The 42,455-nt window shown below is 74.5% G+C and carries 37 protein-coding genes; 29 read left to right on the plus strand and 8 right to left on the minus strand.

From position 1 onward, the window contains the following. Window positions 1-90 precede the first annotated feature (90 nt). Window positions 91-468: a DUF1844 domain-containing protein gene (locus ACF1AK_RS31855; protein ID WP_391502310.1), complete on the minus strand. Its 378-nt coding sequence runs from the start codon at window positions 466-468 to the stop codon at window positions 91-93. Window positions 469-928: 460 nt separating this feature from the next. Between ACF1AK_RS31855 and infC the strand changes: the two genes are divergently transcribed. The 8 genes from infC to ACF1AK_RS31895 all read left to right on the plus strand — a co-directional run bounded on the left by infC (window position 929) and on the right by ACF1AK_RS31895 (window position 9,587). Next, a complete protein-coding gene (gene infC / locus ACF1AK_RS31860) occupies window positions 929-1,636 on the plus strand; it encodes a translation initiation factor IF-3 (RefSeq protein ID WP_391502384.1) in 708 nt (235 codons plus the stop codon). Window positions 1,637-1,772: 136 nt separating this feature from the next. Beyond that, the gene (gene rpmI / locus ACF1AK_RS31865) at window positions 1,773-1,967 is read left to right on the plus strand and encodes a 50S ribosomal protein L35 (protein ID WP_045701618.1); all 195 of its coding nucleotides are present in this window, start codon (window positions 1,773-1,775) and stop codon (window positions 1,965-1,967) included. Between the two features lie 109 nt (window positions 1,968-2,076). Next, window positions 2,077-2,472: a 50S ribosomal protein L20 gene (gene rplT, locus ACF1AK_RS31870; protein WP_030395970.1), complete on the plus strand. Its 396-nt coding sequence runs from the start codon at window positions 2,077-2,079 to the stop codon at window positions 2,470-2,472. 99 nt (window positions 2,473-2,571) lie between these two features. Next, window positions 2,572-3,438: a TrmH family RNA methyltransferase gene (locus tag ACF1AK_RS31875; protein WP_391502311.1), complete on the plus strand. Its 867-nt coding sequence runs from the start codon at window positions 2,572-2,574 to the stop codon at window positions 3,436-3,438. A gap of 116 nt (window positions 3,439-3,554) precedes the next feature. Next, complete coding sequence (locus ACF1AK_RS31880; protein ID WP_391502312.1) at window positions 3,555-4,658, plus strand: ATP-binding protein; 1,104 nt, start codon at window positions 3,555-3,557, stop codon at window positions 4,656-4,658. 247 nt (window positions 4,659-4,905) lie between these two features. Continuing rightward, on the plus strand, window positions 4,906-6,027 hold the full coding sequence (gene pheS, locus ACF1AK_RS31885; protein ID WP_376087377.1) for a phenylalanine--tRNA ligase subunit alpha: 1,122 nt from the start codon (window positions 4,906-4,908) through the stop codon (window positions 6,025-6,027). After that, window positions 6,027-8,528, plus strand: a complete 2,502-nt coding sequence (gene pheT / locus ACF1AK_RS31890) for a phenylalanine--tRNA ligase subunit beta (protein ID WP_391502313.1) — start codon at window positions 6,027-6,029, stop codon at window positions 8,526-8,528. Before pheS ends, pheT begins: the two co-directional genes overlap by 1 nt. A gap of 213 nt (window positions 8,529-8,741) precedes the next feature. Next, complete coding sequence (locus ACF1AK_RS31895) at window positions 8,742-9,587, plus strand: chitosanase (RefSeq protein WP_391502314.1); 846 nt, start codon at window positions 8,742-8,744, stop codon at window positions 9,585-9,587. Between the two features lie 83 nt (window positions 9,588-9,670). Here ACF1AK_RS31895 and ACF1AK_RS31900 read toward each other — a convergent pair whose 3' ends face one another. Continuing rightward, entirely contained in the window at window positions 9,671-10,540 is an 870-nt protein-coding gene (locus ACF1AK_RS31900; RefSeq protein WP_391502315.1) for a 3-hydroxybutyryl-CoA dehydrogenase, read from the minus strand. A 294-nt stretch (window positions 10,541-10,834) separates the two neighbouring features. Between ACF1AK_RS31900 and ACF1AK_RS31905 the strand changes: the two genes are divergently transcribed. Next, the gene (locus tag ACF1AK_RS31905) at window positions 10,835-11,653 is read left to right on the plus strand and encodes an SDR family NAD(P)-dependent oxidoreductase (protein ID WP_391502316.1); all 819 of its coding nucleotides are present in this window, start codon (window positions 10,835-10,837) and stop codon (window positions 11,651-11,653) included. Window positions 11,654-11,713: 60 nt separating this feature from the next. Here ACF1AK_RS31905 and ACF1AK_RS31910 read toward each other — a convergent pair whose 3' ends face one another. Both ACF1AK_RS31910 and ACF1AK_RS31915 read right to left on the minus strand, forming a co-directional pair. Continuing rightward, the gene (locus tag ACF1AK_RS31910; protein ID WP_391502317.1) at window positions 11,714-12,712 is read right to left on the minus strand and encodes a ketopantoate reductase family protein; all 999 of its coding nucleotides are present in this window, start codon (window positions 12,710-12,712) and stop codon (window positions 11,714-11,716) included. Between the two features lie 33 nt (window positions 12,713-12,745). Next, the gene (locus tag ACF1AK_RS31915) at window positions 12,746-13,648 is read right to left on the minus strand and encodes a polysaccharide deacetylase family protein (RefSeq protein ID WP_391502318.1); all 903 of its coding nucleotides are present in this window, start codon (window positions 13,646-13,648) and stop codon (window positions 12,746-12,748) included. Between the two features lie 275 nt (window positions 13,649-13,923). Between ACF1AK_RS31915 and ACF1AK_RS31920 the strand changes: the two genes are divergently transcribed. Next, on the plus strand, window positions 13,924-14,811 hold the full coding sequence (locus tag ACF1AK_RS31920) for an SAM-dependent methyltransferase (protein ID WP_391502319.1): 888 nt from the start codon (window positions 13,924-13,926) through the stop codon (window positions 14,809-14,811). A gap of 231 nt (window positions 14,812-15,042) precedes the next feature. Beyond that, window positions 15,043-15,552 (plus strand): FBP domain-containing protein, encoded by a 510-nt coding sequence (locus ACF1AK_RS31925; RefSeq protein WP_391502320.1) that lies wholly within the window; start codon window positions 15,043-15,045, stop codon window positions 15,550-15,552. Between the two features lie 64 nt (window positions 15,553-15,616). On the opposite strand, the gene ACF1AK_RS31930 is transcribed toward ACF1AK_RS31925, so the two are convergent. The 3 genes from ACF1AK_RS31930 to ACF1AK_RS31940 form a co-directional block, all read right to left on the minus strand. Continuing rightward, on the minus strand, window positions 15,617-15,868 hold the full coding sequence (locus ACF1AK_RS31930) for a hypothetical protein (protein WP_391502321.1): 252 nt from the start codon (window positions 15,866-15,868) through the stop codon (window positions 15,617-15,619). 144 nt (window positions 15,869-16,012) lie between these two features. Further along, window positions 16,013-16,387 (minus strand): RNA-binding S4 domain-containing protein, encoded by a 375-nt coding sequence (locus tag ACF1AK_RS31935; protein WP_391502322.1) that lies wholly within the window; start codon window positions 16,385-16,387, stop codon window positions 16,013-16,015. A gap of 21 nt (window positions 16,388-16,408) precedes the next feature. Further along, on the minus strand, window positions 16,409-16,813 hold the full coding sequence (locus tag ACF1AK_RS31940; RefSeq protein WP_380293250.1) for a VOC family protein: 405 nt from the start codon (window positions 16,811-16,813) through the stop codon (window positions 16,409-16,411). A 103-nt stretch (window positions 16,814-16,916) separates the two neighbouring features. Here ACF1AK_RS31940 and ACF1AK_RS31945 point away from each other — a divergent pair, with 103 nt between their 5' ends. The 17 genes from ACF1AK_RS31945 (at window position 16,917) to cobA (ending at window position 38,347) form a co-directional block, all read left to right on the plus strand. Further along, a complete protein-coding gene (locus ACF1AK_RS31945; protein ID WP_391502323.1) occupies window positions 16,917-18,140 on the plus strand; it encodes a methyltransferase in 1,224 nt (407 codons plus the stop codon). 100 nt (window positions 18,141-18,240) lie between these two features. Next, a complete protein-coding gene (gene argC / locus ACF1AK_RS31950; protein ID WP_391502324.1) occupies window positions 18,241-19,269 on the plus strand; it encodes an N-acetyl-gamma-glutamyl-phosphate reductase in 1,029 nt (342 codons plus the stop codon). After that, the gene (argJ, locus tag ACF1AK_RS31955) at window positions 19,266-20,438 is read left to right on the plus strand and encodes a bifunctional glutamate N-acetyltransferase/amino-acid acetyltransferase ArgJ (RefSeq protein ID WP_391502325.1); all 1,173 of its coding nucleotides are present in this window, start codon (window positions 19,266-19,268) and stop codon (window positions 20,436-20,438) included. The genes argC and argJ overlap by 4 nt, the downstream gene beginning before the upstream one ends. An 87-nt stretch (window positions 20,439-20,525) precedes the next feature. After that, on the plus strand, window positions 20,526-21,401 hold the full coding sequence (gene argB / locus ACF1AK_RS31960) for an acetylglutamate kinase (RefSeq protein WP_391502385.1): 876 nt from the start codon (window positions 20,526-20,528) through the stop codon (window positions 21,399-21,401). Further along, window positions 21,398-22,606 (plus strand): acetylornithine transaminase, encoded by a 1,209-nt coding sequence (locus tag ACF1AK_RS31965; protein ID WP_391502326.1) that lies wholly within the window; start codon window positions 21,398-21,400, stop codon window positions 22,604-22,606. Before argB ends, ACF1AK_RS31965 begins: the two co-directional genes overlap by 4 nt. A 17-nt stretch (window positions 22,607-22,623) precedes the next feature. Next, window positions 22,624-23,172: an arginine repressor gene (locus ACF1AK_RS31970; protein ID WP_391502327.1), complete on the plus strand. Its 549-nt coding sequence runs from the start codon at window positions 22,624-22,626 to the stop codon at window positions 23,170-23,172. 151 nt (window positions 23,173-23,323) lie between these two features. After that, window positions 23,324-24,517 (plus strand): argininosuccinate synthase, encoded by a 1,194-nt coding sequence (locus tag ACF1AK_RS31975; RefSeq protein ID WP_391502328.1) that lies wholly within the window; start codon window positions 23,324-23,326, stop codon window positions 24,515-24,517. A 76-nt stretch (window positions 24,518-24,593) separates the two neighbouring features. Then, window positions 24,594-26,027, plus strand: coding sequence for an argininosuccinate lyase (gene argH / locus ACF1AK_RS31980; protein WP_391502329.1), 1,434 nt, complete (start codon window positions 24,594-24,596; stop codon window positions 26,025-26,027). 114 nt (window positions 26,028-26,141) lie between these two features. Then, window positions 26,142-26,399 carry a hypothetical protein gene (locus ACF1AK_RS31985; protein ID WP_391502330.1) on the plus strand — a complete coding sequence of 86 codons (258 nt, stop codon included), beginning with the start codon at window positions 26,142-26,144 and terminating at the stop codon, window positions 26,397-26,399. A gap of 360 nt (window positions 26,400-26,759) precedes the next feature. Next, on the plus strand, window positions 26,760-27,260 hold the full coding sequence (locus ACF1AK_RS31990; protein ID WP_391502331.1) for a GNAT family N-acetyltransferase: 501 nt from the start codon (window positions 26,760-26,762) through the stop codon (window positions 27,258-27,260). Between the two features lie 548 nt (window positions 27,261-27,808). After that, window positions 27,809-28,849, plus strand: a complete 1,041-nt coding sequence (locus tag ACF1AK_RS31995; RefSeq protein ID WP_391502332.1) for a methionine ABC transporter ATP-binding protein — start codon at window positions 27,809-27,811, stop codon at window positions 28,847-28,849. After that, window positions 28,846-29,589: a methionine ABC transporter permease gene (locus ACF1AK_RS32000; RefSeq protein WP_391502333.1), complete on the plus strand. Its 744-nt coding sequence runs from the start codon at window positions 28,846-28,848 to the stop codon at window positions 29,587-29,589. The genes ACF1AK_RS31995 and ACF1AK_RS32000 overlap by 4 nt, the downstream gene beginning before the upstream one ends. 59 nt (window positions 29,590-29,648) lie before the next feature. Further along, window positions 29,649-30,479 (plus strand): MetQ/NlpA family ABC transporter substrate-binding protein, encoded by an 831-nt coding sequence (locus ACF1AK_RS32005; protein WP_391502334.1) that lies wholly within the window; start codon window positions 29,649-29,651, stop codon window positions 30,477-30,479. A gap of 205 nt (window positions 30,480-30,684) precedes the next feature. Then, a complete protein-coding gene (locus tag ACF1AK_RS32010) occupies window positions 30,685-31,338 on the plus strand; it encodes a GNAT family N-acetyltransferase (RefSeq protein ID WP_391502335.1) in 654 nt (217 codons plus the stop codon). A gap of 173 nt (window positions 31,339-31,511) precedes the next feature. Further along, window positions 31,512-32,813 (plus strand): precorrin-6y C5,15-methyltransferase (decarboxylating) subunit CbiE, encoded by a 1,302-nt coding sequence (gene cbiE, locus ACF1AK_RS32015; RefSeq protein ID WP_391502336.1) that lies wholly within the window; start codon window positions 31,512-31,514, stop codon window positions 32,811-32,813. Window positions 32,814-33,316: 503 nt separating this feature from the next. After that, window positions 33,317-36,958: a nicotinate-nucleotide--dimethylbenzimidazole phosphoribosyltransferase gene (gene cobT / locus ACF1AK_RS32020; RefSeq protein WP_391502337.1), complete on the plus strand. Its 3,642-nt coding sequence runs from the start codon at window positions 33,317-33,319 to the stop codon at window positions 36,956-36,958. 102 nt (window positions 36,959-37,060) lie between these two features. Continuing rightward, window positions 37,061-38,347, plus strand: coding sequence for a uroporphyrinogen-III C-methyltransferase (gene cobA, locus ACF1AK_RS32025; protein ID WP_391502338.1), 1,287 nt, complete (start codon window positions 37,061-37,063; stop codon window positions 38,345-38,347). A gap of 93 nt (window positions 38,348-38,440) precedes the next feature. On the opposite strand, the gene ACF1AK_RS32030 is transcribed toward cobA, so the two are convergent. Beyond that, window positions 38,441-41,209, minus strand: a complete 2,769-nt coding sequence (locus ACF1AK_RS32030) for a SpoIIE family protein phosphatase (RefSeq protein WP_391502339.1) — start codon at window positions 41,207-41,209, stop codon at window positions 38,441-38,443. 98 nt (window positions 41,210-41,307) lie between these two features. Here ACF1AK_RS32030 and ACF1AK_RS32035 point away from each other — a divergent pair, with 98 nt between their 5' ends. Further along, a complete protein-coding gene (locus tag ACF1AK_RS32035) occupies window positions 41,308-42,117 on the plus strand; it encodes a TrmH family RNA methyltransferase (protein WP_391502340.1) in 810 nt (269 codons plus the stop codon). Window positions 42,118-42,455 lie beyond the last annotated feature (338 nt).

Here is a 42,455-nt window from a genome sequence, read left to right on the forward strand (position 1 = left end):
GGGGGGTTGGGGGGGGGGGGGGGGGGGGGGGGGGGGGGGGGGGCGCCCCCCCCCCCCCGGGGGGGCCCCCCCGCCCCTGCGCGGGTCACGTCAGGAGTAGACCGGGCCGGTGAACTTCTCGCCCGGGCCGGCGCCCGGCGCGTCCGGGACGAGCGAGGCCTCGCGGAAGGCCAGCTGCAGCGAGCGCAGGCCGTCGCGCAGCGGCGCGGCGTGGAAGTTGCTGATCTCCGGGGCGCCGGCGGTGACCAGCCCGGCCAGCGCGGTGATGAGCTTGCGGGCCTCGTCGAGGTCCTTGTCCTTCTCGCCGCCCTCGGCGAGGCCGCACTTCACGGCGGCGGCGCTCATCAGGTGCACCGCGACGGTGGTGATCACCTCGACGGCCGGGACCTCCGCGATGTCCCGGGTGAGGTCGTCGAAGCCGATCGCCTCGTCGTCCGCGGCGGGGGTCTGGGTGGGCTCGCTGCTCAAAGGGGGCTCGTTCCGTCGTGCCGGTGTCCGTACAGAGGGAGCGTACAAGCCGGGGCGCGCGGGGGCGGAATAGCGTTCGACCCCCCGGCGCTGTATGCTTCGAGACTGACCGGCCAGACGTCCTCACGGAGGTCCGGCCAGCAAGTGGAGGCTCCACCCAGGAGGCCCGAGAGGGCAACCGCGAAAGTCTCCCACCCGATCGGCCTCGCGGTCGACGGGTCCGGTCCGCGACGGGCGCCCAGTGCGCCGACGGTCGCCGCAGCGCCCCTCACCGGGTGCCGCCCCCGGTTGTGTGGAGCCCCGCTTGTACCGAGCGGGGCTTTTTTCGTGTCGCGGTGTGAACGGCCGAACGGAGCCGGGTACAGCGCAGCACGAATGAAGCCCCGCCCAGTGGTCGAGTCCACTACGTGCGACCGCCGTCCGACGGCCGCATCGCAGAAGGTGCAACCGAGGAGGCCCCATCAGCACCGAGCCCCGCATCAACGACCGGATTCGCGTCCCCGAGGTGCGACTCGTCGGTCCCAGCGGCGAGCAGGTCGGCATCGTGCCGCTTGCCAAGGCGCTGGAGCTCGCGCAGGAGTACGACCTCGACCTGGTCGAGGTCGCGGCGACCGCCCGGCCGCCGGTGTGCAAGCTCATGGACTACGGCAAGTTCAAGTACGAGTCGGCCATGAAGGCCCGTGAGGCGCGCAAGAACCAGGCGCACACGGTCATCAAGGAGATGAAGCTCCGGCCGAAGATCGACCCGCACGACTACGACACCAAAAAGGGTCACGTCGTCCGGTTCCTCAAGCAGGGCGACAAGGTCAAGATCACGATCATGTTCCGCGGTCGTGAGCAGTCCCGCCCCGAGCTGGGCTTCCGTCTGCTCCAGCGGCTCGCCGACGACGTCCAGGAGCTGGGCTTCGTCGAGTCCTCGCCGAAGCAGGACGGCCGTAACATGATCATGGTTCTCGGCCCGCACAAGAAGAAGACCGAGGCGATGGCCGAGGCCCGCGCCGCCGCGGACGCCCGCAAGGCCGAGCGCCAGGGCCGGACCGTCGGCTCCGATGCCGCCACTGCCGAGTCCGACGAGCCTGTCGAGGCCCAGGACGCCGCCGACGAGGCGGAGGCCCCCGAGGCCGCCGCTCCGGTCGAGCAGCCGGCCGAGGCCTCCCAGGGCGCCTGACCCCCGGGTCAGGAAGCCCGGGAGACCGGCCACCAGGGTGACGGGGCGTCCCGCCCGGTCACCGCAGATCCATCCTTCACGCCCGCGCGGCGCACACCGCGCGGGCGTGGACGGACCGACGAGGAGATACGGCGAAATGCCGAAGCAGAAGACGCACAGTGGCGCCAGCAAGCGCTTCAAGATCAGTGGCTCTGGCAAGGTGCTGCGCGAGCGCGCCGGCCGCCGCCACCTCCTGGAGCACAAGCCCTCGACGCTGACCCGCAAGCTGGCCGGGACGATCGAGCTGGCCCCCGCCGACGCCAAGAAGATCAAGAAGCTTCTCGGCAAGTGATCGCCCTCCCGCCCGGCGCGAGCCGCGTGCGGGGCAGCTGATCCTTCCCGACCCATTCGAATGACGGACCACGTGAAGCAGTCCGTGGTCCAACTCAAGGAGTAATCAAGTGGCACGCGTCAAGCGGGCAGTCAACGCCCACAAGAAGCGCCGGGTCATCCTGGAGCGCGCCAGCGGCTACCGCGGCCAGCGCTCGCGCCTGTACCGCAAGGCCAAGGAGCAGGTCACCCACTCGCTGGTCTACAACTTCAACGACCGCAAGAAGCGCAAGGGCGACTTCCGTCAGCTGTGGATCCAGCGCATCAACGCTGCGGCCCGTGCCAACGGCATCACCTACAACCGCTTCGTGCAGGGCCTGAAGGCCGCCAGCGTCGAGATCGACCGCAAGATGCTGGCCGACCTGGCCGTCAACGACCCGGGTGCGTTCGCCGCCCTGGTCGAGGTGGCCCAGAAGGCGCTGCCGGCCGACGTGAACGCCCCGAAGGCCGCCGCCGACGCCGCCTGATCTTCCGAGATCGGTCGGGCTCTGACCGGACCCGCAGGCTCGCCTGCGGGTCCGGTCCTGCTTTGACCCCGTCCTTCAGCGCCTCCAGAGAACGAGACCATGCCGAGCACCGACACCCCCCTGCTGACCTCCCTGCGCTCGCCGCGCGTCGTCGCCGCCCGCCGGCTGGCCAAGCGCAACCAGCGCACCAAGGAGCGCCGCTTCCTGGCCGAGGGCCCGCAGGCGGTCCGGGAGGCCGTCGCCTTCGGCAGGCTGCCGGGCACCGGCGAGCACGCCGTGGTCGAGGTCTACGCGACGCCGGAGGCCGCCGAACGACACGCCGGCATCGTCCGGGCGGCCCTGGACGAGGGGCTGCCGGTGCTGACCGCCACCGACGAGGTCATCGCCGGGATCTGCGACACCGTGACCCCGCAGGGCATCGTCGCGCTCTGCCGCTTCATCGACACGCCCTTCGCCGACGTCCTCGCGGCCCGCCCCCGGCTGGTCGCCGTGCTCGCCCACGTGCGCGACCCCGGCAACGCCGGCACCGTGCTGCGCACCGCCGACGCGGCCGGCGCGGACGCCGTGGTGCTCACCGACGCCTCCGTGGACCTCTACAACCCGAAGGCCGTGCGGGCCTCGGTCGGCAGCCTGTTCCACCTCCCGGTCGCCGTGGGCGTGCCTGTCGAGGAGGCGATCGGCCGGCTGCGCGAGGCCGGGGTGCGGGTGCTCGCCGCCGACGGCGCGGGGGAGCGGGACCTCGACCGGGAACTCGACGAGGGCACCCTCGGCGCACCGGGCGCATGGGTGTTCGGCAACGAGGCGTGGGGGCTCCCGGAGGAGACCCGCGCACTGACCGACGAGGTCGTGCGCGTGCCGATCCACGGACACGCCGAGAGCCTCAACCTGGCCACCGCCGCCGCCGTGTGCCTCTACGCCTCGGCCCGCGCCCAGCGCTCGCCCGGCGGGTGCCGCGCCGTGGGGTGACCCGTGCGCTGACCCGTGCCGGCAACTCGCCGCGGGCCCTATTACGCGAGGCTGCGAGGCGCTAGGGTCTGCCTCGGTGGGGGGAAAGACACGGTGGGTAATCGGGGAGGACACCCATGGTCGGCAGCGGGCCAGAGCTCGACCCGGACGACCTGCCGGACGGCCTGGTGGTGGCCGACGCCCTGGGCCTGGTGGTCCGCTTCAACCGGGCCGCCGCCCGGCTGACCGGCGTCGCCCCGGAGGACGCGCTCGGCAGCGCCCTGGAGGACGTCCTGCCGCTGGAGGACCTCGACGGCCGCCGCTGGTGGCAGCTGACCGACCCGTACGGCGGCCTGGCGGTGCGCACCGGCCAGCCGGAGCGCAACCTGCTGCTGCCCGGCGGGCGCGAGGTGCTGGTCTCCGCCCGCTACGTCCGCGCGCGCCCCGGGGGCCCGCTGGAGCGGCTGGTGATCGCCCTGCGGGGCACCGAGGCGCGCCGGCGCACCGAACGCAGCCACGCCGAGCTGATCGCCACCGTCGCGCACGAGCTGCGCTCGCCGCTCACCAGCGTCAAGGGGTTCACCGCGACCCTGCTCGCCAAGTGGGAGCGGTTCACCGACGGGCAGAAGCGCCTGATGCTGGAGACCGTGGACGCCGACGCCGACCGGGTCACCCGGCTGATCGCCGAGCTGCTGGACATCTCCCGGATCGACGCCGGCCGGCTGGAGCTGCGCAAGCAGGTCGTCGACCTGGCCGCCGCCGTGCGCCGGCACGTCGAGCGCAAGGTGGCCACCGGCCTCGCCGAGGAGCGCTTCGACATCCGGGTCAGCGAGCCGCTCACCGTGCTGTGGGCCGACCCGGACAAGGTCGACCAGGTGCTCGCCAACCTGCTGGAAAATGCCGTGCGGCACGGCGAGGGAACTGTCACCATCGAGGTGGCACCGGCCAAGGAGGTCGTCGAGGCCCCCGTCTGGGAGCGCCCCGGCACCCCGCCCCGCATCGTGGAAGGCACAGCGGTCACCGTGAGCGACGAAGGCAGCGGCATCCCGGAGGAAGCGGTGCCGCGCGTCTTCACCCGCTTCTGGCGCGGCTCCAAGCGCGGCGGCACCGGGCTCGGCCTCTACATCGTCAAGGGCATCGTGGAGGCCCACGGCGGCTCGATCCGGGTCGACCGCGCACCCGGCGGCGGCGCCCGGTTCCGATTCATCCTGCCCGCCGGGATCCCCGACTTCATGCTCTGAACGAGCACGGACGACGAGCACCGCCCGTCGTGGCCGGCCCCCCGGACGGGCTTGACGGCCGCCGCGCTACGCGCTGCGACTACACTCGACCTTTGGCGTTGTGGAACGCCCCGCGCGGCCGCGCCGCGGACACCCCGCCTCCCCGGTTCGGAGAACGGCTGCCCGTGCCCCGGCCACGCCGGGCGTGACGCGAAGGCACGAGCCCCTTACCTGAGCACGGACGAGCAGGAGCACGGGAAAGATAGAGATGTCGGCACCCAACAAGTCGTACGACCCGGTCGAGGTCGAGGCCCTCAAGCCCGAGGTGGTGGAAGCGGCCCGGGACGAGGCCGTCGCCGCGTTCGCCGCCGCCACCAGCCTCGACGAGCTGAAGCAGGCCAAGGTCGCCCACACCGGCGACCGCTCCGCCCTGTCCCTCGCCAACCGCGAGATCGGCGCCCTGCCCCCGCACGCCAAGGCCGCCGCCGGCAAGCTGATCGGCCAGGCCCGGGGCGCCGTCAACCAGGCGCTCGCCAAGCGGCAGGCCGAACTGGAGGCCGAGCGGGACGCCCGCGTACTGGTCGAGGAGGCGGTGGACGTCACCCTGCCCTACGACCGCACCCCGCGCGGCGCCCGCCACCCGCTGACCACACTGGCCGAGCGCATCGAGGACACCTTCGTCGCGATGGGCTACCAGGTCGCCGAGGGCCCCGAGGTCGAGGCCGAGTGGCTCAACTTCGACGCCCTCAACCTGGGCCCGGACCACCCGGCCCGCTCCATGCAGGACACCTTCTTCGTCCAGGCCCCGGACGGCTCCGCCGACTCGGGCGTGGTGCTGCGCACCCAGACCTCCCCGGTCCAGGCCCGCACCCTGCTCGACCGCGAGCCGCCGGTCTACGTGGTCTGCCCCGGCCGGGTCTACCGCACCGACGAGCTGGACGCCACCCACACCCCGGTCTTCCGGCAGGTCGAGGGCCTGGCGGTGGACGAGGGCATCACCTTCGCCGACCTGAAGGGCACCATCGAGCAGCTGGTCTCGACCCTCATCGGCGACGGCCTGGAGCTGCGCTGGCGGCCCTCCTACTTCCCGTTCACCGAGCCGAGCGCCGAGATCGACCTGCAGTGCTTCGTGTGCCGCGGCGCGTCGGTCGGCAACCCGGACCGCCCCTGCCGCACCTGCGGCTCCGAGGGCTGGATCGAGCTCGGCGGCTGCGGCGTGGTCAACCCGCGGGTGCTCGTCGCCTGCGGCGTGGACCCCAACCGCTACAGCGGGTTCGCCTTCGGCCTGGGCCTGGAGCGGATCCTGATGAACCGTCACAACGTCGCCGACATGCGCGACATGGTCGAGGGTGACGTGCGCTTCACCCTCCCGTTCGGGATGGAGATCTGATGCGCGTCCCGCTTTCCTGGCTGCGCGAGTACGTCGACCTGCCGGCCGGCGAGACCGGCCGCGACGTGGCCGAGCGGCTGGTCCGCGCCGGCCTGGAGGTCGAGACCGTCGAGCAGCTCGGCGGCGACCTCAAGGGCCCGCTGGTGGTCGGCGAGGTGCTCTCCATCGAGGAGCTGACCGGCTTCAAGAAGCCGATCCGGCACTGCTTCGTCAACGTCGGCGACGCCAACGGCACCGGCGAGCCGCAGGAGATCGTCTGCGGCGCCAGCAACTTCGCGGTCGGCGACAAGGTCGTCGTGGTCCTGCCCGGCGCCGTGCTGCCCGGCCCGTTCCCGATCTCCGCCCGCAAGACCTACGGCCAGACCTCGGCCGGCATGATCTGCTCGGCCCGCGAGCTCGGCATGGGCGACGACCACGACGGCATCATCGTGCTCCCGCCCGAGTACGAGCCCGGCACTGACGCGATCGAGCTGCTCCAGCTCGTCGACGAGGTGCTCGACATCGCCGTCACCCCGGACCGCGGCTACTGCCTGTCCATGCGCGGCGTGGCCCGCGAGGCCGCCGCCGCCTACGGGCTGCCGCTGGCCGACCCGGCGCTGCTCGACGTGCCGCCGGCCAACTCCTTCGGCTACCTGGTCAAGGTCAACGACCCGGCCGGCTGCGACCGCTTCGTGGCCCGCACCGTCGTCGGCCTCGACCCGGCCGCCAAGTCCCCGATCTGGCTCCAGCGCCGGCTGCAGAAGGCGGGCATCCGCCCGATCTCGCTCGCCGTCGACATCACCAACTACGTGATGCTGGAGGTCGGCCAGCCGCTGCACGCCTACGACAAGCAGCGCGTCGACGGCCCGATCACGGTCCGCCGGGCCGAGGAGGGCGAGAGCCTCACCACCCTCGACGGCGTGAAGCGCAAGCTGTCCGCCGAGGACCTGCTGATCTGCGACAACAGCGGCCCGATCGGCCTGGCCGGCGTCATGGGCGGCGCCTCCACCGAGATCCTCGACCCGGCCGCCGGCCCGGGCACCACCGAGGTGATCATCGAGGCCGCGCACTTCGACCCGGTCGTCATCGCCCGCGGCGCCAAGCGGCACAAGCTGCCCTCGGAGGCGTCCAAGCGCTTCGAGCGTGGCGTCGACCCCGAGGCCGCCCGCGCCGCCGCGCAGCGCGCCGTCGACCTGCTGGTGCTGATCGCCGGCGGCACCGCCGAGGCCGGTGTCACCGACATCGCCGCCCCGCACCCGGTGCGCACCATCACCATCGCCGCCGACCTGCCCGACCGGGTCGCCGGCACCGAGTACGGCCGCGAGACCGTCACCCGGCGCCTGCAGGAGATCGGCTGCTCGGTCGCCGGCGCCGACGTCCTGGAGGTCACCCCGCCGACCTGGCGCCCCGACCTCACCGACCCGTACGACCTCGCCGAGGAGGTCATCCGGCTGGAGGGCTACGACAACGTCCCCGCCCGGATGCCCACCGTCCCGCCGGGCAGGGGCCTGACCGAGGCCCAGCGGATGCACCGCCGGGTCGGCGTCGCGCTGGCCGGGGCCGGCTACGTCGAGGTCAACAACTACCCGTTCGTCGGCGAGGCCTCCTTCGAGGCGCTCGGCCTGGAGCCGGAGGACCGGCGGCGGACCACCGTCACCCTGGTCAACCCGCTCAACGACGAGGAGCCGGGGCTGCGCACCACGCTGCTGCCCGGCCTGCTCGGGGCGCTGCGCCGCAACGTCGGCCGCGGCAACACCGATCTGGCGATCTTCGAGACGGGCACGGTGTTCCTGCCGAAGGACGAGCGCTCGGTCGCCCCGCGCCCGGCCGTCGACCGCCGGCCCAGTGACGAGGAGCTGGCCGCGCTGGACGCCGCGCTGCCGCACCAGCCGCGCCGGGTCGCCGTCGCGCTGGCCGGCGAGCGGCTGCCGTCCGGCTGGTGGGGCAAGGGCGCGCCGGCGGTCTGGGCCGACGCGGTCGAGGCCGCCCGTACGGTGGCCCGCGCCGCCGGGGTCGAGCTGACCGTGCGCCAGGGCCGGCTGATGCCGTGGCACCCGGGCCGCTGCGCCGAGCTGGTGGTCGCCGGTACCGACCGGGTGGTCGGCCACGCCGGTGAGCTGCACCCGCGCGTCGTCAAGGCGATGAACCTGCCCGAGCGCACCGGCGCGATGGAGCTGGACCTGGACCTGCTGGCCGCCGACGGCGCCGTGCGGGTCGACGGTCCGGCGGTGTCCGGCTTCCCGGTGGCCACCCAGGACGTCGCGCTGATCGTCGACGCCGGGGTGCCGGCCGCCGACGTGGAGGCCGCGCTGCGCGCCGGCGCCGGCGAGCTGCTGGAGGCGATCCGGCTGTTCGACGTCTTCACCGGCGAGCAGGTCGGCGAGGGCAGGAAGTCGCTGGCGTACGCGCTGCGGTTCCGCGCCGCGGACCGCACGCTGACCGCCGACGAGGCGAGCGCCGCCCGCGAGGCGGCCGTCGCCGAGGCCGTCGCCCGCACCGGCGCGGTGCTGCGCGGCGCCTGAGGCACCCGGGCGTCCGGACGCGCGTGACGCGTCCGGCGCGCCGACGGAAGGGCCCCGGCCGGATCCCCGGCCGGGGCCCTTCCGCGTGTCTTTGCGGGCAACCCCCTTGCGCCGGGCCCGACGTGAACGCTTCAATCAAGTTAGGAAACTTTCCTAACCCTCTCTCAGGAGTCCGGCCGCCCCCATGTCCGGACCAGGGAAACGGAGCGTCAGATGCGTCCCCAGCACCGCACCGCCCGCACCGCCCGCCTCGCCCTCGCCGCCCTGCTGGTCGCCGCCCCGGCCACCGTCGCGGCCGCCGGCACCGTCCACGCCGCCCCCGCCGCCGGCACCGTCCGGCTCGCCGCCGTGGGTCTGGACGACCCGCACAAGAAGGACATCGCCATGCAGCTGGTGTCCAGCGCCGAGAACTCCTCCCTCGACTGGAAGGCCCAGTACAAGTACATCGAGGACATCAACGACGGCCGCGGCTACACCGCCGGCATCATCGGCTTCTGCTCCGGCACCGGCGACATGCTCGACCTCGTCGAGCACTACACCGACCTGAAGCCGGGCAACGTCCTCGCCAAGTACCTGCCGGCGCTGCGCAAGGTCAACGGCACCGACTCGCACTCCGGCCTCGGCTCCGCCTTCGAGCGCGACTGGGCCACCGCCGCCAAGGACACCGTCTTCCAGCAGGCCCAGAACGAGGAGCGCGACCGGGTCTACTTCAACCCCTCGGTCACCCAGGCCAAGGCCGACGGCCTGCGCGCGCTCGGCCAGTTCGTCTACTACGACGCCATCGTCATGCACGGCCCCGGCACCAGCTCCGACAGCTTCGGCGGGATCCGCGCCGCCGCCCTGAAGAAGGCCAAGTCCCCCGCCCAGGGCGGCGACGAGGCGGCCTACCTGAAGGCCTTCCTGGACGCCCGCAAGGTCGTCATGAAGCAGGAGGAGGCCCACGCCGACACCAGCCGGGTCGACACCGAGCAGCTGGTCTTCCTCAACGCCAAGAACTTCGACCTCAACCCGCCGCTGAAGTGGAAGGTCTACGGCGACAGCTACGTCATCAACAGCTGACGCGGGGCCGGTGCGCCGGGGGCCCGGGAGCCGACTGCGGCTCCCGGGCCCCGACGCGTCCGCCCGGCGCCGGGCGCCGCAGGTCAGGCGGTGGCGGTGTAGTCGTAGAAGCCGCGGCCGGACTTGCGGCCCAGCAGGCCCGCGTCGACCATCCGCGACAGCAGCGGGGGAGCGGCGTAGAGCGGCTCCTTGTACTCGTCGTACATCGACTCGGCGATCGAGACGATGGTGTCCAGGCCGATCAGGTCGCACAGCCGCAGCGGGCCCATCGGGTGGGCGCAGCCGGCCTCCATGCCCTTGTCGATGTCGGAGGCGGTCGCCACCCCGGACTCGAACATCCGCACCGCCGAGAGCAGGTACGGCACCAGCAGCGCGTTCACCACGAAGCCGGCCCGGTCGCGGGCGCGGATCGGGGCCTTGTGCAGCACCTCGGTGGCGAAGGCCTCGACCCGGTCGGTGGTGGCGGCCGAGGTGGTCAGGGTCGGGATCACCTCGACCAGCTTCTGCACCGGCGCCGGGTTGAAGAAGTGCAGGCCGATCACCTGCTCCGGTCGGGAGGTGGCGGCGGCCAGCTTCACGATCGGGATCGACGAGGTGTTCGAGGCGAGGATCGCGTCCCGGCGCTCCACCACCCGGTCCAGCGTCTCGAAGATCTTCACCTTGACGTCCTCGCGCTCGGCGACCGCCTCGACCACCAGGTCGCGGTCGGCGAAGTCCGCCAGGTCGACGGTGAACGCCAGGCGGCCCAGCGCCTCGTCGCGCTGCTCCGGCGTCAGCTTGCCGCGCTTGACGGCGGTGTCCAGCGAGTTGGTCAGCCGGGCGCGCCCGAACTCCAGCGCCTCCCCGCTCGCCTCGGCGACCAGGACGTCCAGCCCGGCCCGGGCGAACACCTCCGCGATGCCCGACCCCATGAGTCCGCAGCCGATCACTCCGACGCGCGCGATGTCACTCACTCAGTTGCCCTTCGGTGGTGCTGGGGGTCACCCAGCGACAAGTGGCCCAGCTGCTGCTGTCCGGCGGTTCGGGAGCACCGGTATGTGCGGACCGGTGCACCGCCCCGACGACGTTACTACTCCCTACCGGCCAGTAGGTCATCCCCTCCCCGGCGGAGGCACCGCGCGGCGCCTTCCCCCGAACGGGTGGGCCCGCCCGCGTCGCGGGCGTTCACCCGCGCCCGCGCGGCCCGCCGGGGGACAGAATGCGGGGCCGGACCGCGGGTGGTCACGGACGGACGGAGGGAGCACGGCATGCCGACGGGATCGCTCACGGGGCAGGTCGCCCTGGTCACCGGCGCCGGCCGCGGCATCGGCCGGGAGCTCGCCATCGGCCTGGCCGCCGAGGGGATGGCGGTCGGCCTCGTCGGCCGCACCCAGGAGACGCTCACCGACACCCTCAAGGAGTGCGTGCGGCACGGCTCGCGCGGCGTCGCCGTCGCCGCCGACGTCACCCGCCCCGGCTCGGTCCGCGAGGCCGTCCGGGTCGTCGAACGCGACCTCGGCCCGGTCGACCTGCTGGTCAACAACGCCGGCCAGGTCGACCACGCCGAGGTCCCGCTCTGGGAGACCGACGTCAACCAGTGGTGGCAGGTCGTCGAGGTCAACCTGCGCGGCCCCTACAACCTGCTGCGCTGCGTCCTGCCCGGCATGGTCCGCCGCCGCCGCGGCCGCGTCGTCAACCTCAACTCCGGCTTCGCGCTGCGCCCCGACGGCCACTACACCGCGTACGCGACCTCCAAGGGCGCGCTGCTCCAGCTCTCCGACAACATCGCCGACTCCCTCGCCGAGCACCACGTGGTGATCCTCGACATCAGCCCCGGCGCCGTCGCCACCGACATGACCGCCGGCATGCCGATGTTCCGCGACACCACCACCTGGGGCTCCATCCCGTACATGGTCGCGGTCACCGTGGACGCCGCCCGCGGGCGCTTCGACGCGCTGCACGGGCGCTTCCTGCACGCCGGACGGGACAACCTGGAGGAACTCGTCCGCCACGCGGAGCGGATCCGCGAGACGGACGCCCGCACCCTGCGGCTGCGCCCGTACGGGCCCGACGACCCGATGGTCTGACCGCGTCCGGCCGCGTCCGGCCGCGCACGGGACGCGCGACGCTCACCGCGTACGCCATGCTCACAGCGCGCGCAGCGCCGCCAGCTCCGGTCCGGTCAGCGAGCCCGGCGCCCGGCCGGTGCGGGCGAACTCCCCGGCCAGCCGCTGCAGGGCCTCGTTGAGCGGCGCCGCCACCCCGTGCAGCCGGGCCAGCAGCACGATCTCGCCGTTCAGGTGGTCCGCCTCGATCGAGCCGGTGCCGCGGGCCAGGCTCTGCCAGGACGACGAACCGGCCCGCCCCTCGCCGGCCACCGGCTCCAGGCGCAGCGATGCGCGCACCGTGCGGGCCTGCTCGGCCGGGTCCCGGTGGGCGACGCCGGCGGCCGCCAGCACGGCGACGCCCTCCGCGGTCACCCGCTCCCGCAGCTCGCGCAGCACGGCGTCCCCGGTGCCCGAGGCCACCGCGTCCAGTGCGTTGCCGAGGTTGCCGAGCAGCTTGGTGTACTTCCAGCCCATCACCTCGGCCTCCACCGGGGCGCTGAAGCCCGACCCGGCGAGGTCGGCGGCGATCGCGGCGGCCCGCGGCCCTCCGGTGCCGGACGGGTAACCGCCCAGCCGCAGCACCCCGCTGACCGGTGTGCCGCCCGCGCTCACCCGGCCCGGCTCCAGATGGGTGGACGGCATCCACACGCACATCGCCAGCACCTCGCGGAACAGCCGCAGCGCGAGCCGCTCGTTCTCCACCCCGTTCTGCGCGCACACCACCGGCAGCCGCTCGGCGGCCGTCCCGCCCCCGGCCACCGGGCGCGGCGCCCACGCGGCCAGCGCGGCGGCGGTGTCCTGCGTCTTGACGGCGAGCACCAGCACGTCGTCCGCCCGCAGCGCCACCTCCTGCGGCCCGCCGGCCACCGGGACCCGCAGCGTCCGCACCCCTTCCGGCGTGCCGAACCGCAGGCCCCGTGCGCGCAGCGCCTCCAGGTGCGCGCCGCGCGCCACCAGGACCACCTCGTGCCCGCCCTCGTGCAGCCGGGCCCCGATCGTGCCGCCCACCGCACCCGCCCCGACGATGATGTAGCGCATCCCCGAAGCATGTCACGGGCCCCGCGCGGGCCGTCAGGCGAATAGGCGGCTCGCGGTCACCGGGCTGAGGCCGGCCTTGCCGAGGCCGTCGAGGATGCCGGGCAACGCGTCGACCGTGCAGCGGTGGCCCAGGTGCAGGGCGACCACCGAGCCGCCGCGCACCGAGCCGAGCACCCGGCGCTGCAGTTCGGCGGCGCTCGGGTCGGCGTAGTCGCGCGGGTCCACGTCGAACGAGAGCACGTGCTCGTACCCGACCGCCTTCGCCTGCTCGCGCACCATCGGCGTCGCGTACTGGGCGGCCGAGGGGCGGAACCAGCGGCCGATCGAGCCGGTGAGGCGCTGCAGCCGCTCCGCACACTGGGCGATCTCGGCGCGCGCCCGGTCCGGCGTCATGGTGGAGATGTTCTGGTGGTTCTGGGTGTGGTTGCCCAGCTCGTGGCCGCCGTCCAGGATCCGCCGGGCCATCTGCGGCTGCTGGTCGAGCCAGCTGACGACGACCATCACGGTGAGCCCCGCCCCGCGCTGCTCGGCGATCTCCAGCAGGGCGGTGGCGAGCGCGGGGTCGCCGCTGCCGTGGAAGGTCAGCGCGACGCCGCGGCCGGAGCGCGGCCCGTACGCGACCTCGACCGGGGTGCCCGGCGCCAGCGGCGGCAGCACCGGCGGGGTGGGCGGCGTGTCGGCGGCGGGCGTGGCGGCGGGCGGGGTGGAGGCGGCGGCCGGGCTCGCGACGGGCTCCGGCGAGGCCGGTCCCTCGCCGCCGGCCCAGGCCGGGTCCACGGTGCCCGACGGGTCCACCGGCCCCGGGCGCACGGCGAACGCCCCCGGATCGGCCCGGCGGCGGCCGGTGTCACCGCAGGCGGTGAGCAGGCCGCCGACGGCGGTGAGGGCGGCCAGGGTGACGGTGGTGCGCAGGACGGTGCGCCGGTCGGCAGTCATCGGCAGCCAGCATAGAGACGCCGCCACCGGGCGGCGACCGCCGGGCGTGGCGGTCCGGGCCGCCCCGCGGGCGGGTGTTGACGTGCACACACGCCATTGTTCGGATGCTGCGGAAACCTGAACTTCCGCTGTTTCCGCGGGGTTTCGTCGGTTACGATCACGGCGCACCGTGCGGTGGGGGCCGCTGCCGGCAGTCCGCCGGGCGCGGGGCAAGGGGAACAGGAACCGTTCGGCGGCGAACAGCTCCGGACGCAGCGGACACCAGGGGGCGGAAGATGAGCGAGGACAGCGCGGTGGTGTACGGCGGCACCGGCACCGACTGGGAATGGGCGCGCGCCGACGACTGGCAGCCGCCGACCGAGCTCGACACCGGGGTCCCGCACACGGCCCGGATGTACGACTACTACCTCGGCGGCAAGGACAACTTCGAGGCGGACCGCAAGGCCGCCGAGGCCGCCATCGCCGCTTATCCGGCGCTGCCGCTGCTGGCCCGCACCAACCGGGAATTCCTCGGACGCGCCGTGGAGTTCGCGGCCGGCCGGGGCATCCGGCAGTTCCTCGACATCGGCACCGGGATCCCCGCCGTCGGCTCCACCAGCGAGGTCGCCCGCCGGGTCGCCCCCGACGCCAGGGTCGTCTACGTCGACAACGACCCGATCGTGGCCACCCATGCGCGCGCCCTGCTCTCCGGGCACCCGGCCGGCCACACCTCGGTCATCGAGGCGGACCTGCGCGATCCGGAGTCGATCCTCGCCCACCCGGCCCTGAGCGACGCGGTGGACCTCGGCGAACCGGTCGCCCTGATGCTGGTCGCCGTCCTGCACTTCATCCGCGACGAGGACGGCGCCGAGCGGATCGTGCGCACCCTGCGCGACGCGCTCGCGCCCGGGAGCGCGCTGATCCTCTCGCACGGCAGCCCCGACTTCGCCTCCCGGGAGAGCGCCGCCGAGGGCACCCGCGTCTACCGCAGCGCCAGCGCGCCGCTGGTGCTGCGCCCGCGCGCGGCCGTCGAACCCTTCTTCGGGGACTTCGAGTTCGCCGGCCCCGGCCTGGTCCAGCTCCCGCTGTGGCGCCCCGACGCCGGTCACATCCGCACCGCCGACCTCCCCGAGGGCTGGCAGGACGTCTCCGCCTACGCGGGTGTCGCCTTCAAGCGCGGCTGACCGCGCACCCCGCCCCGGTCCACGAGGTCGCCGGGCCGCTCCTCCGCCGGTGCGAGGAGTCCGGGGCGGCGGCGGAGCGGGAGGCGGTGCTGTCCGGCGCCGCCACCCGCGACTCCGGCGAGGCCGTGCACCGGGAGGAGCCTCTCCGCACCCGCCCGCCGCACCGGCGGGCCGGGCGGGAGGGGAAAAACCGGGCGACGGGCGGGGGCGGGCGGTGTTAGCTTGCCGGGCATGCGTGCACTGAACGACCCCGAGATCCGCGCGTCCTTCGTCAACTGCTCCAAGGGCGAGGCGCGCCGGCTGAACCTGCCCCGGGGGCTGGCCGAACTCCCCTGGGAGAACCTGGACTTCCTCGGCTGGCGGGACCAGGGCGCACCCGACCGGGCCTACCTGGTCGCCGAGCACCGCGGTGAGCTGGTCGGCGTCACCCTGCGGGTGCCCTCGTTCCGGCGCAGCCTGACCAAGACCAATGTGTGCTCGCTGTGCGTCACCGCCCACGCGGGCTCCGGCGTCGCGCTGCTCACCGCCCGCCGGGCCGGTGCGGCGGGGCGGGAGGGCAACAGCGTCGGCAGCTACATCTGCGCCGACCTCGCCTGCTCGCTCTACGTGCGCGGGCTCAGGAAGTCCGCGTCGGTCACCCGGCCCAACGAGTCGCTCCCGGTGGAGGAGCAGATCGCCCGCACGGTGGCCAACCTGGACGCCTTCCTGACCCAGGTGCGCAGCGAGGCCCCGGTCGCCTGAGCGGTCCTCCCGCGGGCGGGCCCGGCGGCGCGGTGCGCCGCCGGGCCCGTTCTCCGTGCCGCGGTCAGGCCCAGATGGACAGGCGGGCCGTGAACGGAGCGAAGTCGAGGACGTCGCAGAAGTACGAGACCGCCGCGCCCCGGGCCACGTACGCCTGGCCGGCGGCGTGACACGCCGCGCCGCTCGGGTACATGCCGACGTACACGTAGCCGGTCGTCCTGGTGGTGGACGCCTGGGCGGCCGGGGCGGCCATCAGACCGCCCGCCGCGAGCAGTCCAGCCAGGGCCATGGTGGAAACCGCCTTGCGCAATGCCATGCCGGTGCCTTCCTCGGACGTGAGCGCCGGACTGCCCGCCCGGCGCTTCGCAGCGAGTGTTCTCCGACCTCCCGACCGGGGCAATGGTCGAGACCAATTCGGCAGGAACCTGCCGTGGCCTTGCGGGACGTGCCACCGGAGGGTTCACCGGCGGCGCAGTTCGTCCATCTCACGGCGGTCGCGCTTGGTCGGCCGCCCGGCGCCCCGGTCGCGCACGCCCGGGGCGGCGACGAGCTCGCGCGCCGGCCGTGGCGGGGTGTTGTCCACCAGGCACTCCGCCGCGACGCCCGCGCCGACCCGCTTGCGGATCAGCTTCGTCACCACCACGACCCGCTCCCAGCCCTCCAGGCGCACCCGGACCTCGTCGCCCGGCTTCAGCGCCTGGGCCGGCTTGGCCCGCTCGCCGTTGACCCGCACGTGCCCGGCCTTGCAGGCCGCCGCCGCGGCCGACCGCGTTTTGGCCAGCCGCACCGACCAGATCCAGCTGTCCACCCGGACGCTTCCCTCGTCTTCGACCATCCTCCGAGCTTAGAGCCTCCCTCAGCGCCGCCCGGGTGCCTCCTGCACGGCCCAGCCGTTGCCGTCCGGATCGCTGAAGAAGACGAACGAGTTCCACAGCTCGCCGCGCCCGTCCACCCGGTCGCCGTCCTCGAAGTGCTGCACCGGGCTCACCTCCACGCCGCGCGCCACCAGCTCCGCGTGCGCCCGGTCGATGTCCGGCACCACCAGCTGCAGCCCCTTCAGCGAGCCCGCCGGCGCGTCCGTCAGCCCCGTGCCCAGCACGATCGAGCAACTGGAGCCGGGCGGCGTCAGCTGCACCACCCGCACCCCGTCCCGGATCCGGCTGTCGTGGTCGACGGTGAAGCCGGCCTGCTCCTCGTAGAAGAGCTTCGCCCGATCGACGTCCGTGACCGGGACCACCACCACTTCGAGCTTCCAGTCCATGGCTGCGCCCCTTCCGTCGGGCCCTCCCAGTATCGGCCGCCGCCCCGCCCCGCGCGCGGGCGCCGGTGGGCCGGCCCGCGCCGGTCGGCTAGCCTGGGCGGCGATGAACCACCTCGCCACCACCGCCGCCGCGACCCCCTTCCCGACCCCGTGGGGCACCCTCGACCTCACCCGTCACCCCGAGGACCCGCGTGAGCGGCTGCGCGCCTGGGACGCCGCCGACGCGTACCTGCTGCGGCACCTGGCCGGCGAGAGCGACTCCGCCGAGGGCCGGCCCACCGCCCTGGCCGGGCGCGCCGTCACCGTCCTCGGCGACCGCTGGGGCGCGCTGACCACCGCGCTCGCCACCGCCCCCGCCGCCGACGCCCCCGCCGGGATCACCCAGATCAGCGACTCGCACCTCGCGCGGCGCGCCACCGAGGCCAACCTCGCCCGGGCCGGCGCCGGACCCGCTGCCGCCCGGCTGCTCACCACCCGGGACACCCCGCCCGGGCGCACCGACGTCCTGCTGGTGCGCGTCCCCAAGAGCCTCGCCCTGCTGGAGGACCAGCTGCACCGGCTCGCCCCGGCCCTCCACCCGGAGACGGTGGTCCTCGGCACCGGCATGACCACCGAGATCCACACCTCCACCCTGCAGCTCTTCGAGCGGATCCTCGGTCCCACCCGCACCTCGCTCGCCGTCCGCAAGGCCCGGCTGATCCTGTGCACCCCCGACCCGGCGCGCGAGCCCGGCCCCAACCCCTGGCCGCACCGCTACGCCCTGCCCGCCGGCATCGGCCCCGTCTCGGGCCGCACCGTGGTCAACCACGCCGGCACCTTCTGCGCCGACCGCCTGGACATCGGCACCCGCTTCCTCCTCGCCCACCTGCCCACCGCCGCCCCCGGCGCCCGCGTCGTCGACCTCGGCTGCGGCAACGGCGTGGTGGGCACCGCCGCCGCCCTCGCCGCCCCCGGCGCCGAGCTGGTCTTCGTCGACGAGTCCCACCAGGCGGTCGCCTCCGCCGAGGAGACCTTCCGCGCCAACCTCGGGCCGGACGCCCCCGCCGCGTTCCTCACCGCCGACGCGCTCGACGACGCCGGGGTGCCGGCCGGCTCGGTGGACCTCGTCCTCAACAACCCGCCGTTCCACTCCCACCAGGCCACCACCGACGCCACCGCCTGGCGGATGTTCACCGGCGCCCGTCGCGCGCTGCGCCCCGGCGGGGAGCTGTGGGTGGTCGGCAACCGCCACCTCGGCTACCACGTCAAGCTGCGCCGCCTGTTCGGCAACTGCCGGACGGTCGCGGGCAATCCGAAGTTCGTGGTGCTCAGGGCCGTCAAGCGCTGAGCACCCCGGGGCCGCCCCCGGGCCGGGGCGGTCCCGCGCATACTCCTTGCATGAATGTTCCGTGCTGCGTATATTCATGCCACAACGAAGGAGGAACGCCATGGCATTGCGAGTCGCCGTCGCCGGCGCGAGCGGGTACGCGGGCGGTGAGGTGCTGCGCCTGCTGCTCGGCCACCCCGAGGTGGAGATCGGGGCGCTGACCGGCGGCTCGAACGCCGGCACCCGCCTGGGGCTGCTCCAGCCGCACCTGCTGCCGCTGGCCGACCGGGTCCTGGAGCCGACCACCCCGGAGGTGCTGGCCGACCACGACGTGGTGTTCCTGGCGCTGCCGCACGGCCAGTCCGCCGCCGTCGCCGAGGCGCTCGGCGAGAACGTGCTGGTCGTCGACTGCGGCGCCGACTTCCGGCTCAAGGCCGCCGCCGACTGGGAGCAGTTCTACGGCTCCGCGCACGCCGGCACCTGGCCCTACGGCCTGCCCGAGCTGCCCGGCCACCGCGCCGCGCTCAAGGGCAGCAACCGCATCGCCGTCCCCGGCTGCTACCCGACGGCCGTCTCCCTCGCCCTGTTCCCCGCCTACGCGGCAGGCCTGGCCGAGCCCGACGCGGTGGTGGTCGCCGCCTCCGGCACCTCCGGCGCCGGCAAGGCCGCCAAGACCCACCTGCTCGGCAGCGAGGTGATGGGCAGCGTCAGCGCCTACGGCGTCGGCGGCGTCCACCGGCACACCCCGGAGATGTCCCAGAACCTCACCCCGCTCGCGGGCGAGCCGGTCACCGTCTCCTTCACGCCCACCCTGGTCCCGATGCCGCGCGGCATCCTCGCCACCTGCACCGCCAGGGCGAAGCCCGGCGTCACCGCCGGGGAACTGCGCGCCGCCTACGCCGAGGCGTACGGCGACGAGCCGTTCGTGCACCTGCTGCCCGCGGGCCAGTGGCCGCAGACCAGCAGCGTCTACGGCTCCAACGCCGCCCTGGTGCAGGTCACCCTGGACGCGGCCGCCGGGCGGATCGTGGCGATCAGCGCGATCGACAACCTGGTCAAGGGCACCGCCGGCGGCGCGGTGCAGAGCATGAACATCGCCCTCGGACTCCCCGAGGAGCTGGGCCTTCCCGTGAACGGAGTCGCACCGTGACCGACCACCAGAACGTCGGCGTCACCGCCGCCCGGGGCTTCCGGGCCGCCGGCGTCACCGCCGGGATCAAGGCCTCCGGCACCCCCGACCTCGCGCTGGTCGTCAACGACGGCCCCTCGCTCGCCGCCGCCGGCGTCTTCACCTCCAACCGGGTCAAGGCCGCCCCCGTGCTCTGGTCCGAGCAGGTCCTCAAGGGCGGCACGGTCTCCGCCGTCGTCCTCAACTCCGGCGGCGCCAACGCCTGCACCGGCCCGCTCGGCTTCCAGGACACCCACGCCACCGCCGAGAAGGTGGCCGGCGAGCTGAAGCTCAACGCCGGCGAGGTGGCCGTCGCCTCCACCGGCCTGATCGGCGTGCGCCTGCCGATGGACATCCTGCTGCCCGGCGTCGCCACCGCCGCCGCCGCGCTCAGCACCACCGGCGGCGAGCAGGCCGCGATCGCCATCAAGACCACCGACACCGTGCACAAGACCGCACAGGTCACCAGCCCGGCCGGCTGGACGGTCGGCGGCATGGCCAAGGGCGCCGGCATGCTCGCCCCGGGCCTGGCCACCATGCTGGTCGTGCTCACCACCGACGCCGACGCGGACGCCGCCGCCCTGGACGCGGCGCTGCGCGGCGCCACCCGCACCACCTTCGACCGGATCGACTCCGACGGCTGCATGTCCACCAACGACACCGTGCTGCTGCTCGCCTCCGGCGCCAGCGGCACCGTCCCGGACGCGGCCGAGTTCGACGAGGCCGTGCGCACCGTCTGCGCCGACCTCGCCCGCCAGCTGATCGGTGACGCCGAGGGCGCGAGCAAGGACATCCGGATCGACGTCACCGGCGCCGCCACCGAGCAGGAGGCCGTCGACGTCGCCCGGGTGATCAGCCGCAACAACCTCCTCAAGTGCGCCATCCACGGCGAGGACCCCAACTGGGGCCGGGTGCTGGCCGCGATCGGCACCACCGACGCCGCCTTCGACCCCGACCGCCTGGACGTCGCCATCAACGGCGTCTGGGTCTGCCGCGACGGCAGCGTGGGGGAGGACCGCGACCTCGTCGACATGACCGGCCGCGAGGTCGTCATCACCGCGAACCTCAACGCGGGCGGGGCCGGGGCCAGTCTGTGGACCAACGACCTCACCGCCGACTACGTGCACGAGAACAGCGCCTACTCCACCTGACAGCCGCCATCAAGCCGGGGAAGCAGAACAGTGCAGATCGCACCCAAGGGCGAACAGGCCCGCAACAACACCGCGTTGCCCAAGGCCATGACGCTCATCGAGGCCCTGCCGTGGCTGGAGCGCTTCCACGGGAAGACCGTGGTGATCAAGTTCGGCGGCAACGCCATGGTCGACGAGGAGCTCAAGGCCGCCTTCGCCAAGGACGTCGTCTTCCTGCGCTTCGCCGGGCTGCACCCCGTCGTGGTGCACGGCGGCGGCCCGCAGATCAGCGCCCAGCTCGACCGGCTCGGCCTGGAGTCCTCCTTCACCAACGGCCTGCGGGTCACCACCCCCGAGACCATGGACGTGGTCCGGATGGTGCTCGCCGGCCAGGTGCAGCGCGAACTCGTCGGCCTGCTCAACGAGCACGGCCCCTTCGCGGTCGGCCTGACCGGCGAGGACGCCCACACCATGACCGCCGTCAAGCGCTACGCGGTGGTCGACGGCGAGCAGGTCGACATCGGCCTGGTCGGCGACATCGTCAACATCGAGGCCGGTGCGGTGAAGGGGCTGATCGCCGACGGCCGCATCCCGGTGATCTCCTCGATCGCCCGCGGCGCCGACGGCCACGTCTACAACATCAACGCCGACACCGCCGCCTCCGCCCTCGCGGTCGCGCTCGGCGCCGAGATGCTCGTCGTGCTGACCGACGTCGAGGGCCTCTACAAGGACTGGCCGGGCTCCGACGACGTCATCAGCCAGCTCAACGCCTCCGAGCTGGACGAACTGCTGCCCACCCTGGCCAGCGGCATGCTGCCCAAGATGGAGGGCTGCCTGCGGGCGGTGCGCTCCGGCGTCGGCACCGCCCGCGTGCTGGACGGCCGGGTGCCGCACAGCCTGCTGCTGGAGATCTTCACCGACGAGGGCATCGGCACGATGGTCGTGCCCGACGACGAACCGACCGTGACCGGGGGACTCGCATGACGTCCAACGCCCAGCTCACCGAGCGCTGGCAGCACTCCTTCACCGACAACTACGGCACCCCCCGGATCCCGCTGGTCCGCGGCGAGGGCAGCAAGGTCTGGGACGCCGACGGCAAGGAGTACACCGACCTGCTCGGCGGCATCGCCGTCAACGCCCTCGGCACCGCCCACCCGGCCGTCGTCGAGGCCGTGAGCCGGCAGATCGCCACCCTCGGCCACGTCTCCAACCTGTTCATCGCCGAGCCCGCCGTCGCCCTCGCCGAGCGGCTGCTGCGCCTGGACGGCCGCCCCGGGCGGGTGTTCTTCTGCAACTCGGGCGCCGAGGCCAACGAGGCCGCCTTCAAGATCGGCCGCCGCACCGGCCGCACCCACGTGGTCGCCCTGGAGGGCGGCTTCCACGGCCGCACCATGGGCGCCCTCGCGCTCACCGGCCAGCCCGCCAAGCAGGACCCGTTCCGCCCGCTGCCCGGCGACGTCACGCACGTGCCGTTCGGCGACGTCGAGGCGCTGCGCGCGGCCGTCACCACGGCGACCGCCGCGGTGTTCCTGGAGCCGATCCAGGGCGAGAACGGCGCGATCCCGCTGCCCGAGGGCTACCTGGCCGCCGCCCGCGAGATCACCCGCGCCACCGGCACCCTGCTGGTGCTGGACGAGATCCAGACCGGCATCGGCCGCACCGGCCACTGGTTCGCCCACCAGGCCTTCGAGGGCATCGAGCCGGACGTCGTCACGCTCGCCAAGGCGCTCGGCGGCGGCCTGCCGATGGGCGCGGTGCTGGCCTTCGGCGAGGCGGCCGACCTGCTCACCCCGGGCCAGCACGGCACCACCTTCGGCGGCAACCCGGTGGCCGCGGCGGCCGGTCTCGCGGTGCTCGACACCATCGAGTCCCAGGGCCTGCTGGAGCACGCCCGCACGATCGGCGAGCGGCTGCGCACCGGCGTCGAGGCGCTGGCGGACCCGCTGGTCTCGCACGTGCGCGGGGCCGGGATGCTGCTGGGCATCGTGCTCACCGAGCCGGTGGCGGCGAAGGTGCAGGCGGGCCTGCAGGAGGCCGGCTTCCTGGTGAACGCCGCGGTGGCGGACGCGGTGCGCCTGGCCCCGCCGCTGGTGCTGACCGAGCAGGAGGCGGACGCCTTCCTGGCGGCGCTGCCGGCCGTGCTGCGGGCCGTCCGCGAGGGCGCCCCGGACGATGCGAACCACGCGTAGTCCGGGAGAATGACCACATGACCGTACCCAACTCCGGGCAGCCCGCCGCCGGCCCGTCGCCGCAGGTGCCGCAGACCCGCACCGCGCGCCACCGGCGGATCGTGGACCTGCTCACCCGCCAGCCCGTGCGCTCGCAGAGCCAGCTCGCCAAGCTGCTCGCCGACGACGGACTCGTGGTCACCCAGGCCACCCTCTCCCGGGACCTGGACGAGCTGGGTGCGGTGAAGATCCGCAACCGGGACGGCGCGCTCATCTACGCCGTCCCGGCCGAGGGCGGCGACCGCACCCCGCGCGCGCCGATGGGGGAGTCCGCCACCGAGGGCCGGATGGCCCGGCTGGCCGGCGAGCTCATGGTCTCCGCCACCGCCTCCGGCAACCTGGTCGTGCTGCGCACACCGCCGGGCGCGGCGCAGTTCCTTGCCTCGGCGATCGACCAGGCGGAGGTGTTCGAGATCATCGGCACCATCGCCGGGGACGACACCGTGCTGCTGATCAGCCGCGACCCGGCCGGCGGCCAGGCGCTGGCCGACCACCTGATGCAGCTCGCCCAGGCGAAGGCGCAGTAGCACCCGTCCGTCCCGTTGTGGGCCCGGCTCCGGCCGGGCCCACCGGCGTATCCGGAACCCCGTGTCCACCGGGTTTTGAGTTTCATACGGAGTAGTGCATACTTATGCCTATCGCCGTAAGCCTGTTCGCCCAGTTGTGAAGGAGAAAGCCGTGACCGAGCGCGTCGTACTCGCCTACTCGGGCGGTCTGGACACGTCCGTCTGCATCGGCTGGATCGCCGAGGAGACGGGCGCGGAGGTCATCGCCGTCGCTGTCGACGTCGGCCAGGGCGGCGAGGACCTGGACGTCATCCGCCAGCGCGCGCTGGACTGCGGTGCCGTCGAGGCCGAGGTCGCCGACGCCCGCGAGGAGTTCGCCGACGAGTACTGCCTGCCGGCCCTCAAGGCCAACGCCCTCTACCAGGGCGAGTACCCGCTGGTGTCCGCCCTGTCCCGGCCGGTCATCGTCAAGCACCTGGTCGCCGCCGCGCAGAAGCACGGCGCCACCACCGTCGCCCACGGCTGCACCGGCAAGGGCAACGACCAGGTCCGCTTCGAGGTCGGCATCAACTCCCTCGCCCCGGGCCTCAAGTGCATCGCCCCGGTCCGCGACTACGCGATGACCCGGGACAAGGCCATCGCCTTCGCCGAGGCCAAGGGCCTGCCGATCGCCACCACCAAGAAGTCCCCGTACTCGATCGACCAGAACGTCTTCGGGCGGGCCGTCGAGACCGGCTTCCTGGAGGACATCTGGAACGCCCCGATCGAGGACGTCTACGAGTACACCCAGAACCCGGTCACCCCGCGCGAGGCCGACGAGGTGGTCATCACCTTCGAGGCCGGCGTCCCGGTCGCGATCGACGGCCGCAAGATCACCGTCCTGCAAGCCATCGAGGAGCTCAACAAGCGGGCCGGCGCCCAGGGCGTGGGCCGCCTCGACATGGTCGAGGACCGGCTGGTCGGCATCAAGTCCCGGGAGATCTACGAGGCCCCCGGCGCGATCGCCCTGATCACCGCCCACCAGGCGCTGGAGAACGTCACCGTCGAGCGCGAACTCGCCCGCTACAAGCGGCAGGTCGAGCAGCGCTGGGCCGAACTGGTCTACGACGGCCTGTGGTTCTCCCCGCTCAAGCGCGCCCTCGACGGCTTCGTCGACGAGGCCAACCAGCACGTCTCCGGCGACATCCGGATGGTCCTGCACGGCGGCCGGGCCGTCGTCAACGGCCGCAAGTCCGAGCAGTCGCTCTACGACTTCAACCTCGCCACCTACGACACCGGCGACACCTTCGACCAGTCGATGTCCAAGGGCTTCATCGAGATCTTCGGCCTCTCCTCGAAGATCGCCGCCCGGCGCGACCTGGGCTGAGCCCGCCCCGGCCCCGGCCGCACCCGGCCGGGGCCGCCCCCACCCGCACTTCCCGCACGTCAGTAAGGAGCCAGCGATGTCCGCCGACCAGACCGCCTCCGGTGGCGACGTCCGCCTCTGGGGCGCCCGCTTCGCCGACGGCCCGTCCGAGGCCCTGGCCAGGCTCTCCGCCTCGGTGCACTTCGACTGGCGCCTCGCCCCCTACGACATCGCCGGCTCCAAGGCCCACGCCCGCGTGCTGCACGGGGCCGGACTGCTCGACGACGGCGAGCTCGCCGCGATGCACGACGGGCTGGACCGGCTGCTCGCCGACGTCGAGGCCGGCACCTTCACCGGCACCGTCGCCGACGAGGACGTCCACACCGCCCTGGAGCGGGGCCTGCTGGAGCGCCTCGGCCCCGACCTCGGCGGCAAGCTGCGGGCCGGCCGCTCCCGCAACGACCAGATCGCCACCCTCTTCCGGATGTACCTGCGGGACCACGCGAAGACCATCGGCGCCCTGCTGCTCGACCTCCAGCACGCCCTGGTCGGCCTCGCCGAGGCCCACCCGGACACCGCCATGCCGGGCCGCACCCACCTCCAGCACGCCCAGCCGGTCCTCTTCGCCCACCACGTCCTCGCGCACGTGCAGGCCCTCGGCCGCGACGCCGAGCGGCTGCGCCAGTGGGACGCCCGCACCGCCGTCTCCCCCTACGGCTCCGGGGCCCTGGCCGGCTCCTCGCTCGGCCTCGACCCGCAGGCGGTGGCCGCCGACCTCGGCTTCGAGGGCGGCTCCGTCGGCAACTCCATCGACGGCACCGCCTCGCGCGACTTCGTCGCCGAGTTCGCCTTCGTCACCGCGATGATCGGGATCAACCTCTCCCGGATCGCGGAGGAGGTGATCATCTGGAACACCAAGGAGTTCGGCTTCATCACGCTGCACGATGCCTTCTCCACCGGCTCGTCGATCATGCCGCAGAAGAAGAACCCCGACATCGCCGAACTCGCCCGCGGCAAGTCCGGCCGGCTCATCGGCAACCTCACCGGCCTGCTCGCCACCCTCAAGGCCCTCCCGCTCGCCTACAACCGCGACCTCCAGGAGGACAAGGAGCCGGTCTTCGACTCCTGCGACACCCTCGAAGTGCTGCTGCCCGCCTTCACCGGCATGATGGCCACCCTCACCGTCCACCGCGAGCGCCTCGAAGAGCTCGCCCCGGCCGGCTTCTCCCTCGCCACCGACATCGCCGAGTGGCTCGTCAAGCAGGGCGTGCCGTTCCGGGTCGCCCACGAGGTCGCCGGCGCCTGCGTCAAGGAGTGCGAGGCCCACGGCATCGAACTCGCCGACCTGACGGACGAGCAGTTCGCCGCCATCTCCGAGCACCTCACCCCCGAGGTCCGCACCGTGCTCAGCGTCCACGGCGCGATCGCCTCCCGCAACGGCCGCGGCGGCACCGCCCCCGACGCCGTCGCCGTCCAGCTCGCCGAGGTCAAGGCCGACCTGGCCGCCCAGCAGGCGTGGGTGGCCGGCTGAGCGCGGCCCCGGGCACCCGGGGGAGGGGCGTGGCGCACCAGGCGCCGCGCCCCTCCCGCGCGTACGCCACCGCCCGGCCGTAACCGGCCCGGCCCCCGCCGGGTCAAGCAGGGCATGCGCACCGACCCCCCGTCCCACCCGTCCGCCGAGGACGAGGTCCTCGCCGGGCTGCGCCGCCGCCTGGTGCACGAGGCCGTCGCCGCCCTGCCCGGACGCTGCCCGGACCTGGTCGCCGCCCTCATCGAGGACCCGCCGCCGACCTACCGCGAACTCTCCCGCCGCCTCGGCATGCCCCGCGGCTCCATCGGTCCCACCCGCGCCCGCTGCCTCGCCTGTCTGCGCGCCCTGCTGCACGCCGAGCGCCACGCCTGACCCGGGCCGCCGTGACCCGCCCCGCCCGCGCCCCGCCGCTCACCCGCCCGGACGTGACGTCCGCCACGTCCGCCACCCCGCCGGGCGTGACCCTCGCCACGTCCGGCGGCCGCGAGGTTGAGGGCAGCTGACGCGCGGGTAAGGCGCTGGCGAACGCCGCTCTTGACGGTGGCGCGCCCGCCCCGATACTGACCGTGAGCGTGCCGCCGCCGACACGGCCCCACAGGGCCGTGCGGGCTGGTGCGTTCGTGCGCCACCCCGGTCTGGGCGGATCCCCGGCCGGGACAACACCTCCGGCAGGGACCCGGTGCGACACCCTCACGTTCGCGCGCCGGCACAAGGATGGGGAGGCCCCCGCACATGGGCATGAGCGTCATCATTTCGACCGCCGACACGAACGACGCGGAGCAGATCCTCAAGCTCCAGTACCTCGGCTACCAGAGCGAGGCCGAACTCTACGGGGACTGGGCCATCGAGCCGCTGACCCAGACCCTGGAGAGCCTGCGCACCGAGCTGACCGAGCAGCACGTCCTGGTCGCCCGCCTCGGCGAGGAGATCGTCGGCACCGTGCGCGGCGTGCGCGGCCCCGACGGCGTCGGGCGGATAGGGCGGCTGGTCGTCCACCCGCGCATGCAGCGCCACGGCCTCGGCGGCCGCCTGCTGGAAGCCCTCGAACAGCGCCTCGCCGAGGACGGTGCGGTGACCTCCTACCAGCTCTTCACCGGCGACCGCAGCCTCGGCAACCTGCGCCTGTACGCCCGCCAGGGCTACCGGCGGACCACCGTCGAACAGGCCGACGGCGGGGTCACCCTCGTCCACCTGGAGAAGCCCGCCGGCGCCCCGCTCGCCGCCACCGCCTGAACGCCCCGGCCGTGCCGGTCCCCGCCGGCGCCGCCACCATCCGGACCCCCGGTGGCGGCGCCGAGGCGCGTCACCCCAGCTCACCGCCGCGAGTGTCCGCATTGCGGACAGCCCGCGCTGGCAATTGGGCGTACCCCGGCCCATCTGTTTTACTGGCTCACATGACTGCGACGACGAAATGGACCCCCACCGGCACACTGCCGGCAGGTGAGCGTGCCATGTGCCGTCGAATGTGTCACCGCTGAGGGCCATCGCCCCCGGCACCCGCTGAGAGTGCCTCCTCCTCGCGCCCCGAAGCGAGAACCCGGCGCCGCTCCCGTCCCCGTGCGAGCGCGCCCGTCCTGCCGCACCCCCTCCTCCCGCCTGCCCGCCCGCGGACGGCCGGTGACTCGTAAGGGCCACGCCGTCGCGCGGCCCGGCCGCCCGGCGGCGACGATCAAGGGACGGCAGGTTCGCATCCCCACGGCACGTGGCGCCGTCGCGCGCCGCCCACCGCACCCCCCGGTGCGGCGGCCGCCCGCCGCCCGCCCCGACCCACGGAAGCAGCTGTGATCACCACCACGGACCTCACCAAGGTCTACCGCTCCCGCGGCCGCGAGGTGACCGCCCTCGCGGGCGTCGACCTCCACGTCCGCCCCGGCGAGGTCTACGGAGTCGTCGGCACCAGCGGCGCCGGCAAGTCCACCCTCATCCGCTGCGTCAACATGCTGGAGCGCCCCAGCTCCGGCACCGTCACCGTGGACGGCGTGGAACTCACCGCCCTGTCCGGCGGCGAGAACCGGGCCGGCAAGGAACTGCGCGAGGCCCGCCGCCGGATCGGCATGGTCTTCCAGCACTTCAACCTGCTCGCCTCCCGGACCGTCCAGCAGAACGTCGAACTCCCGCTGGAGATCATCGGCCTGGACCGCACCGAACGCCGCCGCAAGGCCGCCGAGCTGCTCGACCTCGTCGGTCTCGCCGACAAGGCCCGCAGCTACCCCGGCCAGCTCTCCGGCGGCCAGAAGCAGCGCGTCGGCATCGCCCGCGCCCTCGCCGGCGACCCCAAGGTGCTGCTCTCCGACGAGGCCACCTCCGCGCTCGACCCCGAGACCACCCGCTCCATCCTCAAGCTGCTGCGCGACCTCAACCAGCAGCTCGGCCTCACCGTGCTGCTGATCACCCACGAGATGGACGTCATCAAGTCCGTCTGCGACTCCGCCGCCCTGATGCGCGGCGGACGGGTCGTCGAGTCCGGCGTCCTCACCGACCTGCTCGCCGTCCCCGACTCCGAGCTCGCCCGCGAGCTCTTCCCGCTCGGCGAGTTCGGCACCGGCCACCCGGGCGCCACCGTGCTGGAGATCACCTTCCAGGGCGACACCCCCGCCCAGCCCTTCGTCTCCCAGCTCGCCCGCACCTACCAGATCGACATCAACATCCTCGGCGCCGCCGTCGAGACCATCGCCGGGCGCATGGTCGGCCGGATGCGGGTCGAACTGCCCGGCAGCCACCAGGACAACGTGGTGCCCATCGGCTTCCTGCGCGAGCAGGGGTTGCAGGTCGACGTCCTCGACACCACCCTCACCGCGACGACGAAGGGAGCGGACGCATGACCTGGGACCAGATGCAGGAACTGATGTGGCCCGCCACCTGGGAGACCCTCCAGATGGTCGGCGCCGCCACCGTCGGCACCGTCCTGCTCGGACTGCCGCTCGGCGTGCTGCTGGTCGTCACCGACAAGGGCGGCCTGCTGCAGAACCGGCCCGTCAACAAGGTGCTCGGCGCCGTCGTCAACATCGCCCGCTCGGTGCCGTTCATCATCCTGATGATCGCCCTGATCTCCTTCACCCGCTGGCTGGTCGGCACCTCCATCGGCTGGCAGGCCGCGACCGTGCCGCTCACCATCGGCGCGATCCCCTTCTTCGCCCGCCTCGTCGAGACCTCCGTGCGCGAGGTCGACCGCGGCCTGGTCGAGGCCGTCCAGGCGATGGGCGGCTCCGCGTGGACCATCGTGCGCAAGACGCTGATCCCCGAAGCCCTGCCCGGCCTGGTGGCCTCCGTCACCACCACGGTCATCACGCTGATCAGCTACTCCGCCATGGCCGGCGCGGTCGGCGGCGGCGGCCTCGGCACCCTCGCCATCAACTACGGCTACTTCCGCTTCGAGACCGCCTTCATGTGGATCATCGTCGCCGAACTGGTGATCATCGTCACCGTCGTGCAGCTGCTCGGCGACTGGGCCGTGCGCTCCCTCGCCCACCGCGGCCGCACCGGCGGCCGGATCCGCCTGCTCCGCCCGCGCGGCCGCGTCCCCGCCGCCCCGGCCGGCCCCGACGACCTCGTCGCCTCCTAGACCACCCGGCGTCCGAACCCCGGACCCGGCTCCCCGCATCACGCAGAAAGGCACTTTTCGTGCGCAACGCCCTGAAGTTCACCAGCGTCCTCGCCACCGCCGGCATCGCCCTCTCCCTGGCCGCCTGCGGCAGCAACGGCGACTCGAAGTCCTCCTCGGACCCGAACGCGCCGCTCACCGTCGTCGCCAGCCCCACCCCCCACGGGAAGATCCTCAAGTACGTCAAGGACAACCTCGCGGACAAGGCCGGCCTCAAGCTCACCATCAAGGAGGTCACCGACTACGTGACCCCCAACACGGCGGTGCAGGACGGCTCGGCCGACGCCAACTACTTCCAGCACGTGCCGTACCTGGAGGACTTCAACAAGAAGCACGGCACCCAGATCGTCTCCGTCGAGACGGTCCACCTGGAGCCCCTCGGCCTCTACTCCAAGAAGGCCAAGGCCGTCGGCGACCTCAAGGACGGCGCCACCGTCGGCCTGCCCAACGACGCCACCAACGAGGGCCGCGCGCTCAAGCTCCTCGCCGACAACAACCTCATCACCCTGAAGGACGGCGTCGGCACCGCCGCCACCCCCGCCGACGTCACCGGCAACCCGAAGAACCTCAAGTGGAAGGAGCTGGAGGCCGCCCAGCTGCCCCGCTCCATCGACGACCTCGACGCCGCCGTCATCAACGGCAACTACGCCATCGACGCCGGCCTCAAGCCCACCAGCGACTCGCTGGTCCTGGAGAAGGCCGAGGGCAACCCCTACGCCAACATCCTCGCGGTCAAGCAGGGCAAGGAGAACGACCCCCGGGTCAAGAAGCTCGCCGAGCTGCTCCACTCGCCCGAGGTCAAGAAGTACATCGACGACACCTTCCAGGGAGCCGTCGTCCCGGCGTTCTGATCCACGCCGACCGCACCGCCGACCCGTCCCGCCGGACACCACCGGGCCCCCGCCGCAACCAGGCGGGGGCCCGGTCGGGCAATATGCACCAGTGACGGTCCGACAGGCCCACATCTGACGTACCGTCGTCCGGTCCGTGCACCGCGTGACCACCCGGCACCGGCGAGGCGTACGGTGTGTTCACGACCCGGCGAGGAGAGACGGCATGGCAGCGAGCTTCCCCGAGACCGCCATCAGCACCGAACGGCTGCTGCTGCGCCCGCTTGCGGAGGACGACGCCCCCGGCCTGGCCGCCATGATGGCCGACGAACTCGTCCTGGCCTGGACCGACCGGCCCCACCCCTTCACCGAGGCCGACGCCCTCGACCTGGCCCGCACCCTCGCCCCCGCCCACCGCGCCGCCGGCCACGGCATCGTCCTCGCCGTCACCGAACACCTCACCCAGCGCCTCGTCGGCCTCGTCGAACTGCGCCACACCGACTGGCGGCTGCGCTCCACCGAGATCTCCTTCATCACCGCCGCCTGGGCCCGCGGCGAGGGGTACGCCCCCGAGGCCGTCCTCGGCGTCGCCCAGTGGCTCTTCGAGGACCGCGGCTTCCAGCGACTGGAGCTGCGCACCGCCGCCGGCAACACCGCCGCCCAGCAGGTGGCCCAGAAGATCGGCGGCATCAGCGAGGGCGTGCTGCGCAGCGCCTGGATAGTGCGCGGCGAGTCCGGCGCCGCCGACGAGGCGGAGGCGTCCGGGGCCGAGAGCCGCACCGACCTCATCCTGTGGAGCCTGCTGCCCGAGGACCTCGAAGCCCCCGAGGCCCTCGCCCCCGCCTGGGCCGGCGGCGACCGCTACGTCCTGCGCGACTGACCCCGCCGTGCCCCGCCGCGCCCCGCCACGCCCCGGCGGCACCGCGCGCCGCACGCCTCGCCGGGCACAGGTGTGCGAGATGTCCGCGCCGAGGGGATCACACCCGGTAGCCTCTGACCGGCGCCGGTGTGCGGCGCCTGACGGTGCACGGACGGCGAGGGAGACAGCCGCAGATGGCTGACCGGATCACGGTCATCGGGTGGGACGGCACACCGCTGACCGAGGCCGCCGCCGCGGCCCTCGCCGCAGCCACCCTGGTGGCCGGCGCCCCCTACCAGCTCAAGGCCCTCCCGGTGCCGGCCGCCGCCGAACGCATCGCCCTCGGCAGCATCCAGCTCGCCGCCCGCCGGATCGCCGAACACCGCGGCGCCGCCGTCGTCATCGCCGAGGGCGACCCCGGCTTCTTCGGTGTCGTCCGCACCCTGCGCCGCCCCGAGCACGGCCTCGAACTCGAAGTCCTGCCCGCCGTCTCCTCCGTCGCCGCCGCCTTCGCCCGCGCCGGCATGCCCTGGGAGGACGCCCAGGTCGTCAGCGCCCACGGCGGCCGGCTGCGCCGCGCCGCCAACGTCTGCCGCGCCCACCCCAAGGTCGCCGTCCTCACCGCTCCCGGCGCCGGGCCGAGCGAACTCGCCCTGATGCTCCGCGGCGTCCACCGCACCTTCGTCGTCTGCGAGGCCCTCGGCACCCCCGACGAGGACGTCACCGTCCTCACCTCCGACCGCGTCGCCGACCACATCTGGCGCGACCCCAGCGTCGTCCTGGTCATCGGCGGCAGCAGCGCCGGCGGCCCCGGCGGCGGACCGCAGGGCGGCGGCGCCGGCGAAGCGGCCGGCTGGCTCGCCGGACGCCCCGTCGGCTACCCCGGCCCCGACCGCGGCTGGGCCCTGCCCACCGACACCTACACCGGCACCGAGCGCACGCCCGGCGTACCCGACACACTCCCGGCGCACGTCCGCGCGCTCGTGCTCGCCCGCCTCGGCGCACGCCCCGGCGACCTCGTCTGGTCCGTCGGCGCCGGCAGCGGCGCGCTCGCCGTGGAGGCCGCCCGCTTCGGCGCCGCCGTCGTCGCCGTCGAGGCCGACCGCGCCGCCTGCGCCCGCCTCGCCGTCAACGCCCGCCGCTACGGCGTCGAGGTCGAGACCGTCCACGGCCACGGCCCCGACGTCCTCGGCGAACTCCCCGAACCCGATGCCGCCGTCGTCGAGACCGGCGGCCCCGAGGTCGTGCGCGCCGTCCTCTCCCGCCGCCCCGAACGGATCGTCGCCGTCGCCCGCACCCTCGCCGAGGCCGAGGAGGTCCGCCGGACCATCGCCGACGCCGGCTACCGCGCCGACGGCGCGCTGCTCCAGTCCGCGCCGCTGCTCGCACCCGCCACCACCCCCGGCACCCCGCCCGGCGGCGACGGCGGCCACGGACTGCGCCTCGGCGTCGGCGACCCCGGCACCTTCCTGCTCTGGGGTGAGCAGAAAGCGTGAAGGCCCGGTGCCGATTCCGCCCGCCGCACCCCGGCGACGGCACCGCCCGGCCGCGCCGGACGGTGATCCAGGTCGCATCCGGACACCGATTCGAGAGGCGGCCCCGCCGGGCCGGTAGTGTGGCGTCCGGGACGGCTGCGGCCTCCGCCGACCCGCCCGATCCGGTCGGTCCGGCGCCTTTCTGACGCGGTACGGACCGGTACGGCTCGAAGTGTGGGCAATTCGACGGGCCGCCCGCCGGACCTGGAGAATGCCGTAGGGTCCGGTGCGGTCGTGCCGGTTGCCCCGGCTTGTCGTTGTTTCAGATGACGCGCCACCGCTCACGGGTGGTGCACGGGCCGGGGTGCCGCAGCGCGCCGGAAGGACTCCGGCCGCAGCGCCTCGGCGCGGCGGCCGTGTGTGGTTGAGGGGCGGGCCGGTGCAGGCCCGGCCCGTGCGGATGGGCGCTGCGGTCGGTGATCGCGTCGCCGAGGGCGCGGCAGCGGCCTGGAAGGAGCTTTGACATGACCGATGGCGGCCACGTCCCGAACGAGGGACTGCCGGAGCACCTGCTCGCCGGGCCCGACCCGCTCGGCGGCCCCGAGGGCGCCGCGGCCGTCGCACCCGGACAGGGCGTCGCGACGGACGGCACCGGCCTGCCCGGCACGCTCCCGCCGCACGGCGTCCCGGCCCAGGGCACCCCGCTCGGCGCGCCCGGCTACGCCCTGGCCGGCGTCCCCGGCGCCCCCGGCGACGGCTGGAACGTCGACCCGGGCGCCCAGCGCCCCGCCTTCCACTTCGTCGACCAGCCGGACGGCCTCGACGACGAGGACGACGTCCTGCTGATGCCGGGCCCGCAGGGCTCCTGGGGCGAGCCGGTCCCCGACCAGCAGACCCCGCCCGGCACCCCCGTCGAGCCGTCCTGGCCGCCGCTGGACCCGCCCGTGCTCGGCGTCGCCCACGGCGCCGCGCAGGCCCAGACCCCCCAGGCACCGCTGCACGCCCAGCCCGCGCCCGGCGCCCAGACCGTTCCCGTCCAGGGCCAGGGCCCCGAGACGATGACGGCCGCTCAGCCGCCGCGCCGCCCGCTGCACGCCGGCCCGCCGATCCCGGACCCGTCCCTGATGACCGGCCAGGTCCCGGTGCGCTCCCTCGCCGACCGGGGCCCCTCCACCGGCAGCACCCCCGCCCACGGCATCCCGATCGTGCCGGCCGCCGTCCAGCCCGAGCAGCAGGCCGCCCCGGTGGCCGCGCCCGTGGTCCAGCCCGCGCCGGCCGTCCAGCAGACCGCCGCGCCGGTGGAGGTCCCGGCGCCCGCGGAGGCCGCCGCACCCGCCGTGCCGGCCACGCCCGTCGAGACCCCCGCGGCCGCCGCCCCCGCGCCGGTGGAGGTGCCGGCCCCGGCGCAGCCCGTCGCCGCGCCCGAGACCGCCGAGCCGGCCGTCGCCCCCGCCGCCGAGGCCCCGGCCGCCGCCGAGCCGGCGCAGGGGGAGGCCCCGGCCGCCGACGCGCAGCCCGCCGCCCCGGCCGGCCAGCCGCGCCGCATCTCCGCCTTCCTGGCCGCGCCGCCCCCGCACGGTCTGCCGCCGGTCGAGGCGGGCGCCCCGGCCACCCAGGCCCAGGCCCAGGCCCCGGCCGCCGTCGCGCCCGACGCCGTCGCGCCGGACGCGGAGCAGTCCGCCCCCATAGCGCCCGCCGTCGACGGGACCGCGCCCGCGGAGGCCGGGCCCGCCGAGGCCGCGTCGGACGCGCCCGCCGGGCCCGCTGCCGAGGCCGCTCCGGCCGAGGCCGCCGCCCAGCCCGCCGTGCCCGCCCCGGCCGAGCAGCCCGCCCCCGAGGCCCCGGCCGCCGAGCAGGCCGTCGTCGGGCAGACCGTGGCCGAGCAGCCGGTCGTCGAACAGCCCGTCGTCGAGCAGCCGGTCGTCGAGCAGCCCGTGGTGGAGCAGTCCGCCGCCGAGGCCCCGCCCGCCGAGCAGCAGCCCGCGCCCGAGGCCGTTCCCGAGGCCGCGGCCGAGACCGCCGTCGGCACGGGCGAGATGCCCTCGGGCCAGCCCGTCGCCGTCCCCGCCGCCGAGCCGGCCGCCCCCGTGGACGCCGCCCCGGCCGCGGAGGAGACCGCTGCCCCTGCCGCCGAGGGCCCGGCCGCCGCCGAGCCCGTCGCGGAGCCCGCCGCCGAGCAGCCCGCTCCCGAGGCCCCGGCCGCCGAGCAGCAGCCCGCGCCCGAGGCCGGGCCCGAGGCCGCCGACTCCACCGCGGCCGCCGAGGCGACCGAGGTCCCCGAGGCCGCGGAATCCGCCGAGACCACCGAGCCCGCCGCGACCGCCGACGCCTCCGCGACCGCCGAGACCGTCGAGACCGCCGCCGAGGCCACCCACGACGCCGAAGCCGCCGCCGAGCCCGCCGAACCGCGCGGCCCGGCCGCCCCCGGCTACGACGACGCCGGCCGCGAGGCCGTCCACCAGGTGATCCGCGAGCGCCGCGACATCCGCAACGGCTTCCGCCCCGACCCGATCCCGCACGAGGTGCTGATCCGCGTCCTGGAGGCCGCCCACACCGCCCCCAGCGTCGGCTACTCCCAGCCCTGGGACTTCGTGGTCATCCGCTCCGCGAAGACCCGCCGCAGGATGCACGAACTGGCCGAGCGCCAGCGCGAGGCCTACGCGGACTCGCTGCCCAAGGGCCGGGCCAAGCAGTTCAAGGAAATGAAGATCGAGGCGATCCTCGAAACGCCCGTCAACATCGTGGTCACCGCCGACCGCACCCGCGGCGGCCGCCACACCCTGGGCCGCCACACCCAGCCGCAGATGGCCCCGTACTCGGCCGCCCTCGCCGTCGAGAACCTCTGGCTGGCCGCCCGCGCCGAGGGCCTCGGCGTCGGCTGGGTGAGCTTCTTCGACGAGGAGGAGCTGGTCCGCGAGCTCGGTCTGCCCGAGCACCTGGAGGTCGTCGCCTACCTGTGCGTCGGCTTCGTCGACGCCTTCCCGGACGAGCCCGAGCTCGCCCAGCAGGGCTGGGCGAAGAAGCGCCCGCTGTCCTGGGTCGTCCACGAGGAGCAGTACGGCAACCGGGCCCTGCCGGGCGAGGAGCCGAACAACCTGCTCTCCGAAACCCTGCGCGGCATCCGCCCGCTGGACGCCAAGGCGCTCGGCGAGGCCTGGGACCGCCAGAAGCGGATGACCAAGCCGGCCGGCTCGCTCGGCATGCTGGAGATCATCTCCGCCCAGCTGAGCGGCCTGTCCCGCAAGTGCCCGCCGCCCGTCCCGGAGCCCGCCTGCGTCGCGGTCTTCGCCGGCGACCACGGCGTGCACGCCCAGGGCGTCACCCCCTGGCCGCAGGAGGTGACCGCCCAGATGGTCGGCAACTTCCTCGCCGGGGGAGCGGTGGTCAACGCCTTCGCCAAGCAGATCGGCACCGAGGTCTGCGTGGTCGACGTCGGCGTGGCCGCCGAGCTGCCGGACGCGATCCAGCAGGGCCGCACCACCGGCCTGCTGCCGCGCAAGGTCAAGCCCGGCACCGACGACATGACCCAGGGCCCGGCGATGACCCGCGAGGAGGCGCTCAAGGCCCTGGAGGTCGGCATCGAGACCGCCCGCGACCTCGTCGCGGCCGGCAACAAGGCGCTGGTCACCGGCGACATGGGCATCGCCAACACCACCGCCTCCGCCGCCCTGATCTCGGTGTTCACCGGCCTGGACCCGGCCGAGGTCACCGGCCGCGGCACCGGCATCGACGACGAGACGCACGCCCGCAAGGTCGAGGTCGTCCGGGCCGCCCTGGCCCTGCACCAGCCCGACCCGGGCGACCCGATCGGCGTCCTGGCCGCCGTCGGCGGCCTGGAGCACGCGGCCCTGGCCGGCTTCCTGCTCGGCGCGGCCAGCCTGCGCACCCCGGTCATCCTGGACGGCGTGATCGCCGGCTCGGCCGCGCTCGTCGCCAAGGCGATCGCCCCCGAGGTGCTGGCCGCCTGCATCGCCGGCCACCGCTCGGCCGAGCCCGGCCACCAGGCCGCGCTCACCAAGCTGGGCCTGCGTCCGCTGATCGACCTCGACCTGCGGCTCGGCGAGGGCACCGGTGCCCTGCTGGCCCTGCCGCTGGTGCAGAGTGCGGCCCGCGCGATGCACGATGTAGCCACCTTCGACTCCGCCGGGGTCACCGAGAAGGCCTGACGCCCGCCCGATCCGCTCCGCGCACCGGCCCGAGGGCGCGCCGGTGCGCGGAGCGGCGCCGCGTCGCACCCCCACACCCTCACCGATCCAGGAGCACCACCGATGACCGCGCCCACCCCGCCCTCCTTGCCCGCCAACGGGCAGGAGGGGCCCAACCCCAGCACCGAGGGCCGCACTCCGTACCCGGTCGGCCTGCTGCTCGCCGGCCGCCGCGTCGTGGTGGTCGGCGGCGGTCATGTCGCCCAGCGGCGGCTGCCCGCCCTGCTCGCCACCGGCGCCCGGGTGCACCTGATATCCCCGGCCACCACCCCGGCCGTCCAGGCGATGGCCGACGCCGGTGAGCTGACCTGGCACCGCCGGCCCTACCAGGAGGGCGACCTCGCCGACACCTGGTACGCGCTGGTCGCCACCGACGACCCCGCGGTGAACGCCGCCGTCAGCGTCGAGGCGGAGCGCGAACGGGTGTTCTGCGCCCGCAGCGACGACGCCGCCGCGGCCACCGCGTGGACGCCGGCCAGCGGCCGCGACGCCGGGGCGACCGTGGCCGTCCTCACCGGGGACCCCCGGCACTCGGCCGCGCTGCGCGACTCGATCGTCGAGGGCCTGCGGGACGGCTCGCTCGCCGCCCGCCAGTACCGCGCGCACGGCGCGGGGGTGGCGCTGGTCGGCGGCGGCCCGGGCGACCCGGACCTCATCACCGTCCGCGGCCGGCGGCTGCTCGCGGACGCGGACGTGGTGGTGGCCGACCGGCTGGCGCCGCGCGAGCTGCTGGCGGAGCTGCCGGAGCACGTCGAGGTGATCGACGCGTCGAAGATCCCGTACGGGCGGTTCATGGCGCAGGAGGCGATCAACCGGACCCTGGTCGAGCACGCCAAGGCCGGCAAGTTCGTGGTCCGGCTGAAGGGCGGCGACCCGTACGTGTTCGGGCGCGGCGGCGAGGAACTGCTCGCCTGCGCCGAGGCCGGGCTGCCGGTCACGGTGGTGCCGGGCATCTCCAGCTCGATCAGCGTGCCGGCGGCGGTCGGCGTGCCGGTCACCCACCGGGGGATGACGCACGAGTTCACCGTGGTCTCGGGGCACGTCGGGCCGGACGACGAGCGCTCGCTCACCGACTGGGGGGCGCTCGCGCGGATGACGGGCACCCTGGTGCTGCTGATGGCCGTGGACAAGATCGGCGCGATCGCGGCCCGGCTGATCGCGGAGGGGCGCGCCGCCGAGACCCCGGTGGCCGTCGTCCAGGAGGGCACCACCGCGGCCCAGCGCCGGGTGGACGCCACCCTCGCCACCGTCGCCGCCACCGTCGAGGCCGAGGGCATCAAGCCCCCGGCGGTCATCGTCGTCGGCGACGTCGTCCACGTCCTCGCCGACGCCACGTCCCCCGACGCCTGACGCCCGGTGCCCGACGCCTGACCCTCCCGGTTCTCCCCGCGGGTCTCCGCGTCGGGCACGTCGCGAGGTCCTCCGCGCCGACGCGCCGACGGGCTACTCCAGCGGCTGCTCCGTCCAGATCACCTTCCCGGTGGCCGTGTAGCGCGTCCCCCACCGGTCCGCGAACTGGGCGACCAGGAACAGCCCGCGCCCGCCCTCGTCCGTGGTGGCCGCGTACCGCAGGTGCGGCGACGTACTGCTGGCGTCCGACACCTCGCAGATCAGCGACCGGTCGAGCAGCAGCCGCACCCTGATCGGCCCCGTGCCGTAGCGGATCGCATTGGTCACCAGCTCGCTCAGGATCAGCTCGGTGACGAACGCCGCCTCCGTCAGCCCCCACCGCTCCAGTCGCTCCGCCACCGCCGCCCGCACCCCCGCGACCGCCGCCGGCTCCGACGGCACCTCCCACTCCGCCACCCGCTCCGCCGGCAGCCCCCGGGTCCGCGCCACCAGCAGCGCGATGTCGTCCTGCGGCCGCTCCGGCAGCATCGCCCCCAGCACGTCCGCGCACGTCTGCTCCGGCGTCCGCGGCGGCCCCGTCAACGCCGCCCGCAACAGCTCCAGCCCCTCGTCGATGTCCCGCTCGCGGTCCTCCACCAGCCCGTCCGTGTAGAGCACCAGCCGGCTGCCCTCCGCCACCTCCAGCTCCACCGTCTCGAACGGCAGCACCGCCAGCCCCAGCGGCGGCCCCGTCGGCAGCTCCGGGAAGACCACCGACCCGTCCGGGCGCACCAGCGCCGGCGGCGGATGCCCCGCGCTCGCCACCGTGCACCGCCGCGCCACCGGGTCGTAGATCAGGTACAGGCAGGTCGCGCCGGTCACCGCCGCCGAACCTCCGGTCGCCGACTCCTCCAGGTCGATCCGGTTCACCAGCTCGTCCAGGTGTCCCAGCAGCTCGTCCGGCGGCAGGTCCAGCGTCGAGAAGTTGTGGATCGCCGTCCGCAGCCGCCCCATGGTCGCCGCCGCGTGCAGCCCGTGCCCGACCACGTCTCCGACCACCAGCGCCACCCGGGCCCCCGGCAGCGGGATCAGGTCGTACCAGTCCCCGCCCACCCCCGCCTGCGCCGGCAGGTACCGGTGCGCCACCTCCAGCGCGTTCTGCTCCGGCAGGCTCCGCGGCAGCAGACTGTGCTGCAGCGTCACCGCCATCGCGTGCTCCCGGGTGTACCGGCGCGCGTTGTCGACGCACACGGCCGCGTGCGCGACCAGCTCCGCCGCCAACGCCAGGTCGTCCTCCTCGAACGGCTCCGACCCCTCCGTGCGCCAGAACCGGGCGATCCCCAGCAGCACCCCGCGCGCCTTCAGCGGCACCCGCACCAGCGAGTGCACCCCGTACGCCAGCACCCGTGCGGCCGCCTCCGGATCCTGCTCCCGCCACCCGACGGCGTCCGCCAGCCGCGGCTCCACCCCCGGCAGCCCGCTGCTCAGCGCCCCGGCGAGCGGCGTCGACGGCGCCACCTCCTGGACCGTGCCCACCGGGTAGAACGGCGCGTCGTCCCGGACCGCCGCCAGCGCCGTGCGCCGCATCCGCAGCGAACCGCCGGAGGGCGGCTCGTCGCCCTCCAGCACCTCGTGGGCCAGGTCCACCGTGACGATGTCGGCGAACCGGCCCACCGTCACCTGCGCCAGCTCCTCCGCCGTCCGGGTCACGTCCAGCGTGCTGCCCACCTGCACCCCGGCGTCGTACAGCAGCCGCAGCCGCCGCTGCGCCACCTCGGCCCGCCCGGACAGCGCCAGCAGCTCCGTCGAGTCCCGCAGCGTCGCCACCGAGCCCGGCGGCCCGCCGTCCCGGTCCGTGGGCCGCACGTTCACCGCCAGCAACCGCTCACCGGCCAGCACCACCTCGTCGGTGACCGTCCGCCCGTCCGCCAGCAGCTCCAGGGGCGCCGGCTCCAGACCCAGTTCGGTCAGCGGACGGCCCTCGGCGTCCGGCGGCAGGTCGAGCAGCCGGCGCGCCTCGTCGTTGCAGAGCAGCAGCCGGCCGTCGCCGCCGACGATGAGCACGCCCTCGCGCACCGCGTGCAGCACCGCCGCGTGGTGCTCGTACATGCGGGTCATCTCGGCCGGTCCCAGCCCCCGGGTCTGCCGCTTCAGCCGCCGGCTGATCAGCGCCGTCCCGCCGGTCGCCAGCGCGAGCCCGGCGGCCGCCGCCCCCAGCACCACCGGCAGCTGCCGCTCGCTGGCACTGCTCACATTGGCGATCGTGATGCCCGCCGCCACCATCCCGACCACCTGCCCGTTCGGGGCGTGCACCGGCACGATGGCCTGCACCAGCGACCCGAGCGTGCCCTTGACCTGCTCGGTCACCACCTGCCCGGCCAGCGCGGGCTGGTAGTTGCCGATGACCTTCTGGCCGATCCGCTCCGGATTGGGGTGGGTGAGGCGGATGCCGTCGGTGTCGAGCACGACGATGAAGTCCACGCCCGCGTTGATCCGCGCCGACTGCGCCGAGGGCTGCAGCAGCGCGGTCGGGTCGGGGGAGCGCAGGGCGGCGACGATGCCGGGCGAGTTGGCGTAGGTCTGCGCGACCGCCACCGAGCGGTTGGTGGCCTCCTGCCGGGCGTCGTTGCGGGACTGCACCAGCAGGGCGACCACGGCCGCCACCACCAGCAGCAGCACCACCAGGACCTGGAGCGCGAAGACCTGTCCGGCCACCGACCGGACCCTGGCCGATGCCGGCCGGGCCGTTCGTGATCGCTGGTGCCGACCGTGGGGATGCCCACCGGGCGAGCCGGCGGCGGTACCGGTGGATCGGGAGGCGGAGGTGGAACCGGCCGCACCAGGGTCCGACGGAGCCCAAGATCGGCCCGGAAAACGGGCCATACGTCATATTTGCACTCCACGTGGCGGCGGGCCAAGGCCGACCACCCCGCCCATTGGGCCGGTTGGCCTTCCCCGGCCCGACTTGGCAGGATCGCAGGGTGTCCGAACCCCGCACCATCACCGACCCCGCCGACCCGCGCCTCGCCGACTACACCGGCCTGACCGACGTCGAGCTCCGCCGCCGCCGCGAACCCGCCGAGGGCCTGTTCATCGCCGAGGGCGAGAAGGTCGTCCGCCGCGCCCTGGCGGCCGGCTACCGGATGCGGTCGATGCTGCTGACCCCCAAGTGGCTGGACGTGATGGCGGACGTCATCGCCGAGGCCGACGCCCCCGTGCACGTCGTCGAACCCGCCCTGGCCGAGGCCGTCACCGGCTACCACGTCCACCGCGGCGCCCTCGCCTCGATGGAGCGGCAGCCGCTGCCGGACGCCGCCGAACTGCTGGCCGGCGCCCGCCGGGTCGCCGTCCTGGAAGGCCTGGTCGACCACACCAACCTGGGCGCGATCTTCCGCAGCGCCGCCGCCCTCGGCATGGACGCCGTCCTGCTCTCGCCCGACTGCGCGGACCCGCTGTACCGGCGCGCGGTGAAGGTCTCGATGGGCGCGGTCTTCGCCGTCCCGTACGCCCGGCTGGACCCCTGGCCGGACGCCCTGGACACGGTGCGGGCGGCGGGCTTCGAACTGCTCGCCCTCACCCCGGCCGAGACCGCCGTCGACCTCGCCGTCCTCGCCCCGCACCGCCTCCTCAAGGCCGCCCTGATGCTCGGCGCCGAGGGCGACGGCCTCACCCGCCGTGCCCTGGCCGCCGCCGACCAAGCCGTGCGCATCCCGATGGCCCACGGCGTGGACTCCCTCAACGTCGGCGCCGCCGCGGCCGTCGCCTTCTACGCCGTCACCGCCACCCCCTGACCCCCCCGGCCCCACCGATCTCGCCCACCTCCGCCCGCACACGCCCCACCGGGCTCGCTCCTCCTCCCCCGACGCACGCGGCGCCGGCCCCACCGGCTTCCTGCCCCACCGGGTTCGCTCGTCCTCCCCTGCGCGGGCCCGTGACGCGCGTGGTGTCGGCCTCACCGGCTTCCTGTGTTCCGCCGGGTTCGCTCGTCCTCCCCTGCGCGTGGGGTTGTGGCGTAGGAAGTCGGCCCGGCCGACTTCCTGTTCCGGGCCTCTTGCCCATGGCAGCGCTGTGCGGGCCCCTGGGGCGCGCGGTGTTGGGGGTCTCGGCGAGGCGGGGGTCCGCCTGCTGG

The sequence above is a fragment of the Kitasatospora sp. NPDC015120 genome (assembly GCF_043080305.1).
Classification (GTDB): Bacteria; Actinomycetota; Actinomycetes; order Streptomycetales; family Streptomycetaceae; genus Kitasatospora.

Excerpts from the sequence above, each read along its gene's own strand:
- rpmI (WP_045701618.1), top strand. The coding sequence starts at position 1,773 with ATGCCGAAGCAGAAGACGCACAGTGGCGCCAGCAAGCGCTTCAAGATC.
- ACF1AK_RS31875 (WP_391502311.1), top strand. The coding sequence starts at position 2,572 with ATGCCGAGCACCGACACCCCCCTGCTGACCTCCCTGCGCTCGCCGCGC.
- ACF1AK_RS31880 (WP_391502312.1), top strand. The coding sequence starts at position 3,555 with ATGGTCGGCAGCGGGCCAGAGCTCGACCCGGACGACCTGCCGGACGGC.
- pheS (WP_376087377.1), top strand. The coding sequence starts at position 4,906 with ATGTCGGCACCCAACAAGTCGTACGACCCGGTCGAGGTCGAGGCCCTC.
- pheT (WP_391502313.1), top strand. The coding sequence starts at position 6,027 with ATGCGCGTCCCGCTTTCCTGGCTGCGCGAGTACGTCGACCTGCCGGCC.
- ACF1AK_RS31895 (WP_391502314.1), top strand. The coding sequence starts at position 8,742 with ATGCGTCCCCAGCACCGCACCGCCCGCACCGCCCGCCTCGCCCTCGCC.
- ACF1AK_RS31905 (WP_391502316.1), top strand. The coding sequence starts at position 10,835 with ATGCCGACGGGATCGCTCACGGGGCAGGTCGCCCTGGTCACCGGCGCC.
- ACF1AK_RS31910 (WP_391502317.1), bottom strand. The coding sequence starts at position 12,712 with ATGCGCTACATCATCGTCGGGGCGGGTGCGGTGGGCGGCACGATCGGG.
- ACF1AK_RS31915 (WP_391502318.1), bottom strand. The coding sequence starts at position 13,648 with ATGACTGCCGACCGGCGCACCGTCCTGCGCACCACCGTCACCCTGGCC.
- ACF1AK_RS31920 (WP_391502319.1), top strand. The coding sequence starts at position 13,924 with ATGAGCGAGGACAGCGCGGTGGTGTACGGCGGCACCGGCACCGACTGG.
- ACF1AK_RS31925 (WP_391502320.1), top strand. The coding sequence starts at position 15,043 with ATGCGTGCACTGAACGACCCCGAGATCCGCGCGTCCTTCGTCAACTGC.
- ACF1AK_RS31930 (WP_391502321.1), bottom strand. The coding sequence starts at position 15,868 with ATGGCATTGCGCAAGGCGGTTTCCACCATGGCCCTGGCTGGACTGCTC.
- ACF1AK_RS31935 (WP_391502322.1), bottom strand. The coding sequence starts at position 16,387 with ATGGTCGAAGACGAGGGAAGCGTCCGGGTGGACAGCTGGATCTGGTCG.
- ACF1AK_RS31940 (WP_380293250.1), bottom strand. The coding sequence starts at position 16,813 with ATGGACTGGAAGCTCGAAGTGGTGGTGGTCCCGGTCACGGACGTCGAT.
- ACF1AK_RS31945 (WP_391502323.1), top strand. The coding sequence starts at position 16,917 with ATGAACCACCTCGCCACCACCGCCGCCGCGACCCCCTTCCCGACCCCG.
- argC (WP_391502324.1), top strand. The coding sequence starts at position 18,241 with ATGGCATTGCGAGTCGCCGTCGCCGGCGCGAGCGGGTACGCGGGCGGT.
- argB (WP_391502385.1), top strand. The coding sequence starts at position 20,526 with ATGACGCTCATCGAGGCCCTGCCGTGGCTGGAGCGCTTCCACGGGAAG.
- ACF1AK_RS31965 (WP_391502326.1), top strand. The coding sequence starts at position 21,398 with ATGACGTCCAACGCCCAGCTCACCGAGCGCTGGCAGCACTCCTTCACC.
- ACF1AK_RS31970 (WP_391502327.1), top strand. The coding sequence starts at position 22,624 with ATGACCGTACCCAACTCCGGGCAGCCCGCCGCCGGCCCGTCGCCGCAG.
- argH (WP_391502329.1), top strand. The coding sequence starts at position 24,594 with ATGTCCGCCGACCAGACCGCCTCCGGTGGCGACGTCCGCCTCTGGGGC.
- ACF1AK_RS31985 (WP_391502330.1), top strand. The coding sequence starts at position 26,142 with ATGCGCACCGACCCCCCGTCCCACCCGTCCGCCGAGGACGAGGTCCTC.
- ACF1AK_RS31990 (WP_391502331.1), top strand. The coding sequence starts at position 26,760 with ATGGGCATGAGCGTCATCATTTCGACCGCCGACACGAACGACGCGGAG.
- ACF1AK_RS32000 (WP_391502333.1), top strand. The coding sequence starts at position 28,846 with ATGACCTGGGACCAGATGCAGGAACTGATGTGGCCCGCCACCTGGGAG.
- ACF1AK_RS32010 (WP_391502335.1), top strand. The coding sequence starts at position 30,685 with ATGGCAGCGAGCTTCCCCGAGACCGCCATCAGCACCGAACGGCTGCTG.
- cbiE (WP_391502336.1), top strand. The coding sequence starts at position 31,512 with ATGGCTGACCGGATCACGGTCATCGGGTGGGACGGCACACCGCTGACC.
- cobT (WP_391502337.1), top strand. The coding sequence starts at position 33,317 with ATGACCGATGGCGGCCACGTCCCGAACGAGGGACTGCCGGAGCACCTG.
- cobA (WP_391502338.1), top strand. The coding sequence starts at position 37,061 with ATGACCGCGCCCACCCCGCCCTCCTTGCCCGCCAACGGGCAGGAGGGG.
- ACF1AK_RS32030 (WP_391502339.1), bottom strand. The coding sequence starts at position 41,209 with ATGGCCCGTTTTCCGGGCCGATCTTGGGCTCCGTCGGACCCTGGTGCG.